Origin of the sequence: Oceanibaculum indicum P24 (assembly GCF_000299935.1) — a bacterium.
GTDB lineage: Bacteria > Pseudomonadota > Alphaproteobacteria > Oceanibaculales > Oceanibaculaceae > Oceanibaculum > Oceanibaculum indicum.
Window position 1 is genome coordinate 1 of the sequence record NZ_AMRL01000016.1, and the last position, 57,039, is coordinate 57,039.

53 protein-coding genes, 1 tRNA gene and 1 other RNA gene (1 of these 55 only partly in view) are annotated in these 57,039 nt (G+C 65.0%); 25 read left to right on the forward strand and 30 right to left on the reverse strand.

Annotated features, from left to right (window positions below; all coding sequences use genetic code 11):
* From P24_RS12460 to P24_RS12475, 4 genes are all read left to right on the forward strand, one after another.
* Positions 1–1,339, forward strand: a 1,339-nt coding sequence (locus P24_RS12460; RefSeq protein WP_008945088.1) for a gamma-glutamyltransferase family protein, incomplete at its 5' end; no start/stop codon positions are given.
* A gap of 49 nt (positions 1,340–1,388) precedes the next feature.
* Positions 1,389–2,225 carry a 3-methyl-2-oxobutanoate hydroxymethyltransferase gene (panB, locus tag P24_RS12465; RefSeq protein ID WP_008945089.1) on the forward strand — a complete coding sequence of 279 codons (837 nt, stop codon included), beginning with the start codon at positions 1,389–1,391 and terminating at the stop codon, positions 2,223–2,225.
* Positions 2,222–3,070, forward strand: a complete 849-nt coding sequence (panC, locus tag P24_RS12470; protein WP_008945090.1) for a pantoate--beta-alanine ligase — start codon at positions 2,222–2,224, stop codon at positions 3,068–3,070. Before panB ends, panC begins: the two co-directional genes overlap by 4 nt.
* Positions 3,071–3,102: 32 nt before the next feature.
* Complete coding sequence (locus P24_RS12475) at positions 3,103–4,323, forward strand: alpha/beta fold hydrolase (protein WP_008945091.1); 1,221 nt, start codon at positions 3,103–3,105, stop codon at positions 4,321–4,323.
* Positions 4,324–4,326: 3 nt separating this feature from the next.
* Here P24_RS12475 and P24_RS12480 read toward each other — a convergent pair whose 3' ends face one another.
* Complete coding sequence (locus tag P24_RS12480; protein ID WP_008945092.1) at positions 4,327–4,815, reverse strand: MarR family winged helix-turn-helix transcriptional regulator; 489 nt, start codon at positions 4,813–4,815, stop codon at positions 4,327–4,329.
* An 80-nt stretch (positions 4,816–4,895) separates the two neighbouring features.
* Here P24_RS12480 and P24_RS12485 point away from each other — a divergent pair, with 80 nt between their 5' ends.
* From P24_RS12485 to P24_RS12505, 4 genes are all read left to right on the forward strand, one after another.
* Positions 4,896–5,786: an EamA family transporter gene (locus P24_RS12485; RefSeq protein ID WP_008945093.1), complete on the forward strand. Its 891-nt coding sequence runs from the start codon at positions 4,896–4,898 to the stop codon at positions 5,784–5,786.
* Between the two features lie 25 nt (positions 5,787–5,811).
* Entirely contained in the window at positions 5,812–6,438 is a 627-nt protein-coding gene (locus P24_RS12490; protein WP_008945094.1) for a LysE family transporter, read from the forward strand.
* Between the two features lie 244 nt (positions 6,439–6,682).
* Positions 6,683–7,873: a tyrosine-type recombinase/integrase gene (locus P24_RS12500; RefSeq protein ID WP_008945095.1), complete on the forward strand. Its 1,191-nt coding sequence runs from the start codon at positions 6,683–6,685 to the stop codon at positions 7,871–7,873.
* Between the two features lie 151 nt (positions 7,874–8,024).
* Positions 8,025–8,243: a helix-turn-helix transcriptional regulator gene (locus tag P24_RS12505; protein ID WP_008945096.1), complete on the forward strand. Its 219-nt coding sequence runs from the start codon at positions 8,025–8,027 to the stop codon at positions 8,241–8,243.
* 532 nt (positions 8,244–8,775) lie between these two features.
* Here the strand turns inward: P24_RS12505 and P24_RS12510 are convergent.
* On the reverse strand, positions 8,776–10,917 hold the full coding sequence (locus P24_RS12510; protein ID WP_008945097.1) for a KAP family P-loop NTPase fold protein: 2,142 nt from the start codon (positions 10,915–10,917) through the stop codon (positions 8,776–8,778).
* A gap of 152 nt (positions 10,918–11,069) precedes the next feature.
* Between P24_RS12510 and P24_RS19295 the strand changes: the two genes are divergently transcribed.
* Positions 11,070–11,420, forward strand: coding sequence for a BRO-N domain-containing protein (locus P24_RS19295; protein ID WP_051013137.1), 351 nt, complete (start codon positions 11,070–11,072; stop codon positions 11,418–11,420).
* A gap of 894 nt (positions 11,421–12,314) precedes the next feature.
* On the opposite strand, the gene P24_RS12520 is transcribed toward P24_RS19295, so the two are convergent.
* From P24_RS12520 to P24_RS12570, 12 genes are all read right to left on the reverse strand, one after another.
* Positions 12,315–12,390 (reverse strand) — tRNA-Lys (locus P24_RS12520).
* 134 nt (positions 12,391–12,524) lie between these two features.
* The gene (gene rodA, locus P24_RS12525) at positions 12,525–13,670 is read right to left on the reverse strand and encodes a rod shape-determining protein RodA (protein WP_008945099.1); all 1,146 of its coding nucleotides are present in this window, start codon (positions 13,668–13,670) and stop codon (positions 12,525–12,527) included.
* Between the two features lie 4 nt (positions 13,671–13,674).
* Positions 13,675–15,585: a penicillin-binding protein 2 gene (gene mrdA, locus P24_RS12530; protein ID WP_008945100.1), complete on the reverse strand. Its 1,911-nt coding sequence runs from the start codon at positions 15,583–15,585 to the stop codon at positions 13,675–13,677.
* Positions 15,586–15,606: 21 nt separating this feature from the next.
* On the reverse strand, positions 15,607–16,116 hold the full coding sequence (gene mreD / locus P24_RS12535; RefSeq protein ID WP_008945101.1) for a rod shape-determining protein MreD: 510 nt from the start codon (positions 16,114–16,116) through the stop codon (positions 15,607–15,609).
* The gene (mreC, locus tag P24_RS12540) at positions 16,113–17,003 is read right to left on the reverse strand and encodes a rod shape-determining protein MreC (RefSeq protein WP_008945102.1); all 891 of its coding nucleotides are present in this window, start codon (positions 17,001–17,003) and stop codon (positions 16,113–16,115) included. Before mreC ends, mreD begins: the two co-directional genes overlap by 4 nt.
* 65 nt (positions 17,004–17,068) lie before the next feature.
* Positions 17,069–18,109 carry a rod shape-determining protein gene (locus tag P24_RS12545; RefSeq protein ID WP_008945103.1) on the reverse strand — a complete coding sequence of 347 codons (1,041 nt, stop codon included), beginning with the start codon at positions 18,107–18,109 and terminating at the stop codon, positions 17,069–17,071.
* Positions 18,110–18,203: 94 nt separating this feature from the next.
* Positions 18,204–19,769, reverse strand: a complete 1,566-nt coding sequence (locus P24_RS12550) for a 2-isopropylmalate synthase (RefSeq protein ID WP_008945104.1) — start codon at positions 19,767–19,769, stop codon at positions 18,204–18,206.
* Between the two features lie 81 nt (positions 19,770–19,850).
* Positions 19,851–20,027 carry a hypothetical protein gene (locus P24_RS20085; RefSeq protein WP_156816295.1) on the reverse strand — a complete coding sequence of 59 codons (177 nt, stop codon included), beginning with the start codon at positions 20,025–20,027 and terminating at the stop codon, positions 19,851–19,853.
* Between the two features lie 94 nt (positions 20,028–20,121).
* On the reverse strand, positions 20,122–21,027 hold the full coding sequence (gene yddG / locus P24_RS12555) for an aromatic amino acid exporter YddG (RefSeq protein ID WP_008945105.1): 906 nt from the start codon (positions 21,025–21,027) through the stop codon (positions 20,122–20,124).
* Positions 21,024–22,244, reverse strand: a complete 1,221-nt coding sequence (locus P24_RS12560) for an MFS transporter (protein WP_192813245.1) — start codon at positions 22,242–22,244, stop codon at positions 21,024–21,026. The genes yddG and P24_RS12560 overlap by 4 nt, the downstream gene beginning before the upstream one ends.
* A 351-nt stretch (positions 22,245–22,595) precedes the next feature.
* Positions 22,596–23,294: a DUF1013 domain-containing protein gene (locus P24_RS12565; protein ID WP_008945107.1), complete on the reverse strand. Its 699-nt coding sequence runs from the start codon at positions 23,292–23,294 to the stop codon at positions 22,596–22,598.
* A 149-nt stretch (positions 23,295–23,443) separates the two neighbouring features.
* Positions 23,444–24,469 (reverse strand): NAD(P)H-quinone oxidoreductase, encoded by a 1,026-nt coding sequence (locus P24_RS12570; protein WP_008945108.1) that lies wholly within the window; start codon positions 24,467–24,469, stop codon positions 23,444–23,446.
* 119 nt (positions 24,470–24,588) lie between these two features.
* Between P24_RS12570 and P24_RS12575 the strand changes: the two genes are divergently transcribed.
* The 5 genes from P24_RS12575 to P24_RS12595 all read left to right on the forward strand — a co-directional run bounded on the left by P24_RS12575 (position 24,589) and on the right by P24_RS12595 (position 28,753).
* Positions 24,589–24,771 carry a DUF1192 domain-containing protein gene (locus tag P24_RS12575; protein ID WP_008945109.1) on the forward strand — a complete coding sequence of 61 codons (183 nt, stop codon included), beginning with the start codon at positions 24,589–24,591 and terminating at the stop codon, positions 24,769–24,771.
* 42 nt (positions 24,772–24,813) lie between these two features.
* Complete coding sequence (locus tag P24_RS12580) at positions 24,814–25,605, forward strand: 3-hydroxybutyrate dehydrogenase (RefSeq protein WP_008945110.1); 792 nt, start codon at positions 24,814–24,816, stop codon at positions 25,603–25,605.
* Positions 25,606–26,207: 602 nt separating this feature from the next.
* Positions 26,208–27,503 (forward strand): O-acetylhomoserine aminocarboxypropyltransferase, encoded by a 1,296-nt coding sequence (locus P24_RS12585; RefSeq protein ID WP_008945111.1) that lies wholly within the window; start codon positions 26,208–26,210, stop codon positions 27,501–27,503.
* A gap of 3 nt (positions 27,504–27,506) precedes the next feature.
* Complete coding sequence (locus P24_RS12590; RefSeq protein WP_008945112.1) at positions 27,507–28,313, forward strand: alpha/beta fold hydrolase; 807 nt, start codon at positions 27,507–27,509, stop codon at positions 28,311–28,313.
* Complete coding sequence (locus P24_RS12595; RefSeq protein ID WP_008945113.1) at positions 28,310–28,753, forward strand: acyl-CoA thioesterase; 444 nt, start codon at positions 28,310–28,312, stop codon at positions 28,751–28,753. The genes P24_RS12590 and P24_RS12595 overlap by 4 nt, the downstream gene beginning before the upstream one ends.
* A 193-nt stretch (positions 28,754–28,946) precedes the next feature.
* Here P24_RS12595 and argE read toward each other — a convergent pair whose 3' ends face one another.
* A complete protein-coding gene (gene argE, locus P24_RS12600; protein WP_008945114.1) occupies positions 28,947–30,107 on the reverse strand; it encodes an acetylornithine deacetylase in 1,161 nt (386 codons plus the stop codon).
* A gap of 28 nt (positions 30,108–30,135) precedes the next feature.
* On the reverse strand, positions 30,136–31,587 hold the full coding sequence (locus P24_RS12605; RefSeq protein WP_008945115.1) for a TrkH family potassium uptake protein: 1,452 nt from the start codon (positions 31,585–31,587) through the stop codon (positions 30,136–30,138).
* Positions 31,588–32,359: 772 nt separating this feature from the next.
* On the opposite strand from P24_RS12605, the gene P24_RS20090 reads away from it, so the two are divergent.
* Positions 32,360–33,634, forward strand: coding sequence for a hypothetical protein (locus P24_RS20090; RefSeq protein WP_156816296.1), 1,275 nt, complete (start codon positions 32,360–32,362; stop codon positions 33,632–33,634).
* Positions 33,635–33,846: 212 nt separating this feature from the next.
* On the opposite strand, the gene serB is transcribed toward P24_RS20090, so the two are convergent.
* The gene (gene serB / locus P24_RS12610) at positions 33,847–34,743 is read right to left on the reverse strand and encodes a phosphoserine phosphatase SerB (protein WP_008945116.1); all 897 of its coding nucleotides are present in this window, start codon (positions 34,741–34,743) and stop codon (positions 33,847–33,849) included.
* A 66-nt stretch (positions 34,744–34,809) separates the two neighbouring features.
* Between serB and miaA the strand changes: the two genes are divergently transcribed.
* From miaA to folE, 6 genes are all read left to right on the forward strand, one after another.
* Entirely contained in the window at positions 34,810–35,778 is a 969-nt protein-coding gene (miaA, locus tag P24_RS12615) for a tRNA (adenosine(37)-N6)-dimethylallyltransferase MiaA (protein WP_008945117.1), read from the forward strand.
* A 106-nt stretch (positions 35,779–35,884) separates the two neighbouring features.
* Positions 35,885–37,660: an acetolactate synthase 3 large subunit gene (locus P24_RS12620; RefSeq protein WP_008945118.1), complete on the forward strand. Its 1,776-nt coding sequence runs from the start codon at positions 35,885–35,887 to the stop codon at positions 37,658–37,660.
* Between the two features lie 95 nt (positions 37,661–37,755).
* On the forward strand, positions 37,756–38,295 hold the full coding sequence (gene ilvN / locus P24_RS12625) for an acetolactate synthase small subunit (RefSeq protein ID WP_008945119.1): 540 nt from the start codon (positions 37,756–37,758) through the stop codon (positions 38,293–38,295).
* Positions 38,296–38,357: 62 nt separating this feature from the next.
* Entirely contained in the window at positions 38,358–39,377 is a 1,020-nt protein-coding gene (gene ilvC / locus P24_RS12630) for a ketol-acid reductoisomerase (protein WP_008945120.1), read from the forward strand.
* Between the two features lie 160 nt (positions 39,378–39,537).
* Complete coding sequence (apaG, locus tag P24_RS12635; protein ID WP_008945121.1) at positions 39,538–39,930, forward strand: Co2+/Mg2+ efflux protein ApaG; 393 nt, start codon at positions 39,538–39,540, stop codon at positions 39,928–39,930.
* A 204-nt stretch (positions 39,931–40,134) separates the two neighbouring features.
* The gene (gene folE, locus P24_RS12640; protein WP_051013141.1) at positions 40,135–40,776 is read left to right on the forward strand and encodes a GTP cyclohydrolase I FolE; all 642 of its coding nucleotides are present in this window, start codon (positions 40,135–40,137) and stop codon (positions 40,774–40,776) included.
* Positions 40,777–40,843: 67 nt separating this feature from the next.
* Here folE and P24_RS12645 read toward each other — a convergent pair whose 3' ends face one another.
* The 6 genes from P24_RS12645 to folA form a co-directional block, all read right to left on the reverse strand.
* A complete protein-coding gene (locus P24_RS12645; protein ID WP_008945123.1) occupies positions 40,844–42,358 on the reverse strand; it encodes a DegQ family serine endoprotease in 1,515 nt (504 codons plus the stop codon).
* A gap of 211 nt (positions 42,359–42,569) precedes the next feature.
* Entirely contained in the window at positions 42,570–42,755 is a 186-nt protein-coding gene (locus tag P24_RS12650) for a DUF2065 domain-containing protein (RefSeq protein ID WP_040707661.1), read from the reverse strand.
* A gap of 76 nt (positions 42,756–42,831) precedes the next feature.
* A complete protein-coding gene (gene hflC, locus P24_RS12655; protein ID WP_008945125.1) occupies positions 42,832–43,713 on the reverse strand; it encodes a protease modulator HflC in 882 nt (293 codons plus the stop codon).
* Between the two features lie 11 nt (positions 43,714–43,724).
* Positions 43,725–44,903, reverse strand: coding sequence for an FtsH protease activity modulator HflK (gene hflK, locus P24_RS12660; protein ID WP_008945126.1), 1,179 nt, complete (start codon positions 44,901–44,903; stop codon positions 43,725–43,727).
* 184 nt (positions 44,904–45,087) lie between these two features.
* Positions 45,088–46,800, reverse strand: a complete 1,713-nt coding sequence (locus P24_RS12665; RefSeq protein ID WP_008945127.1) for a SulP family inorganic anion transporter — start codon at positions 46,798–46,800, stop codon at positions 45,088–45,090.
* 23 nt (positions 46,801–46,823) lie between these two features.
* Positions 46,824–47,333, reverse strand: coding sequence for a type 3 dihydrofolate reductase (gene folA, locus P24_RS12670; RefSeq protein ID WP_008945128.1), 510 nt, complete (start codon positions 47,331–47,333; stop codon positions 46,824–46,826).
* 216 nt (positions 47,334–47,549) lie between these two features.
* On the opposite strand from folA, the gene P24_RS12675 reads away from it, so the two are divergent.
* Complete coding sequence (locus tag P24_RS12675; protein ID WP_008945129.1) at positions 47,550–47,837, forward strand: GIY-YIG nuclease family protein; 288 nt, start codon at positions 47,550–47,552, stop codon at positions 47,835–47,837.
* A gap of 13 nt (positions 47,838–47,850) precedes the next feature.
* On the opposite strand, the gene P24_RS12680 is transcribed toward P24_RS12675, so the two are convergent.
* On the reverse strand, positions 47,851–48,645 hold the full coding sequence (locus tag P24_RS12680) for a thymidylate synthase (protein ID WP_008945130.1): 795 nt from the start codon (positions 48,643–48,645) through the stop codon (positions 47,851–47,853).
* 98 nt (positions 48,646–48,743) lie between these two features.
* On the opposite strand from P24_RS12680, the gene ssrA reads away from it, so the two are divergent.
* Positions 48,744–49,122: a transfer-messenger RNA gene (gene ssrA, locus P24_RS19825) on the forward strand.
* A 113-nt stretch (positions 49,123–49,235) separates the two neighbouring features.
* Positions 49,236–49,751, forward strand: coding sequence for an SspB family protein (locus P24_RS12685; protein ID WP_040707646.1), 516 nt, complete (start codon positions 49,236–49,238; stop codon positions 49,749–49,751).
* Between the two features lie 190 nt (positions 49,752–49,941).
* On the opposite strand, the gene P24_RS12690 is transcribed toward P24_RS12685, so the two are convergent.
* The 5 genes from P24_RS12690 to gloB all read right to left on the reverse strand — a co-directional run bounded on the left by P24_RS12690 (position 49,942) and on the right by gloB (position 55,110).
* Positions 49,942–52,005: an elongation factor G gene (locus P24_RS12690; protein WP_008945132.1), complete on the reverse strand. Its 2,064-nt coding sequence runs from the start codon at positions 52,003–52,005 to the stop codon at positions 49,942–49,944.
* A gap of 147 nt (positions 52,006–52,152) precedes the next feature.
* Entirely contained in the window at positions 52,153–53,007 is an 855-nt protein-coding gene (locus P24_RS12695) for an SDR family oxidoreductase (protein ID WP_008945133.1), read from the reverse strand.
* Positions 53,008–53,014: 7 nt separating this feature from the next.
* Positions 53,015–53,464, reverse strand: a complete 450-nt coding sequence (locus P24_RS12700) for a cupin domain-containing protein (RefSeq protein WP_008945134.1) — start codon at positions 53,462–53,464, stop codon at positions 53,015–53,017.
* 238 nt (positions 53,465–53,702) lie between these two features.
* A complete protein-coding gene (locus P24_RS12705) occupies positions 53,703–54,314 on the reverse strand; it encodes a glutathione S-transferase (protein WP_008945135.1) in 612 nt (203 codons plus the stop codon).
* 25 nt (positions 54,315–54,339) lie between these two features.
* Positions 54,340–55,110 (reverse strand): hydroxyacylglutathione hydrolase, encoded by a 771-nt coding sequence (gene gloB / locus P24_RS12710; protein WP_008945136.1) that lies wholly within the window; start codon positions 55,108–55,110, stop codon positions 54,340–54,342.
* Positions 55,111–55,243: 133 nt separating this feature from the next.
* On the opposite strand from gloB, the gene P24_RS12715 reads away from it, so the two are divergent.
* Positions 55,244–56,011: a class I SAM-dependent methyltransferase gene (locus P24_RS12715; protein ID WP_008945137.1), complete on the forward strand. Its 768-nt coding sequence runs from the start codon at positions 55,244–55,246 to the stop codon at positions 56,009–56,011.
* A gap of 197 nt (positions 56,012–56,208) precedes the next feature.
* On the opposite strand, the gene P24_RS12720 is transcribed toward P24_RS12715, so the two are convergent.
* On the reverse strand, positions 56,209–57,039 hold the 3' portion of the coding sequence (locus P24_RS12720) for an NAD(P)(+) transhydrogenase (Re/Si-specific) subunit beta (protein ID WP_008945138.1). It continues 570 nt past the right edge of the window; the window shows 831 of its 1,401 coding nt (coding positions 571–1,401); the start codon falls outside the window, past its right edge; it ends in the stop codon at positions 56,209–56,211.

Consider the following 57,039-nt stretch of genomic DNA (forward strand, 5'->3'; position numbering starts at 1 on the left):
CGATGGGGCGGCGGCGGCCATCCGCTACGCCGCCGAGGGCTTCCCGACCCATGCGCTGCTGGCCGATTACGTCTCCGCCAATGCCAAAGCCTATGCGCGCTGGGATGCCAACAAGGCGATCTACCTGCCGAATGGCCGCCCGCCGAAGGTGGGGGAGCTGTTCGTGCAGAGCGATCTTGCCCGCACCCTGACCTATATGGCGGATCAGGAGAAGGCCGCCGGCGGCGGCCGGAAAGAGGGCTTGCGCGCCGCACGCGACGCTTTCTACAAGGGCGATATCGCCCGGACCATCGCCCGCTACCATGCCGAGAATGATGGCTGGATGACGGAGCAGGACCTGGCCGATTTCTCGGTCACTTTCGAGAAGCCGGTCTCCGGGCGCTTCAACGGCATGACGGTCTATACCTGCGATGTCTGGTGCCAGGGGCCGGTGCTGATCCAGATGCTGAACCTGCTGAAGGGCATCGACCTGCGCGGCCTGGGCCATAACAGCCCTTCCTATATCCATCTGCTGACCGAGGCGATGAAGCTGTCCTTCGCCGACCGCGAGGCCTATTACGGTGATCCGCGCTTCGTCGATGTGCCGATGGCGGCGCTGCTGTCTGACGAGTATGCCGATCTGCGGCGCGGGCTGATCGACCCGAACAGGGCCTGGCCGGAGATGCCGCCGGCGGGCGATCCCCGCAATCTGCGCGCCATTCTCGGCAACAGCGGAAGCAAGGCACCGGTCCGTGATGGCGAGCCGCCGCTGTCGCCCGATACCTCCTATGTCTGCGCGGTGGACCGCTGGGGCAATGTGTTCTCCGCCACGCCCAGCGACACCTCGAACGACGCGCCGGTGATTCCGGGGCTGGGCATCTGCCCGTCCTCGCGCGGCTCCCAGGCTTTCACGCAGGAAGGCCATGCCAGCGAGCTGATGGGCGGCAAGCGCCCGCGGCTGACGCCGAACCCGGCGCTGGCGGTGTTTGACAATGGCGCCTTGATGCCGTTCGGCACGCCGGGCGGCGATGTTCAGTCGCAGGCCATGCTGCAGGTGCTGCTGAATGTCGGCGTGTTCGGCATGGACACGCAGTCGGCCATCGACGCGCCGCGCTTTGCGACATACAGCTTCCCCGATTCCTTCGCGCCGCACCCCTATTACCCGGGCCGCCTCACGCTGGAGGGGCGGATCGAGCGCCGGACGCAGGACGCCCTCGCCGCCCTTGGCCACGATGTCGTATCCTGGCCGGACTGGACCTGGAAGGCTGGCGGCGTGTGCGCCATCGTCGCCGATCCGGCGACCGGGCTGAAGGCCGGGGGCGCGGACCGCCGCCGGCCGTCCGGCGTGGCGGGGCTGTAAATCCGGTAAGGCTGTAAGGACAAGGCTGAAGGCAGCCGAGGACAGAATAATGAGTACACCGACCAAGGACCGTCCCATCGGCGTTCCCGATATCCGCGCCCGCAAGGGCGGGCAGCCGCTGGTCTGCCTGACCGCCTATACCGCGCCCATCGCGAAGCTGCTGGACCCGCATGTCGATCTGCTGCTGGTCGGCGATTCGCTGGCGATGGTGGTCTATGGCATGGACTCCACGCTGGGCGTGTCGCTGGACATGATGATCGCCCATGGCAAGGCGGTTACGCGTTCGGCCCGCCATGCCTGCGTGGTGGTCGATCTGCCCTTCGGCTCCTACGAGGAATCGCCGGAGCAGGCCTACCGCGCCGCCGCGCGGGTGCTGGCGGAGACCGGCTGCGCGGCGGTGAAGCTGGAAGGCGGGGTGGCGCTGGCGCTGACCATCCGCTTCCTGGCGGAGCGCAATATCCCGGTGCTGGCCCATATTGGCCTGACGCCGCAATCGGTGAACGCCTTCGGCGGCTTCCGCGTGCAGGGGCGGGGTGAGGAGGAGGCCGCGCGCGTCATGGCAGATGCGAAGGCAATAGAGGAAGCCGGCGCCTTTGCCGTGGTCATCGAGGGCGTGCCGGAGCCGCTGGGCCGCGCCATCACGGAGGCCATCGATATTCCCACCATCGGTATCGGCGCCTCGCCGGCCTGCGACGGGCAGATCCTCGTGACCGACGACATGCTGGGGTTGTTCTCCGACTTCACGCCGAAATTCGTGAAGCGCTTCGCCTCGCTGGGTGCCTCGGTGGAGCAGGCGGTCCAGTCCTACGCCGCGGAGGTGACGGCGCGACGCTTCCCCGGCCCGGAACATTGCTTTGGCACGGCTAAGCCGAAGGGGGCGGCATGAGCGATCTTCCCCGCATCGTCCGGACTGTTGCCGATCTGCGCCAGCAGGTCGCGGCCTGGCGCGCCGAGGGGCTGACGGTCGCGCTGGTGCCGACCATGGGCGCGCTGCATGAGGGGCATTTGTCGCTGATGCGGCAGGGCGCTGAAATGTGCGACCGGGTGGTGGCGACGATCTTCGTGAACCCGACGCAGTTCGCACCCAGCGAGGATCTGGATTCCTACCCGCGCCGCGAGGCACAGGATGTCGCCGCCCTGCGCGCGGCCGGCGTGCCGCTGCTGTTCGCGCCGGATGTGACGGAGATGTACCCCAACGGTTTCTCCACCACCGTTACCGTGGCGACAGTCAGCGAAGGTCTGTGTGGCGCGCGCCGGCCCGGCCATTTCGCCGGCGTGGCCACGGTGGTCGCCAAGCTGCTGCTGCAGGCGCTGCCGGATGTCGCGATCTTCGGCGAGAAGGATTACCAGCAGCTGCAGGTGATCCGCCGCATGGCGCGCGATCTCGACATTCCGGTGCGCATCGAGGGTGGGGAGACGGTGCGAGAGGCGGACGGCCTCGCCCTGTCCTCCCGCAACGCCTATCTGACCGCGGAGGAGCGTGCGGCGGCGCCGGCGCTGCATCGCGTACTGGTAGAGGTCGCCGCGCGCATCCGGCATGGCGCCGCGCCGGCCCAGGCGCTGGCCGACGCGGCGGCCGTGCTGGAGGATGAGGGCTTCGGCCCGGTGGAATATGTCGAGCTGCGCGATGCGGAGACACTGGCCCCTGATCCCGCCCCAGGGCGGCCAGGCCGGCTGCTGGCCGCCGCCTGGCTCGGCAAGACGCGCCTGATCGACAATATCGCAGTATAGTCGCGGCATATAACAAGAGGGGAGTGGGCAGGATGAAATTCGGTTTCCGTTGGGTTTTGGTCCTGTTCCTCGCCGCATTGCTACCAGCGCTTCTTCCCGGCGGGCCGGTCCGCGCCGAGGAGAAGCCGGCCATCATCTTCGTGCCGGGCTTCATGACCTCGGAGATCTATGAGGGCAAGCGGCGGATCTGGCTGTCCGAAAGCCCGGCCAGTGCCGAGGCGGATTTCCGGCGCATGATCGTGAAGGATGGCCCGGCCGAGCCGCGCGACGGGCTGACCGCGAACCGGATCATGCCGGATTACGATGCCTTCGTGGCGGCGCTGCGCGCCCATGGCAGCGTGCATCCCTTCCCCTATGACTGGCGGCAGAGCGTCTTCACCAGTGCTGCGCAGCTCGACCGTTTCATCGCGGAGGAACCGGCACTGCGCGATGCACGGCGCATCGTGCTGGTCGCCCATTCGATGGGTGGCCTCGTCGCCACCGCCTTCGCGCAGAATCCGGCGGGTGCCTTCCGGCACAGCGCCCGCGTGGTGAAGCTCATCACCATGGGTACGCCCTATCTGGGCTCCGTGCAGACCGTGCTGGATGCCCGCAACGGCATCGAGCTGGCGCCCGGCAAGATCATGCCGTCGCGCGCCTATCAGCAATGGACGAACAGCTTCCCCGGTTTCTACGAGATGCTGCCGGCCTATCTGGACGGGCCGGGCGGGCAGCCCTGCTGCGCCGATCTGACCGGCGACGAGAAGCGCCCGCTGGCGCTGTGGCGCTATGCAGACTGGCAGCGGATTGACTGGATCGCGGGCACCTACGATCCCGCCGCAGTGGCGCGCACGCTGGAGACCGGCGTCAGCGGCATCCGCCAGGCGGTCGGGCGCTGGCGCGCCGACATGCCGGGCTGGGTGTTCCCCATCGCCGGCCTCACCGACTGGAAGGGCGACACGGCGACGACGACCTCACTCTCCTTCATTGCGAAGGACGGGCAGCTTTCGGCCGGCAAGGGCGACGAATGCACCAGCGATACCGTCACCTGCGGGCCGGGCGATCAGGCGGTGGCGCAGTTCAGCGCCAGCCTGGGCCGGGCATCGGGCGTGCTGGGCCAGCAGGCGGGCAGCTGCTCCGTACGGCTGGGCATCGGGCCGGACGGGCCGATCTTCCATGGCGATATCACCGACGATGTGACCGTCCGTGCCTCGGTCTTCGCCGCCTTGAAGGCGAAAGACAATGCCGACCGCTGGTGCCGGCAGCAGGGGTAGGGATCAGGCTTCCGGAACCGCCGACAGATAGGCCCTGAGCAGCGCATCCAGTGCGGCCCGTTGCTCCGGAGAGAAGGCGCAGATCAGCCGCGTCTGGGTCGCCACATGGTCGGCCACAGCCTGCTCGATGACCGCGAAGCCTTTCTCGGTCAGCGCCACGATGAAACCGCGCCGGTCCGCCGGGTTCTGGCGCCGTTCCACCAGCCCTGCCTTCTGCAACTGGTCGATGCGGTTGGTCACCGTGCCGGAGCTGACCATCGTTGCCGCCATCAGGTCGCCCGGTGACAGCGCATGCGGCGGGCCGGACCGGCGCAGGGTCGCCAGCACATCGAAGGTGGCGCCATTCAGCCCGTGCTTGGCGAAGGTGGCCTCCATCTCCCGCCGGAAATAGCGCGCCACGCGCAGATAACGCCCGATCTCGCCCATCGCGGTCACATCGAGGTCCGGCCGCTCGCGGTTCCATTGCGTGAGAATTCTGTCGATCCGATTCATGAGGGGATGGTCGCCCAGGATTTATCTTGACGTCAAGATTTAATGAATTATCTTGAGGTCAAGACAAATGGAGAATTGCCATGTCGCGGACATCCGACCTGCTGCTGACCGCCATTGCGCCGGCGATCTGGGGCAGCACCTATATCGTCACCACCGAATTGCTGCCGGACGGCTATCCGCTGACCGTGGCGATGCTGCGCGCCCTGCCGGCAGGGCTTCTGCTGTTGCTGCTGGTGCGCGCGCTGCCGCAGGGCATCTGGTGGACCCGCGCCTTCGTTCTGGGGGCGCTGAATTTCTCGGTCTTCTGGTGGCTGCTGTTCGTTGCCGCCTACAGCCTGCCGGGCGGGGTCGCGGCGACGGTTGGTGCCATCCAGCCGCTGATCGTATTGCTGCTGGCCCGGCTGGCGCTGGGCTCGGCATTGCGGCCGCTGGCGGTGCTGGCCGCGCTGGCGGGGATTGGCGGGGTGGCGATGCTGATCCTCACCCCTGCCGCCGCGCTCGATCCCGTGGGGATCGCCGCCGGGCTGGGCAGTGCCGTCTCGATGGCGCTGGGCACGGTGCTCAGCCGGCGCTGGCAGCCGCCGGTTTCGCCGCTGACCTTTGCGGCCTGGCAGCTCAGCGCCGGCGGCCTCCTGCTGCTGCCGGCGGCGCTGTGGCTGGAGCCGCCTCTGCCGGCGCTGAGTGCGGCCAACCTGCTGGGGCTGACCTATCTGGGCCTTATCGGCGCCGCGCTGACCTACATCCTCTGGTTCCGGGGAATCGCCCGGCTGGAACCGTCCGTGGTGTCGCCACTGGGCTTCCTCAGCCCGATGACCGCCGAGATCCTCGGCTGGGCCGTGCTGGGGCAGGCGCTCAGCCCGCTGCAACTCGCCGGCATGGCGGTCGTGCTGGGCAGCGTTTGGCTCAGCCAGCACGCCCAACGGCAGCTCGCGCAGCGGCAGCCGCTCGCTCTGCCGGCATTGCGGCCCTGACCCTTCGGGACAAAGGAGAAATGCCATGGACCTCCTGACCATGACCGGCGGCATCGCCCTCATCCATCTGGCCGCGATAAGCAGCCCCGGCCCGACCCTGTTCGTGGTCATCCGCCACGCCTCGGCGGGCGGCGCGAGCAGCGCTGTCGGCGTGGTCTGCGGCGTGCTGGCCGCCACCCTTATCTGGTCGGGGTCCGCCGCGCTCGGTCTGGGCACGGTGATGGCGGCGCTGCCCTGGCTGAAAGAAGCGGTGCGCATCGCCGGTGGCGCCTACCTCGCCTGGATCGGCCTGCGTATGCTGCTGTCGGCCTTTCGCAGGCAAGTCGGAAAGGGGGAGAATCCGCCTGCGCCAGCCACAAGCACGGCAGCGGCGTTCCGCAGCGGCTTCCTGACCAACCTGTCGAACCCCAAGGTGATTGCCTATTACGCCAGCCTGTTTGCGGTCACCGTACCGCAGCAGGGCGAGCCCCTCGCCATTCTGCTGGCCATCCTGGCGGCGGTCACCGTGTCGGCGCTGTGGTGGAGCTTCGTTGCCGGCTGCCTCAGACTCAGCCGGGTACGCGCCGGCTTCCTGCGGGCGCGGCGGGCGCTCGACGCGGTGTTCGGTGTGGTGCTGATCGGCTTCGGCGCGAAACTGCTGGCCGGGCGGTGAGCATAAGAAAAGGGGTCAGGCCGATCCGGCCTAACCCCTTGTTCTGATTGGTGGGCGCACAAGGACTCGAACCTTGGACCCGCTGATTAAGAGTCAGAAGTCCCTGTGTTCCCGTAATCCGTAAAGCCCCCTTTAATATACTGTTTTTTCTTGATTATCTTCCTGCCTGTCCCGCAGTATGTACGAAGGAATCATATCAGGTTCCAGACACCCGAGACACCTGCTGGACACCTGGAGGGATGGCGTGAAGGTCAAGCTTACGAAAACAGTCGTCGACAAGGCGGAGCCGGTTTCGGGCAAGGACGCGGAATACTGGGATAGTGAGCTGCCGCGTTTTGGCCTGCGTGTGAAGCCCTCAGGTCTGAAGACATTCTTCGTTCGCTATACGACCAAGACAGGCCGCAAGCGGCTGCTCACGGTCGGCGGCTACCCGGCGATGACAGTGGCGGAGGCGCGTGATAAGGCGCGGCGGCTGTTGCTGGAGGTGGGCAACGGTGCGGACCCGAAGGAAGAACAGGACGCCAAACGGAAGGCCGAGACGGTAGCTGAACTCTGTCGGGAGTATCTCGAGCGGCATGCACGGCCAAACAAGCGGCCCAAGAGCATCCGAGAGGACGAGCGGAATATCCGCGCGACCGTGATCCCGATGTTGGGGAAGATCAAGGTTGCCGACGTTACCCGCCGCGATATCGAGGATGTCCTGTTCGCCATCGGCAAGGATCACAAGCCTACGGCTAATAGGGTCCGCTCACTGCTTTCGAAGATGTTCAATCTTGCCATCGCGTGGGGCATGCGAGGCGACAACCCGGTGCGCGGAGTGTCGCGGTTTGCCGAGCAGGGCAAGGCGAACTACCTGCCGCCGGAACAGGCGTCACGCCTGCTTAATGCCGCCCTTGAGCACCCCAACGAGAGAGCGGGGCGGGCCATCGGACTGCTCACGACGACCGGTGCGAGGAAAGGCGAGGTGCTTAACGCGACGTGGGATCAGTTCGATCTCGAGAAGGGTATCTGGACCAAGCCAGCCAGCACCACGAAGCAGAAGAAGATGCACCGCGTCCCGTTGAACGAGCACGCGATCACCATCCTTGACCGGATGCGGCAGGACGCCACCGGGGATGAGAAGTTCCTGTTTCCGGGTAATGTGCCGGGCCAGCCGATTACCGATATCAAGAAGTTCTGGCAGGGTTTGTGTCGCAGCCTTGGGCTGGAGGGCATCCGCATCCACGACCTGCGGCACACATACGCCTCGATCCTGATATCGCAGGGTGAGACGCTGGAAATGATCGGGCAGCTTCTCGGCCATAGTCAGCTCGTGACCACGAGCCGCTATGCGCACCTGACCGAAGTGAAGACGCGGGAATCGGCCAACAGCTTCTCTGCGGCGCTGTCCAAGGCGGCAGAATCATCGAACATCATCCCGTTGAGGCGGGCATAGGACAGGGCTTCATGGGGCTCGTTTCGGCGCTTTACCTCTCTTGAAAATATCGCCGTTTGCGCCTCGTGCGTCACAGCCGCCTGCCTCCGTGTGGGCGGCTTTTTCGTGTCCGCGTGGCCGAACGGCTCCCACTCGCTCAAGGAGCCGAAACATGATCCTGAATATCCCGACCTACCTGAAGACCGACCAAGTCGCCGCAATCCTCGGTGTGTCTGTTCGGACGCTGGAGAACTGGCGTTCGACCGGCGGCGGGCCGCGCTTCATGCGTGTAGGCAAGCGGGCTGTCCGCTACCGCCCGGAGGACGTACAGGCCTTCGTGGAGGGGATGACCTTCGCCAACACGGGCGAGGCACAGGCGGCAGCGGCCTGACACGCCGTAGGAGGCCGCAGGAGAGTCACTGACGGGCGCTGGGTGGCCGACGAGTCCCTGTGGTCGCCCAGCGGCCCAGGGTGGCCTCAGTGACTCTAGAAACGCGTTTAACGGACGCGCCTATCTTACAAGAAAAAACTGATAAGCGGTGGTCGACCGACCCCGACACAGGACGACGACCAAGCACAGCGTTTTGCCCCTCTTGAAAAACCAACCAAAGGGTAAACCTATACTCTATATAGTCTATAAGAGTCTTATAGAGTTCTCTTAGGGGGCCTTATAGGTAGAGGATATAATCCTTCCCTTATAGGATAATCTCTTAGGGATGCCTTGGAGTCATATAGGCCTTATAGAACCGTTAAGAAGATACCCCCTCGCTACGGAGGGCAGGTTCCAAGCCCGCTAGGGCTTGGTCACTCCGAGGTACGAGAGGAAGTCCTCCCTCCCGGTGATGGGGTAATGACATGACCTATTCTCTTGATAGTGTCAGTTAGGTCGATCGTCATTCTGTAGTGTTAGGCACAGCCTCCGACTAGTCATCGAAAGCGTCGATACCATCTGGATCTCTGCCAGACTGGAGCATCTCAAACTCTATCAGGTACTGAGACACGGCTTCTTGAGCATCGTCAGGCACCTTGCCATCGCGCTGTAGCTGCCTGAGTCGGTTCGCACTAGCGGCTATGTCGATATAGCTATCCAGCCAGCTCGGATTGAGGCGAGGTCGATGATGGACCGCCCAATCACCCATGTTTTGCGAACTGGTGTGCTGCAGAAATTTCTGTAGCAGCTTCAAGAGTCCACCGTCGGTCGTGGTTAGCTGGCCGCACCATTCTCGTACCTCAATGCCGTCGGTCCAGTCCTTCCAGTTGGCGATAAGTCTCGGCAATTCTGGGTGATCCAAGAAGCCCAGTTCGCCTGAGAGGTGTCGTACTCGATCCAGCCATACAGCCTTCAGTCGGGTGATTTCGTCAGCTCTCAGCAGGGTGGCTTCACTGGATTCTCGGGCCTTTGTGACTTCCTTGTCCACTGCCCTCAAGAGCCTCGACTGGACTGCGATGGCACTACCAGCCCGCATCGCCGCCTCCAGAACCTCGGCACGTTTATCAACCGCCAGACGTCTCAGTAGGTGATAGACGAGACGAGAGATGCGAATAACATTCCCGAAGTCGAACATCCCACGTTCATCGGCGGGATCGATCAGTCCGTCGCCCATGTTGAGGAGTGCTTGGACGACAGTCGGGATATGCGCGTCTGGGATGTCTTGTTCGACGTGATCCATCAGGCGTTCGAGAAGGGCCCTCGCTTTCGATAAGCCGTCGGGACGTCGTTCCGCTTTGGCGTGAACGAGTGCATTGCCGAAATCCGTGGGTGATCCAGCAAGACTCAGCAGTGCCGTCATTTCGCTGCGGCTGACTGCCCCGAGAGGTACGGTCAGTCGGAAATAGGTCGGGAATATATCTGGGTGACACGCACGTAGCTTCCTGCGCCACTCGGCCAACCAATCGGCGCCATAACCCGTTTGGCCAGTCTTCGGAAATATACGTTCCATGAGCGCTTGTGTACTCGCTCGTAGCGGCTCCGGTATCTCATCCGCCCACCGATGGTGAAAGGCTTGGGCAGCATTTCGATCGCCCTCATGTGTGTCGTCACGGTTGTGACCGGAGAATCTGTCGGGGTTCGTCCGGACGACGTCATACAGATCGGGCAAGAAAACTCTGACGGCTTCGAGTGCGATGAAATCGACTGGATTGACTTCCCCGCGCACCGCCGGATAGGTCACAGACAGGGTGTTCGTGAAGCGAACGATATCACGTGGCACTTTGATCAGTGGATCGATGCCAGCGAAGAACACATTCGTCCAATAGGACTGCTCGAACAGCCCATCTGACGAATCGCCCAACACCTGATCGAGACGTTGGAACAGTGCGGCCCGCAACGCCACACGATCGACCAGCGGCAAGTCGAACGGCACCTGGATGATCTTCTCCAGATAGCGATCGCCGGGTAGCCCGCTCTGCTGATGGATAGCCTTCGCGGCGACGTCGCGGTCGAAAGCGAGCAAGTAGACGACGTTCGGGAAGTCCGCCAGCGCCTTGATGACCGTGAATAGCTGGCGCGTCTCTTCCGGGGTCAGTCGATCAATGTCGTCGATGATGACCAGAATGCGTTTTCCAGCCTCCTTGAGTATCTTGCTGATCCCGGACTTGAGTGCGGGTACGTCTTTCGGTTCTCGCTTGGCCCCGAGTCTGAAGAGCTGCCCGAGCTGCCTCCCAGCGCCCCCCGTCATGCCAGAGAGGTCAATCAGACCGCCGATGCCTTCGGCGAAATCACCCAGCAGTTTTCCCAGCTTCTTGAATTTCTCGCTCTTGGCTGGCAGAACGGCCTGTAGTTGGCCGAGGAAAGCGCGGGCCAAGTTCTCCTGCCCAGAGAACCACCAAGGGTTAAAGGTCACGACGGCTGGCCGCTCCCCTTCAGGCCGCTGATTAAGGTAGTGGGCCACGTAGTATAGTACCGTGGATTTCCCAGAGCCCCACGGACCGTAGAGCGCGAGTACCAAACCGTCGCTACCTGGATAACGACAGATACTGTCTGCTAGGCTTTTCGCGAATGGCGCATGTCCGAAAAGATCGTCTTTCGGGTCGGTGCTCGGGCGGTCGGCGGATAGTGTAGTCATTGGCTATCCTCATCGAACTATCCATTTGGTCGTGTGGCGGAAGCAGTCTTGGCTCTACGCCCTCGTTCTCTTCATGTCTCCTCGATTGCCCCGGCTGAGATTAGCTTAGCACCTTGTCCAGATTTCCGGGGCTACCTGATTACAAGTTCATCATGCGCAGGGATAAGATTGAGGCGCAGGCAAGCCAAAGACGGACCACACTGGCCCACACGATCCGCGTCGTGACCATCGACGGCCAGCCGTGGTTCGTGGCGGCTGACGTCGCTGCTGTTCTGGACTTCAGCACCACCGCTGGCGCTGGTTGGTACGCTCGACACCTCAAGGACAGCGAGCGGAATACCATCATCATTCGTGATGGTAATCGTGGGAACCCGCTCAAGACCATCATCAACGAGGCGGGTCTCTACAGGCTCATCATGCGCAGCGACGAACCGGAAGCGCGGGTGTTTCAGAACGGAGTGACGCGATTGCGACGAGAACAAAAAAAGAACTTTTCACACTAAGAAACTTTTGCTAATGTGCGCTTAGCTTTCTATGCCGCTCCGGCGGGGCCGGGACAGTGGCTTTAAAGTGAGGAGCGTCAACCCGCTCCGGGTGGTTCTGGTTGAGAACTGCTTAAGGGCAAGTGTGAAGAGACGGACGCGCTCAGACCGCGCTGAAACCTCACTCTTGTCCGGCTGTTCTTCCCGACGACGGTCGGGCGGGGCTAGCGCCAGCCAGGGCGCGATACAAATGCACGGGTTTTAATGACCTGCAGGCCTGTGGGCGAACCTTGGGCAACGCTCATGATTCGTATCACTGTTGAGGTCCGAGTAGATGTTGCCGCCGTCCTCGGATGGCTGTCCATTATCTGCTATCTGGCCTAAGGCGTGTGGGGCCGATCCGTCGGCCTCCCATGTCCTCTATCCCGTTCAAGCGGTGACATAGCCAAGGCAGGCCGTTGTCGGAATTTTCGACCGGAATTTTTCTGCGACCACCCATCGCGGCTGCGGCGTGGCAACTTCCCCCGTAGTCGGGGTACGGGGGGGGGGTCTGTCGGGCGCTAGGAGCGCCGCTGGGCAGCCCTTCATGATTGCCCTTCTCTCGGGTCGGGCCGCCGCGCTGGGCGGCTCCCACGGCCTCAAGGGGCGCTTCTCGGTGGCGTTCTCACTCGCCTCTGAGCATGTCCCGCAACAGGCCACGACAGAAGACCGTGGCCATCGGCTTGGTCCTTTGGTCCTGCCTCGTCAGGTCGAGGCCACAGGCGTCACGCAAGCGGCAGGGGCAGTCCTTCCAGACTGGAAGCCACCTCGGCAACGTCGGACACTCAGCCCGAAAGCGTGCTTTGCGTCAGACACCTGCTGGCCACCTGAATCGAAAAGGGGTCAGACCGATCCGGCCTAACCCCTTGTTCTGATTGGTGGGCGCACAAGGACTCGAACCTTGGACCCGCTGATTAAGAGTCAGCTGCTCTACCAACTGAGCTATGCGCCCCCAGGCTGGTACCGGGGCCGTGAAGGCCCGTCCACCGCAGGAAGGCGTGCGATATAGCAAGTCGGCTTCGGCTTGTCGAGCGTGAAAGCCACGCCGATCACGGAATTTTCCCTAATCCCGTTTCAGTCCCTGTCCTAATCCTCGTCAACGCCGCGCCGGCTGATGCGGATGTCGCGGTGGACATAGGCGCCGATGATGAAGCCAAAGCCGATCATCAGCGTCAGCATGGCTGTGCCGCCATAGGAGATCAGCGGCAGCGGAATGCCCACCACGGGCAGCAGGCCGGTGACCATGGCGATGTTGATGAACATGTAGAGGAAGAAGTTCAGCGTCAGCCCCAGCGCCAGCAGGCGGGCGAACTGGCTGCGCGCGCGCAGGCCGATGGCCGTGCCATAGACCAGCACCAGCATGTACAGGCCGATCAGCCCGATGCCGCCGGCCAGGCCGAATTCCTCCGCCAGCATGGTGAAGATGAAGTCGGTCTGCTTTTCCGGCAGGAAGTTCAGGTGGCTCTGCGAGCCCTGCAGGAAGCCCTTGCCGAACAGCCCGCCGGAGCCCAGCGCGATCTTCGATTGCAGGATGTGGTAGCCGGTGCCCAGCGGGTCGTTCTCCGGGTTCAGGAAGGTCAGGATGCGGTTGCGCTGATAATCGCGCAGCAGCCCCCAGGCGATCGGGATGCAGGCGAGGCCGGCGATGCCGACAAGCAGGAACTTCCAGATCCTGACGCCGGCCAGGAACAGCAGCCCGCTGCCGGCGAAGATCAGCATCATCGCGGTGCCGAGGTCGGGCTGCCGCAGCACCAGCAGGGCCGGGGCGGCGATCATCATCAGCGGCGGCAGCAGATAGGTGATGCGCCCGGTTTCCTCATGCGTCAGACCATGGAAATAGCGCGCCAGTGCCAGCACCAGCGCGACCTTCATCAGTTCCGACGGCTGCAGCTGGAACACGCCAAGGTCGATCCAGCGCTGCGCGCCCATGCCGATCTCGCCCGCCACCTCGACCACGAACAGCAGGACCAGCGCGCCGAGATAGCCGACATAGGCCCAGCGCATCCAGAATCTTATGTCGATCAGCGCGATGACCAGCAGCGCGCACAGCGCTACGCCGAAGCGCGCCATCTGCCGCGTCGCCCAGGGCTGCCAGTGGCCATTGGCGGCGGAATAGAGCATGGCGAAGCCGACGCCGGCGATCACGATCAGCAGCAGGATCAGGAACCAGTTCACCTGCAGGATCTTGCGGCCCAGGGTCAGTTCGCGCTTGCCGTAGCTGCGGATGCTCATGGCGTTAGCTCCTGCCCGGCGGCACGAAGGCCAGCGGCCGGCCTTGCGCCGGGTCGCGGCGCTGCGTCTCGATCAAAAGGTCGCGGGCGATGGGGGCTGCAACCGCCGATCCGCCGCCGCCATGCTCGACGATGACAGCACAGCAATAGCGCGGCGCATTCACCGGCGCATAGCCGACGAACAGCGCATGGTCGCGCTGCCGCCAGGGCAGGTCCTCGTTCTTCTTCACGCCGGTCAGCCGCTCCGCCATGGTGATGCGGCGCACCTGCGCGGTACCGGTCTTGCCGCCCATTTCCATGCCGGCCTCGGTGATGCGGGCGCGCCAGGCGGTGCCGCCATTCGGATCGTTGGTGACGGCTGCCATGGCGGTGCGGACCAGGCGCAGATGCTCCTGCGACACGCCCATGGAGGGGAAGCCGGCATCGCCGCCCGGCCCGGCGGTGGTAGCGCCTGGTGCCGATATGGCGTGCAGGCCGGCCTGTTCCGGCGTGAAGCGGGTCAGGTGCGGCTTCACCGCGATGCCGCCATTGACCAGCCGGGCGGTCATCACGGCCAGCTGCAGCGGTGTCGCCAGGATATAGCCCTGGCCGATACCGGCGATCAGCGTCTCGCCCTGGTGCCAGGGCTTGCCGAAGCGGGCCTGCTTCCATTCGCGGGTCGGGATCAGGCCGCCGCGCTCGCCCGGCAGGTCGAAGCCAAGCGGCCGGCCGAGGCCCAGCCGTTCCGACATGGCGGCAATGCGGGCGATGCCCAGGCGCCGCGAGACCTCGTAGAAATAGACGTCGCAGGAATGTTTCAGCGCGTCATGCATGTCCATATGGCCATGGCCCTGCCGCTTCCAGCAATGGAAGCGGGTGTCGCCCAGCTCCATGTGGCCGGGGCAGAACACCCGCTGCTGGGGCGAGATCACGCCGGCCTCCAGCGCTGCCAGCGCCACCACCATCTTGAAGGTGGAGCCGGGCGCGTACTGGCCGGCAATCGCCTTGTTGGTCAGCGGGCCGCGCTCGTTGGAGATCAGCTCTTCCCACTCATTCGGGGTCAGGCCGCGGTTGAAGGCGTTGGGGTCGAAGCCGGGGGTGGAGGCCAGCGCCAGCACATCGCCATTGTGCACATCCATGATGACGGCGGCGGCGCTTTCCTCGCCCAGCCGTTCCACGGCGTAACGCTGCAGTTCCATGTCCAGCGTGATTTCCAGGCGCCGGCCCGGCTGGCCTTCCTCGCGCGACAGCTCGCGGATCACCCGGCCCAGCGCGTTCACCTCGACCTGGCTGGTGCCCGCCGTGCCGCGCAGATGCTGGTCATGCACCTTCTCGACGCCGTTCTTGCCGATGCGGAAATCTGGCAGTTCCAGCAGCGGGTCGCCGGTCAGCTCGGATTCGGAGACCGCGGCGACATAGCCCAGCACGTGGGAGGCCTGCGCGGCATAGGGATAGAAGCGGCTGAGGCCGACCTCGATGGAAATACCCGGCAGGTCGGGCGCGTTCACCTCGACGCGGCTGACCTCCTCCCAGCTCAGATTCTCGCGCACCGTGATCGGCACGAAGGCGCGCTTCCGCCGCATGTCGCGCAGCACCCGGCGCACCTCGCGCTCCGGCAGGTCGATGACCCGGCCCAGCCGCTCCAGCGTCAGCGGTACGTCGCCCGACTGCTCGCGCACGATGACGACGCGGTAGTTCTTCTCGTTGATCGCCAGCGGCACGCCGAATCGGTCCACGATCTCGCCGCGCGGCGGCGGCAGCAGGCGGATGCTGATGCGGTTGTCGTCGGCCAGCACGCGGTAGCGGTCGGCCTGCACGACCTGAAGATAGTAGAGCCGCCCGGCGAGCGTGCCGACCAGACCGATCTGCGCCGCGCCCAGCATGAGGGCGCGGCGGGTCAGCACCTTCTGCCGTTCCTGATCGCGGTCCTTCTTCATGCCGTCGGTCCCAACCTGGTCCTAACGCTGGATGTGGCGGTGCGCGGCGACGAACAGGATCGCCAGGCACGGAAACAGCGCCACGGTGATGGTGTATTGGAACATCGCCGGCCGGATGCCGATGACGGAGCCGTTCAGCACCGTGATCAGCAGCCATACCAGCAGCGCCGCCATTGCCGCCAGGACGGCAAAGCCGATCCAGGCGATGTAGAAGGGGCGCTTCAGGAAAGTGCGCCGCTGTCCCAGTGCCGTGCCATACACGAACAGCAGGGCCAGCGCGCCCACCCCCAGCGGCAGGCCGGACAGCGCATCTTCCAGCACGCCGATGACGAACACCATGCCCAGCGGCAGCAGATCAGGACGGTACACCGCCCAGTAGAACACCGCCATCAGCGTATAGGCCGGCGCCACGCTGCCGAGATAGGGCACGCCCAGCGGCACGGTGCCAAGCAGCAGCAGCAGCAGCGTCAGTACAACCGGGATCAGCCGCCGCGCCCAAAGGTCCAGCCGTTGGGCAAGAGTGGGTTTCATCGCCGCCCCGGACTTTGCGACGCTTCCTGGCGTGTGGGTTCGCTGCGCGCCGCCGCCGGCAGGGAGAAATCGACGAGGCGCAGATATTCGATCTTGTGCCACTCGACGAAGGGCTTCACCCGCACCTCATGGTCGCTGACCGAGATGACGATGCCGACCGGCAGGCCCGGCGGCAGCGCGCCGGCATGGCCGGAGGTGACGATGCGGTCGCCGGGCGACACCTTGGCGTTGCTGTCGAGATAGAGCAGCTTCGGGCGCACTGTGTTGTCGCCGGCCAGGATCGCGCGGTCGCGGGTATTCTCCACGATCACCGGAATGCGCGAGTTCAGGTCGGTGATCAGCAGCGCGCGGGCATGCTGGTAGCCGACCTCCGCGATGCGCCCGGCCAGCCCCTGGCCGGTCATCGCCGCCTGGCCCTTCTCCACGCCGTCGCGCGAGCCGACATTCACCAGCACGCTGCGCACGAAGGGGCCGCCGCTGTCGCCGATCACCCGGCCGGTCACATAGCTGGCCGCCGGGTCGGGGATATAGCCGGTGAGCGCCCGCAGCGAGCGGTTCTCCGCCTCCAGCAGCCGGGCGGCCTGCTGCCATTGCATAAGCCGGGCATTTTCCTCGCGCAGCCGCGCATTCTCGTCGCGCAGGTCACGCAGTTCGCGGGCCTGCTGCAGCAGGTCGGAGACCGTAGCCGCCGGGCGGGACAGAACATCGAGAATCGGCGCGGTGGCATCGACAATCGCCGTGCGGGTGCGCTCCACCAGCACGATATCGGCCTTTCCCAGCACCAGCAGGCCGAAAGCGGCGGCGATCAGCAGCCCATAGGAAAAGCGATGCCAGAAGCTGCGGAACGGTTCGGTGATGGTGCTGAACGAACCGGATCGACGCGCCACTTAACATTCCCCCGCAAGTCTTTGTCCTGAAAGACTCTTGGCAATATACAGAAAGTTTTTGCGGATTAATAGGACCCGATCAGCACGTTTTTCAGGACCTTCATCTCCTCCAGGCACCGCCCGGTGCCCAGTGCGACGCAGGTCAGCGGGTCGTCGGCGATGGAGACCGGCAGGCCGGTGGCATGGCGCAGCACCAGGTCCAGATTGTTCAGCAACCCGCCGCCGCCGGTCAGCACGATGCCCTTGTCCACGATATCGGCGGCCAGTTCCGGCGCGGTATGCTCCAGCGCCACCTTCACCGCCTCGATGATGGCGGAGACCGGCTCGGCCAGGCTCTCGGCGATCTGGCGCTGGCTGATCACCAGCTCCTTCGGCACGCCGTTCATCAGGTCGCGGCCCTTGATCTCCATGGTCTTGCCCTCGCCATCCTCGGGCGGGCAGGCGGAGCCGATTTCTTTCTTGATGCGCTCGGCGGAACCTTCGCCGACCAGCAGATTATGGTGGCGGCGGATATAGGCGATGATCGCCTCGTCCATCTTGTCGCCGCCGACGCGCACGCTGCGCGAATAGACGATGCCGCCCAGCGACAGCACCGCGACCTCGGTCGTGCCGCCGCCGATATCGACGACCATGGAGCCGGTCGGCTCGGTCACCGGCAGGCCGGCGCCGATGGCGGCCGCCATCGGCTCCTCGATCAGGAACACCCGCCGGGCGCCGGCACTCTCCGCCGATTCCTGGATCGCGCGGCGCTCCACGGCGGTGGATCCGGAGGGCACGCAGATGATGACCTGCGGGCTGGCGAAGCTGCGCCGGTTATGCACCTTGCGGATGAAGTGCTTGATCATCTCCTCGGCGATCTCGAAATCCGCGATGACGCCGTCGCGCAGCGGTCGGATCGCCTGGATGTTGCCGGGCGTACGGCCCAGCATCTGCTTCGCCTCCTCGCCCACCGCGAGCACCTGCTTCTTGCCCTTCACATTGGCGATGGCCACCACGGAGGGCTCGTTGAGCACGATGCCCCGGCCTTTCACATAGACCAGCGTATTCGCCGTGCCGAGATCAATCGCCATATCGGCGGACAGCATGCCGAGGAGGTTCGCGAACATAGGGGCTATCTTTTCTCACACCGTGGATTGAAAGGGACCGGCGGGCCGTATAGCCCGCCGGTGGACTCAAAATGCCGCGATGCGCCCGTGACGATCAAGCCGAAAGCGCCTCCGGCGCCCGCTTCTCGCGCTTCGTCAGCAATTTATTCAGCGCATGTATATACGCCTTCACGGACGCGACGATGGTATCGCTGTCCGCGCTCTGCCCGTTGACTGTTTTTCCCTGCTCCTCCAGCCGCACGGTGACCTTCGCCTGGGCATCGGTGCCCTCGGTCACGGCATGCACCTGGTAGAGCTGCAGCTTCGCCTCGTGCGGGAACAGCGCGCGGATCGCGTTGAAGGCCGCATCCACCGGGCCGTTGCCCTCGCAGGTGGCGCTCAGCGGCGCACCCTCCACGGTCAGCTCCAGCGCCGCGGTCTGCGGCCCCTTCGAGCCACAGGCGACCTGCAGCGAGACAAAGCGGATATGGTCATTGGCGCGGGTCATCTCGTCATCGACCAGCGCCACGATATCCTCGTCGAATACCGTCTTCTTCTTGTCCGCCAGATCCTTGAAGCGGTTGAAGGCGTCGTTCAGCGCATTGTCGCCCAGCTCGAAGCCCAGCTCCTTCAGCTTGGTGCGGAAGGCGTTGCGGCCGGAATGCTTGCCCATGACGATGTTGGACTTGTTCAGCCCCACCGATTCCGGCGTCATGATCTCGTAGGTCTGCGCGTTCTTCAGCATGCCGTCCTGATGGATGCCGCTTTCATGCGCGAAGGCGTTGGCACCGACGATGGCCTTGTTCGGCTGCACCGCGAAGCCGGTGATGGCCGAGACCAGCTTGGAGGCACGGGTGATCATCGTGGTGTCGATGCCGGTCTCGAACGGCATCACGTCGTTGCGCGTGCGCAGCGCCATGACGATCTCTTCCATCGCCGCGTTGCCGGCGCGCTCGCCCAGCCCGTTCACCGTGCATTCGACCTGCCGCGCACCGGCCGAGACGGCGGCCAGCGAGTTGGCGACGGCGAGGCCCAGATCATTATGGCAATGCACTGACAGGATCGCCTTGTCGATGTTCGGCACCCGGTTCAGCAGCATTTCGATCAGCGCCGCATATTCCTCCGGCACCGTATAGCCGACCGTGTCGGGCACGTTGATGGTGCGGGCACCGGCCTTGATCGCGCTTTCCACGCAGCGGCACATGAAATCATGCTCGGTGCGGCTGCCATCCTCGCAGCTCCACTCCACATCGTCGGTGAAGCGCCGCGCATGGGTGACGCTGTCCACCACGGCCTGGTGCACATCGTCCGGCTCCATCCGCAGCTTGTACTTCATGTGCAGCGGGCTGGTGGAGATGAAGGTGTGGATGCGCGCGCGGGCGGCGGGCTTCAGCGCCTCAGCAGCACGCTCGATATCCTTCTGGCCGGCGCGGGCGAGGCCGGCGACGACGGAATTCTTCACCCGTTTGGCGATCTCGTTCACCGCCTCGAAATCGCCGTTGGAGGCGATCGGGAAGCCGGCTTCGATGACATCGACGCCCATCTCTTCCAGCAGCGAGGCGATCTGCAGTTTTTCCTCAAGATTCATCGAGGCGCCGGGCGATTGCTCGCCGTCGCGCAAGGTGGTGTCGAAGATGATGACGCGGTTATTGTCGCCCGTGATTTTATTGCTGGTGGTCATGGTTCAAATCCTCTGGTCAACCGGTACAGACGCTTCGATTGCTCCCCTGAACACCATCGCATTCCTATGTCGAGCGGGCGTTCAGGGGCTGATAAGTCGAAGCAGCCCGGCAAGGCCGAGGATCAGGCCCAGCAGCAGGGACAGGCCGAACAGGCTGTTCAGCTCGGCGGAACGCCCGGACGCAGCAGACGCAGACAGCGCCACGGCACCCTTGCGGGTGCGGCGGTCGGTCGTCCTGTAGGCGTCGTGGCGGGACAAGTTCCGTCGTTCCTTCCCATGCTTGGCAACGCTTTCATGCAAGCGATTGCCATTCGGGAAAAACTACGCCTCGATGCCGTTGTATGCAACTTTTTTATGGTTTTTCCGCAATATCTGGTGGGACGGCGGGCCGTGCGAACATATCCTTCGAAGCCAGCACCGCGCCGCCGACGATCAGTACGCAGGCCGCCGCCAGCACCCAGGTCGCCGCCCCCATGCCGAACAGCACCAGCAGGATGGTGGAGAGCAGCGGGGCGGCATAGCTGGCCGCACCCAGCGCCTTGATGTCGCCGTGCTTCACGCCGTGATCCCAGGTGAAGAAGGCAAGGCCCACCGGCCCCAGCCCCAGCGCCAGCACGGCCAGCCACTCCAGCGCGGAGGCCGGCAGCACAGTCTCCTCGAAGATCAGATGGCAGGCGAAGCCCAGCACGGCCGAGGCGGCGCAGAATCCACCCACCGTATCGGTCGGCACGGATTTCACGAAGCGGCTCAGCACCGAATAGCCGGACCAGGTGAAGGCGCAGGCGACAGCCGCCAGATAGCCCAGCATATGGTCGGCACGGAAGGCGACCTTGCCGCCACCGGTCACCAGCAGCGCCGCGCCCGCCAGGCCGGCGAGCGCGCCCGCCAGATGCCACCAGCGCAGCCGCTCGCCTGGCAGCAGCGAGGAGAAGAGGACGATCAGCAGCGGCCACAGATAGGCGATCAGCCCGGCCTCAACCGGCGGCGCGTTGCGCAGCGCCAGGAAATAGAAGAAGTGGTAGCCGAACAGCCCGCCCACACCCAGCAGCCAGACCGGCCAGGGCTGCCGCAGGTAGGAAAGCGGGTTCTGCCGGCAGACCACCCATTTCACGGCGATCATCGCGCTGGCGACGGCGAAGGCCAGCGCCACCAGCAGGAAGGGCGGCACCCGGCCGGTCAGTGTGGTGAACAGGGCCAGCGTCGCCCACATCAGCACCGCCGTGCCGCCGATCAGCGTGGCCTTCACGGTCGGGGTCATGCGGCGGCGCCCGCACGCAGGTGCTTCTGCGCCATCACGATGCAGGCCAGCCCGGCGAGCCCGGCCAGCACGATCAGTATGTAGGAGGCGGCATAGCCGCCGGTCAGGCCGGTGCTGGCGGCAAAGGCCGCCGGGCCGCCCAGCACGCCGGCGAAGGTCAGCACCAGCGAGCCGCCGGTGGCGGCGCCGATCTGGCCGGCCGGGGCAAGCCGGGCGACCGCCGCCATATAGACGCCGTTCCAGCCCACCGCCGTGGCGCCAATCAGCATGAACACCAGATAGATTGCCGCCGTCGGCCAGTCCGGCGCCAGCATCGGCACCGTCGCGGCGGACAGGATCAGGATGAGGATCAGCAGCTTCAGCACTTTCAGGCTGTCGCCCAGCCGGTCCGCCATCCAGCCCCAGACCAGGCGGGCGGCGACGCTGACCACCTGGGAGAGCGACAGCACCAGCCCGGCGGCAACCAGCGTGTAGGACAGTTCCTCCACCAGCAGCGTCACCAGGAAGGTGGTGAAGCAGAGCTGCGAGAAGGACAGCGTCATCGCCGCCAGCGAGATCAGCCGCAGACCCTTGGAGCGCCAGACCAGCGCGATGGCGGCCAGCGGCGAGGTGAACAGCCGCACGCCGGGGTCGCGGTCATTGTCCCAGTGCTGCCGCGAGATCTGCAGCAGCAACAGCAGGGTCAGGCAGAAGACAGCGACCAGCGAGATGCCGCCCTGCCAGCCGACCGCCAGCGCCGCCGAGGGGATCAGCAGCCCGGCCAGCATTCCGCCCCAGGGCACGCCGGTCTGCTTGATCGAGAAGATCAGGTTGATGCGCGGCCCTGTGGCAAAGCGCGACAGCAGGTGCGAGGCGGCCGGGTTGGTGAAGCCATAGCCCAGCCCCATCACGAAGGCGCCCAGCGCCAGCGCCGGCAGCCAGCCGCCGGCGACCAGCAGGATGCCGGTGGCGCACAGCGCCAGCGCCAGCTGGCTGGCCCGGCACGCCCCCAGCCGGCGCACCACCGCGCCACCGATCAGCGAGGTGGCGATGGCGCCGGCATAGATCATCGTCACCAGATAGCCGATCAGCGAGGTCGGCAGGTCGAGCGACGCGCCCAGCGCGGGGGCGACGGTCGAGGGCGACATCGTGCTCATCGAGGCGAAGGCCTGCGTCGCCGTGGTGGCCAGCACCAGCCACCAGAGCGGGAAGGGGCGTTCAGGAGAAGAGGGGGGCATGGTTGGCCGGTCGGATGCGGATCGTCTGCGCGCAACCCTAGAGCGAAGCGTCCGGTCCCGCCAGACCAAAGCGGTGTGTGGGCTGTAGAGAGAGGGAGGGAGGTAGGACGTGTGTTCTCTCTGTGTTGCCACTTCTTCGAACGTCATTCCCGCACTTGTTGCGGGAATCCAGGGTTCAGCTTACTCGGTCGGTGTTCCAGCAAGCGGAGGCCTGGACCCCCGCAACAAGTGCGGGGGTGACGGGCAGAGTGGGTGGCCGGCGTCTCGAAGGACATGGGGGCATAGGAGGACAGAAAAACAAAAAGGGGCGCCGTGGGGCGCCCCTCTTCAGATGGTCACGAGGACGGCCGCTCAGCGGTCGTAGCGTCCGCCGGACTCGTAGTCGTCGCTGTCGCTGCGCTCGTCGAAGGTCAGCCCGCCGGTGACCGAGGTGTCGGCGAAGGGCGACTCGCTGCCAGCTGCCTCGCCCTCGCTGGCGGCTGCGCTTTCCGCGGCAACCTCCTCGGCGCTCTTGATGACCTGCTCCGGGCGCTTGGCGCGGGCGCTGATCAGCGCGGCGTTCATGTCCTTCATGGTGCACAGGCCGAGCTGCACCGGATGCTGCGCGCGGATGCTGGACGAATTCCAGTGGCTCTTGTCGCGCACCGCCTGGATGGTCGGCTTGGTCGTGCCCAGCAGCTTGCCGATCTGAGCGTCCGACAGTTCCGGGTGATAGCGCAGCAGGTAGGCGATGGCGTCGGGCTTGTCCTGGCGCTTGGAGATCGGGGTGTATTTCGGCCCCTTGCGCTTCTGCTCGGGCACCTCGACGGTGCGGACCGAGGCTTCCAGCCGCGCCTTGGGATCCTTGGTGCAGCGTTCGATCTCCGCCCAGCTCAGCTGGCCGTTGGCGACGGGGTCGAGGCCCTGCATGCCGGTCGCGACCTCGCCATCGGCGATCGCCTGGACTTCCAGCGGGTGCAGCCCGCAGAAGGCAGCGATCTGCTCGAAGCTGAGCGCAGTATTCTCGACCAGCCAGACGGCGGTCGCCTTCGGCATCAACAATTCGGCCATGATTCCTCCTGATTGGCGGCCATTCCAGCAGCCGCCAGACGCGATATAGGTTGGTTGGAAATACCCTATTTCAACCGAATGGGTAAGGCCTCCGGGCGCGCGGCCACGTTCGCGGTCGCCGCTCCGGATGGTCCTGTTTACCCAGATCGTCAGATTTCTAGCATGATTTTCCCGATATGGGTGCTGGATTCCATGAGGGCGTGCGCCTTCGCGGCATCCTCCAGCTTCATCGTCTCGTGGATCAGCGGACGCAGCGTCCGCTTCGCCAGCAGCGGCCAGACCTCGCGGTAGAGGTCGCGGCCGATCAGTGCCTTCTGCATCACGCTGCGCGGACGCAGGGTGGAGGCGGTGACGGTCAGCCGCTTCATCATCAGCGTCGGGATGAACAGCTCCGCCTTGGCACCACCCAGCACGGCGATGATGACCAGCCTGCCTTCGGTGCGCAGCGCGTCCAGGTTCCGCTCAAGGTAGGGCGCGCCCACCATGTCGAGGATCAGGTCGGCGCCGCCGCAGGTATCCTTCAGGATCTTGGCGAAATCCTCAGTCTTGTAGTTGATGCCGCGCTCCGCGCCCAGCTCTTCGCAGACCCGGCACTTCTCGTCGCTGCCGGCGGTGGCGAACACCCGCGCCTCGAACTGTTTCGCCAGCTGGATCGCGGTGGTGCCGATGCCGCTGGAGCCGCCATGCACCAGGAACACCTCGCCCGGCTTCAGCCGGCCACGGTCGAACACGTTGGTCCAGACGGTGAAATAGGTTTCCGGCAGGGCCGCCGCCTCGACCATGGAATAGCCGTCGGGCACCGGCAGGCACTGCAGGGCCGGGGCCACGCAATATTCCGCATAGCCGCCGCCGGCCACCAGCGCGCACACCTTGTCGCCGGTCTTCCAGTTCAGCGGGTTCGGGTACAGCCCCTCCAGCTCGGCGGCCGGGTCACTCTCGCCCACCTCGACGATGGTGCCGGCCACCTCCAGCCCCGGAATATCGGTGGTGCCGGGCGGCGGGTTGTAGTTGCCGCTGCGCTGCTGCACGTCCGGGCGGTTCACGCCGGCGGCCTCGACCTTGATCAGGACCTCGCCGGGGCCTGGCTTCGGCAGCGGGCGCTTGGCCGGCCGCAGAACTTCCGGGCCGCCGGGCTGCGCGATCTCGATGGCGCGCATCATCTCTGGCAGAGCCATAATCCATATCCTCCCCATTTCGGAATTCCCTTGTCCTCTATTATGCTCCTTGCCGTCTTGCAAGCACCGAAGGCATCGCCGCCGCCGGACAACACGGGCGGCAGTTGGGAGGAGGCACCATGGAACCGGAGGATTTGCTGCCGCGCGCCGCGAAACCGCAGCAGCGCAATCTCGCCCCGATGTCGGTGGAGGAGCTGGAAGCCTATATCGGCGAGCTGGAGGCGGAGATCGCCCGCGTCCGGCAGGATATCGAGAAGAAGACGAAGCACCGCAGCAGCGCCGAATCGCTGTTCCGGCGCTGAACGCCCATCGGCACGGATTTCATTTTAGCGAGGAACGACACAGTGAGCGTAAATCTGAAGGGCAAACGCGCCATCGTTACCGGCTCGACCAGCGGCATCGGCCTCGGCATCGCCCGCGCGCTGGCCGCGTCGGGCGCCGACATCATGCTGAACGGCTTCGGCGATGCCGGCGAGATCGACAAGCTGAAGAGCGGCATGGAGCAGGCCTATGGCGTGACAGTGGGCTACAGCGCCGCCGACATGGCCAAGCCGGACGAGATCGTCGGGCTGGTGGAGGATGCAGCCGGGCTGCTGGGCGGCGTCGATATCCTGGTGAACAATGCCGGCATCCAGCACACCGCGCCGGTCGATGAATTTCCGGTCGAGCGCTGGGATTCGGTGATCGCCATCAACCTGTCCTCCAGCTTCCACACCATCCGCGCCGCCCTGCCGCTGATGCGCAAGGGCAGCTGGGGCCGCATCATCAACATCGCCTCGGCGCACGGGCTGGTCGCCTCGGTGAACAAGGCGGCTTATGTCGCGGCCAAGCACGGGCTGGTCGGGCTGACCAAAGTGGTGGCGCTGGAAGCCGCCAATGACGGCATCACCTGCAACGCGATCTGCCCCGGCTGGGTGCTGACCCCGCTGGTGCAGAAGCAGATCGACGCCCGCGCCGAGGCCAGCGGCATCCCGGTCGCCGAGGCGGAGCGCAACCTGCTGGGCGAAAAGCAGCCGATGCACAAATTCACCCGGCCGGAACAGATCGGCGAATTCTCGGTCTTCCTGTGCTCCGACGCGGCGGCGACCATGACCGGCTCCAGCTATTCGCTGGATGGCGGCTGGACCGCGCAATAGAGGGTGCGCATACGATAGTACAGACGCCGGCAATTGCGGCTAAAATGGGGCGCGCAAAGTAATCGACCTGCCAGCTGCAACTGCGAGTCAGTCGAGTCGATAGTCGATTTGGTATGAAGATACCGTGTTTTAGTAATCTCTTGTTAATATATCCACAATATACTAATCTTCTATTGCGTTCTTGCCGTAATCGGGTCGATCACGCGAGACGCATGGTGACTGTGAAGCCTCCCTTCCTTCAGCGCCGCCCCCCAAGGGCGGCGCTTTTTTCGTATCGGCGAGCACACGGCCGAATCGCCTCCATGCTGCCATCATTCCCTACCCATCCATGTAAAAACGGCGGATTTCCTCGCGTTCGTCACTATTGAATCGAACGGCTTGACGAGTCTTGCCGCTCATGACTACCCTTTGCCTCGCTTGTACTCGGCAAGTTGAACAGGGCAGACAAATCGAGGGCGGAACACCGCTCCGGTCATGGGAATGAGGGGCCGTCCTTATGGGGCGGCCCTTTTCCTTTGGTGGCTTCTTCCTGCAGCTCTTTGCCCCCGCTGGCGTGGCGTGTAGAGTGCCGCCAAAGTGTGAGGGAGAGGGGCCGCAGGATCATGACCGACGCTAATGCCTTCCGGTTCGATACGCTGTCGCTGCATGCCGGGCAGCAGCCGGACCCGACCACCGGCGCGCGCGCCGTGCCGGTCTATCAGACCACATCCTATGTCTTTAAAGACGTCGATCACGCCGCCGCCCTGTTCAACCTGGAACGTTCCGGCCACATCTATTCCCGCATTTCCAACCCCACCGTTGCGGTGCTGGAAGAACGGCTGGCGTCGCTGGAAGGCGGCGTGGGCGCCATCGCCACGGCCAGCGGGCAGGCGGCGCTGCACCTTGCCATCGTAACGCTGATGGGCACGGGCGGCCATATCGTCGCCTCCAACCGGCTCTATGGTGGCAGCCATAATCTGCTGACCCATACGCTGCCGCGCTTCGGCATCACCGCCAGCTTCGTCGATCCGCGCGACTTTGACGGATTCCGCAAGGCGATCCGCCCGGAGACACGCCTCGTCTTCTGCGAGACCATCGGCAATCCCGGGCTGGAAGTCGCGAACCTGCCGGAACTCTCGAAGATCGCGCATGAGGCGGGCATCCCGCTGATGGTCGATTCGACCTTCGCCACGCCCTATCTGTGCCGGCCATTCGATCATGGCGCCGACATCGTCATGCATTCGGCCACCAAATGGCTGGGCGGGCATGGCGTGGCGATCGGCGGCATGCTGGTCGATGGCGGCACCTTCGACTGGGAAAAATCCGGCAAGTTCCCGACCCTGACCGAGCCCTATGCCGGCTATCACGGGCTGGACTTCGCGGAGGAATACGGGCCGCTGGCCTTCATCATGCGTGCCCGCGCCGAGGGGCTGCGCGATTTCGGCGCCTGCATCAGCCCGCACAACGCCTTCCTGCTGCTGCAGGGGGTGGAGACGCTGCCGCTGCGCATGGCACGCCATGTCGGCAATGCGCGCGCGGTGGCAAAGTTCCTGGAAGCGCATCCGGCGGTCGCCTGGGTGAATTACCCCGAACTCGACAGCCACGCCGACAAGGCACTGGCGGCGAAGCTGCTGCCGAAAGGCGCCGGGGCCATCGTGACCTTCGGCGTGAAGGGCGGGCGGGAGGCCGGGCGGCGCTTCATCGAGAAGCTGGCCGTCTTCTCCCACCTCGCCAATGTCGGCGACGCCAAGTCGCTGGTGATCCATCCGGCCTCCACCACCCATCAGCAGATGGATGCGGAGTCGCTGAAGACGGCGGGCATCGGCGAGGAGCTGATCCGCCTGTCGGTCGGGCTGGAGGATGAGGCCGATTTGCTGGCCGATCTCGATCAGGGCCTGAAGGCCTCCCAAAAGGGCTAGAGCATGGAACTGACAGTTGAGGGCAAGCGCGTCTTCGCCGCGACCGGCGGGCGCGATTTCGATCCGGCGCTGCCCGCCGTGATCTTCCTGCATGGGGCCGGCATGGACCGCAGCGTCTGGTCCGGCCAGCTGCGCTATTTCGCCAGCCATGGCTGGGCGGCGCTGGCGCTCGACCTGCCGGGCCATGGACGGTCGGAAGGTCCGGCGCTGCCGGATATTCCGGCGATGGCGGACTGGGTGGCCGCCGTGATGGACAAGGCGGGCATCGCCAAGGCGGCGCTGGCCGGCCATTCGATGGGCGCGCTGGTGGCGCTGGCGACAGCCGCCCGCCATCAGGAGCGGGTGAGTGCGCTGGCGCTGCTGGGGGCGGCGCTGCACATGCCGGTGCATCCCGACCTGCTGGAAGCCGCGCGCACCGGCAACCACGCCGCCATCGACAGCATGGTGAACTGGGGCGTCGGCCGGCCGGCCCATATTGGCGGGCATATCGCGCCGGGCCTGTGGGTCGCGGGCGCCAGCCTGCGGCTGCTGGAGCGCGGCGATTCTGCCGTACTGGCCAGTGACCTTGCCGCCTGCAACGACTATGCGGAAGGCCGGGACGATGCGGCGAAGGTGCTGGTGCCGGCCCTCGTGCTGATCGGCGCCGCCGACCGCATGACCCCGCCCAAGGCCGGGCGCGCGCTGGCCGAGGCGCTGCCCGATCCGCGCCCAGTCGAGATGGCGGGCGCCGGCCACATGATGATGGTGGAGAAGCCGGATACGACGCTGGACGTGCTGAAGGGCTTCCTCGCCGGGGTGAAGCCCGTATGAGCGAGCAGACCGAGATCGCCGAAACCCGTGACCGCTACCCGCATTTCCTGTCCATCCCGACGCGCTGGAAGGACAACGATATCTACGGGCATGTGAACAATGTCGAATATTACTCCTTCTTCGACACGGTGATCTGCACCTACCTGATCCGCGCGGGCGGGCTGGACATTCACCGTGCCCCGGTCATCGGCGTGGCGGTGGAAAGCAAATGCACCTTCCGCCGCTCCATCGCCTTCCCCGATGTGGTGGAGGCCGGCCTGCGCATCGGCCGGCTCGGCAATTCCTCCGCGCGCTACGAGATCGGCCTGTTCCGCGAAGGCGAGGCGGAGATCGCCGCGCACGGCTATTTCGTGCATGTGTTCGTCACCCGCGACACGCAGAAGCCGGTGCCGATCCCCGCCGGCATCCGTTCCGCCCTGGAACGCATCACCGTGGGGTGAGGGTAAATATCCCTCGCCCCGGAAGGGGAGAGGGATGCGTAAGCTTGGCGAACTTTAGTGAGCCTAGCTGAAGCTGGGTGAGGGGAGAGCTGCGCCGTCCTGGCATTTCCCCCTCACCCAGCTCCGGCTAAGCTCGTTCCTCGCTAAGCCTGCGCAACCCTCTCCCGCGCAGGGGAGAGGGAAAATATAGGGGCTACGCCGTCTTTTCCGCCCAGGCGAACAGCTTGCGCATGAAGGCGATGCCTTCCTCGACCTGCGAGATGGCGATGAACTCGTCGGGCTGGTGCGCCTGCACGATGGAGCCAGGGCCGCACATGACGGTGGAGATGCCGGCCTCCTGGAACAGCCCGCCCTCGGTCGCGAAGGCGACAACGCCGGTCTGGTTCACGCCGGTGAGGTGGCGCACCAGCGCCTCGGCCACACCGTCGCTCTCCGGCTTCAGCGGCGGCACGGCGGCGAACAGCCGCATGGTGGCACCGGCCTTCGGCGACTGCGCCTTCAGCTCCGCGTCCAGCGCCTCGACGGCGGCGCGCAGCTCGGCTTCCATGGCTGCGCCGTCATCCTCCGGCACGATGCGCATCTCGACCGAGAAATTGCAGTTCTGCGGGATGATGTTGCCCGCCGTACCGCCCTCGATGCGGCCGATATTGAAGCTGGAATAGGGCGGCTCGAACGCTTCCGCGCTGGGGCGCTGCTTCGCCGCCTCCTGCATCGCCTTCACACTCTGGATCAGGTCGGTGGCGGCGAACACCGCATTCACCCCGTTCTGCGGCAGGCTGGAATGGCCGGCGACGCCGGTGACCTCCACGCGGTAGGCCTGCACGCCCTTGTGCGCGGTGACCAGCTTCATCTCCGTCGGCTCGCCGATGATGACGGCGCGCGGCAGCGGGAAATTCTCGACGATATCGCGGATCAGGTGCTTCACGCCGAAACAGCCCACCTCCTCATCGAAGGAGAAGGCGAAATGGATCGGCGTCTTCAACTCCATCTTCACCAGCTCCGGCACCAGGGCCAGCGCGATGGCGATGAAGCTCTTCATGTCGCTGGTGCCGCGGCCATAGAGCAGACCGTCCTTCTGCACCACCTCGAACGGGTCGGTCGCCCAGATCTGGCCCTCCACCGGCACCACGTCGGTATGGCCGGACAGCACCACGCCGCCTTTGTCCTTCGGGCCGATGGTGGCGTAGAGGTTGGCCTTGCCGTGCGCCTCGTCGAAGGTCAGCCGGCTGTCGATGCCGTATTCCGCCAGATAGGCTTTCACATCCTCGATCAGCGCCAGGTTGGACAGCGCCGAGGTGGTGTCGAAGGCGACCAGCCGGCGGATCATGGCGATGGCGCGTGCGGTATCGGTCACGGAAGGACTCTCCTGAAAGGAAGGGGGATCAGCCGCGCCAGAAGGAGGGCGCGAACAGGATGAGGACGGTGAACAGCTCCAGCCGGCCCATCAGCATGGCCAGCGACAACGCCCATTTGGCGGCGTCGGGCAATGTGGAGAAATTGCCGGCCGGCCCGATGATGTCGCCCAGGCCGGGGCCGACATTGCTGATCGCCGTGGCCGCGCCGGAAATCGCGGTCACGAAGTCGAGGCCCAGCAGCCCCAGCAGCATGGACAGCAGCAGGAAGCACAGCATGTAGGTGATCAGGAAGCCGATGACGGCGGTGGAGACATCCTCCGGCACCGGCTTGCGGTTATAATGCGGAATGAACACGCCATGCGGGCGCAGCAGCCGCTTCATCTGCGCGCGCGCCGTGGCATAGGCGATCTGGATGCGGAAGATCTTCACGCCGCAGGTGGTGGAGCCGGCGCAGCCGCCCAGGAACATCAGGAACAGCATCAGCGACATGCCGAAGCCGCCCCACAGCCCGAAATCGGTGGTGGCGAAGCCGGTGCCGGTCATCACCGAGATGCAGTTGAAGGCGGCATGGCGCACCGCCTCCAGCGGGTGCGTTTCCAGCGTCCAGAACTGCCAGCCCCCGGCCAGCAGCACGGCGGCGCCGGTGATCGACAGGAACCAGCGCACCTGGCTGTCCTGCAGCAGCATGCGCATATCGCCGCGCACCGCCTTCAGATAGGCGATGAAGGGCAGGCTGCCGGCCAGCATGCCGGCCACGACGATATAGTCGATCAGCGCGCTGTCATAATGGCCGATCGAGGCGTCCTTGGTGGAATAGCCGCCGGTCGCCACCGTCGTCATGGCGTGGGCCAGCGCGTCGAAGCCGCTCATGCCGGCGAAATACAGCATGAAGGTCCAGGCCAGCGTGATGCCGGCATAGAGCATGCCCAGCCCGCCGGCCAGCCGCGCGGTGCGGGGCAGCACCTTCTCCGGCGTGTCGAACGCCTCGGTCTTGAACAGCTGCATGCCGCCGACCGACAGCATCGGCAGGATGCCCATGGCGATGACGATGATGCCGATGCCGCCCAGCCATTGCAGCAGGGCGCGCCACAGCAGCAGGCCCGGCGGGGCGGTATCCAGCCCGACGATGACGGTGGAGCCGGTGGTCGTCACCCCCGACATCGCCTCGAAGAAGGCATCGGTATAGCTCAGCTTCAGGTCGGAAAAGGCGAAGGGCAGCGCGCCGAACAGCGCCACCACCAGCCACAAGAGCGTGGTCAGCAGGAAGGCCTGCCGCAGATTGAGGCTGACGGTGCGCGTGCCCTGCGTGGTCAGCATCAGCGACACGCCGGCGAACAGGGTGATCAGGGCGGAGGCCGCGAAGACCTGCCAGTCCTCATGCCCGGTCAGCGCATCCACCAATGCGGGAATGACCATCACCCCGGCCAGCAGGGCCAGCACCAGACCGACAATATAGAGAACGGGACCGAGAGCGGGCACGGCTCAGCCTGTCCTCAGGGAAGGGCGGGCCATCGGGGAGGGCGGGCGCACCGCCACGCTTGCGGCCGCACCGGCGGTGGGGCCAGCGGCGGGGACCGTCAGGGGGGCCAGATTGGGGGCCGCTTTTCGGGTCGTGGTTCTGCTCGGGCGCATCATCGCGCGATCAAAGGCGATAACGGCGCGCCTGTCCAGTGGGAGGGCCAGTAGGAGGGGGACGGAGGTGACACGACACATCGGAGAATAGGCATTGGAAACGCCCACCCCTCCGTCGTCACCCTCGGGCTTGACCTCCGGCGGAAGCCATCTTTCTCAGTCGTCACCCTCGGTCAGATATCGGGACGGTCGGACAGTTTTCTTTCGTCACCCTCGGGCTTGACCCGAGGGTCCAGGGGCGGTGCCCTGCCTGAAACGCCTCAGCCCGTGGCCCCTGGATGCCCGGATCAAGTCCGGGCATGACAAGTAGAGAGACTTGCAGGCCGTAACGCGGAAAATCACTCACCCGCACATTGCGCGCCGACGCACGAGCCGACGCTGAGTTAGCATGTAACGTGCAGCCTTGCGGTTGATATTGGTTACCGATTTCGAAAGTGTCACATAATATGCAAGGATAACTTATTAGTCCGAGCACACTTGTATGTAGGTTAATGTCGTCAAAATAAGTGCAGAACGAGTTTTCAGCCAAGAGTTTCTATGAAATAAATAGCTTTGTTTCCCTCACATCGCACCGAGGGCGCGGATTTATAGAACTTTTTAAGGACCGGAAGAGGGTAATATGTGGGAAAGTTTCGGATTTAGCCGCAATCTTTACGACACACATCCGGTCGAAGGTAACGACCAGGGTGAGAGGCTACTGGTTGGTAGGTCTAATGAGGTTACCCGCATTAAGAGCCGCATCAGCGGTTTTAGAACAGTACTTACGCTTGAAGGGCCAAACGGTGTTGGAAAGACTAGTCTTGTGTTGGTGTCAGGGCACCAACTCCAAAAAGAAAGCGAAGGACGTGGAAAGTCATCGTATTTGTTGCTTCCAGAACCTGTTCAGTTCACACAAGAAGATACTGCGGTTGATTTTAAGCGTAAGGTTTATTCAAAGATCGCATCACACTTTATTGCGAACGAAAGGGATCTGAGATCGCGACTTGACCTACAGTTTTCTCTAGGGCCACTGAGGGCATGGCTAGAAAATCCTTTGAATTTTGAAGGAAGCATATCAATCGCAGGTTTCGGAGGAGGAGGCGGGCGAACTCCAAACGAATCTACCGGCTTTGACGTTCATGGTTTTTTTACGCTTGTGGACAGACTTTTGCAGGCATCATTTACAAATGATGGAGGTATTATTTGCGTTCTTGATAATCTAGAGATATTAAATACATCACAACTTGCACGCCAAAGATTAGAAACGCTTCGAGACGATTTATTCGCCAAACATGGTCTAAAATGGGTCGTTTGTGGCGCACGTGGAATTGTGCGATCTGTAGCAAGTTCGCCTCGATTACAGGGGCGACTTTTAGAGCCCATTGAGGTTAATCCACTGGATGGTCATTCTATAGATCAATTGATCGCTTCACGTGTTGCAGAATTCAGGACGAGACCTGATTCCATTCCGCCGGTGGGCGCAGATTCCTTTAAATATGTATTCAAAATACTGAACAATAATCTTCGAGATTCTTTAAAATACTCTGGAGATTTCGCGGCGTGGCTGGATGAAAATCAACGATACAATGAGACTGCTTCAAGTCTTGATGATTTGTTCCAAGTGTGGCTTGCCGATCAGAGCGAGAGATACTTTACGACAATAAATGTACCTCCCCGTGCGTGGCAGCTTTTTGATGATATTTGTGAGAAAGGGGGGTCGATCAGCCCTTCTGATTATGAAGATTTCGGATTCAATTCTCCGCAGCATATGCGCGGCCAAGTGGCTAAATTAGAACAGGCGGATCTTGTTGTTTCAGAGCTTGATGACACTGATCATCGTAGGAAAACGATATCAGTGCAGGCAAAAGGGTGGCTGCTTAGACATCATCGAACAGGCTACCGTCCCCCGGATTGAATGCATAAACAATGCTCAGGTCTTCTTGCATCAAGGAGGCTTTGATTATGTGACTGTCCCTCATGCTTGCCATATGCTTAGACGGACGTGAGAATATAATGGAAGGCTATAGGGTGCATCCTTTGGGCAAGATATAGTTTGGAATTTCGATAAGAATCTCAGGGCAGTAAAGTATATCGACTTTACTAATCCTGACCAACCTTGCTCCCCCCTCACCCCACCATCTCGGCCTTCCGGTAGCCCTGATAATAGAGCAGGGCGGTAAGGTCGGTGTGGTCCACGCGGAAGCGGGCCTCGGCGGCCACGATGGGCTTGGCGCGGAAGGCGACGCCCAGCCCGGCGGCCTTCAGCATGGCGAGGTCGTTGGCGCCGTCGCCCACCGTCACGGCGGCCTCGGGCGCGATGGCGAGGTCGGCGGCCAGCTCGTTCAGCGCGGCCAGCTTGGCGTCGCGGTCGAGGATCGGCTCCGCCACCGTGCCGGTCAGCACCCCCTCCTCGACATTCAGCACATTGGCGCGGTCGAGGTGGAAGCCGCAGCGCTCCCGCACCTTGCCGGTAAACCAGGTGAAGCCGCCGGAGACCAGCGCGGTGCGCGCACCGTTCGCCCGCATGGTCTGCACCAGCGTGCGGGCACCCGGCGTCAGCTCCACACCCTCATAGGTCCGCTCCAGCGCATCCGCCGACAGGCCCTTCAGCATGGCGACGCGCTCGCGCAGCGCGGTGGCGAAATCGATCTCGCCATTCATCGAGCGCGCGGTGATCGCGGCAATCTTCTCCTTCAGGCCCGCATAGGCCGCCAGCTCGTCCAGCGTCTCGCTGGTGACGATGGTGGAATCCATGTCGGCCAGCAGCAGTTTCTTGCGCCGCCCGTCGGGCTTCTGTATCGCCATATCGACGGGCGCGCCGGCGAGGCGGTCGCGCAGGGCGGCTTCCGCCGTCGCGGGGTCTGCCGTTTCCAGCGCGATGTCGAGGGCCGTCCCCTCGGCCAGCCAGTCGCGGGAACCGGGATTGGCGCCAGCCTCGGACAGGGCGGCCCCGGCGGCATCGAGCAGGGCGGCATCCAGCGTCTGGCGGGCGGGATCGGCGATCAGGGTCAGGACGAACGACATGGGTTACCTCGCAATGGGAACGCGCTTATCTAGCCCCCCGCGCGCGGCAGGAAAAGGGAAGATACGATGACCATGTCGGGAGGGGCGCCCGTGATCGTCGTCGCCGGGCCGACCGCCAGCGGCAAGTCGGCGCTGGCGGTGGAGATTGCCGAGGCGTTCCGGGGCGTGGTCATCAATGCCGATTCCATGCAGGTCTATGCCGATCTGCGGGTGCTGACCGCGCGCCCCTCGGAGGCGGAGGAGCGCCGCGTGCCGCACCGGCTCTATGGCGTGCTGGACGGGGCGCAGAAATGCTCGGCCGGGCGCTGGCGCGAGCTGGCGCTGGCGGAGATATCGCGCGTCCAGGCCGCCGGCCAGCTGCCGGTGCTGTGCGGCGGGACGGGGCTCTATATCCAGACGCTGATGCGCGGCATCGCCCCGGTGCCGGCGGTGCCGGCCAGCTTCCGCGCGGAGGCGACGGCGCTGCATGCGCAGCTTGGCGGCCCCGGCTTTCACGAAAGGCTGGCGGAGCGCGACCCGGTGATGGCGGCGCGGCTGCACCCCGGCAACACGCAGCGGCTGATCCGCGCCTGGGAGGTGCTGAACGCAACCGGCCGCTCGCTGGCGGACTGGCAGGCCGCACCCCGGACAGGCGCGGCGACTGGTCTCGACTTCCTGTCCTTCGTGCTGCTGCCGGCGCGCGCCCCGCTCTATGCCGCCTGCGACGGGCGCTTCATGCAGATGGTGGAGATGGGGGCGCTGGAGGAGGTGCGGGCGCTGGTCGCGCGCGGGCTCGATCCGGCGCTGCCGGTGATGAAGGCGCTGGGCGTGCGCGAGCTGGCGGCGCATCTGGCGGGAGAGCTGACGCTGGAGGAGGCCATCGACCAGGCGCAGCGCGAGACGCGGCGCTACGCCAAGCGGCAGGTGACCTGGTTCCGGCACCAGATGGAGGATGCCATGATTTTCGAGACAGGCTATGGCGCGAAATATTCGACAAGCCCGCGAGATGAAATCTTTTCGAAAATTCGTCAATCTGGGTTGACCGCGAAGGGCTGACGGTCTAGCTTCCGGCCTCCCCCGCGCCGAAAGCGCGGCGAGGGGCGATTTGTGACCGCATAAACCGACCGCATCCACAGGATGAATGAAGATGGCAACCGACAAGATGACGACCGAGCCCCAGGAGGAGATGAGCGGCGCTGCCCAGCTGCTGCGCGCCCTTGAGGATCAGGGCGTCGAGGTTATCTTCGGCTATCCCGGCGGTGCGGTCCTGCCGATCTATGACGAGATATTCAAGAACAACCGCATCCGCCACATCCTGGTGCGCCACGAGCAGGCGGCTGTGCATGCGGCGGAAGGCTATGCGCGCTCCACCGGCAAGACCGGTGTGGTGCTGGTGACCTCCGGCCCCGGCGCTACCAACGCCGTCACCGGCCTGACCGACGCGCTGATGGATTCGATCCCCATCGTCTGCCTCACCGGCCAGGTGCCGACGCATCTGATCGGCAATGACGCCTTCCAGGAGGCCGACACCACCGGTATCACCCGCCCCTGCACCAAGCATAATTACCTGGTGAAGGATGTGCGCGACATGTCGCGCGTGGTGCATGAGGCGTTCTATGTCGCCAGCAATGGCCGTCCCGGCCCGGTGGTCATCGACCTGCCGAAGGACGTGCTGTTCGCCAAGGGCCCCTATGGCGGCAAGCCGGATGGAAGGCTGCACAAGAGCTACCGCCCGCAGGTGAAGGGCGACAGTGCCGCCATCGACGAGGCTGTGCGCCTGCTGGCCGGCGCCAAGAAGCCGATCATCTATGGCGGCGGCGGCATCATCAATTCCGGTCCGCATGCGTCCGAGCTGCTGACCAAGCTGGTGCGGATGACCGGCTATCCCTGCACGCTGACGCTGATGGGCCTCGGCGCGCTGCCGGCCTCCGACCCGCATTTCCTCGGCATGCTGGGCATGCACGGCACCTACGAGGCGAACCTCGCCATGTATAATGCCGATGTGATGCTGTGCGTCGGCGCGCGGTTCGACGACCGGGTGACCGGCAAGCTGACCGAGTTCTCGCCGAACTCGAAGAAGATCCACATCGATATCGACCCGTCCTCGATCAACAAGAATGTCCGGGTGGATGTGCCGCTGGTCGGCGATGTCGGCAATGTGCTGGAGGAGATCGTCGGCCGCTGGCAGAAGCAGAAGCTGTCGCCCGACGGCAAGGCGCTGGCTGCCTGGTGGAAGCAGATCGACAACTGGAAGAGCCGCGACAGCCTGAAGTTCGGCCCGTCCGAAAAGACCATCAAGCCGCAGCACGCGATCAGGCGCCTGTACGAGCTGACGCGCGAGCGCGACGAGGTGTTCATCACCACCGAGGTTGGCCAGCACCAGATGTGGGCCGCCCAGCACTTCCATTTCGAGAAGCCGAACCGCTGGATGACCTCGGGCGGCCTCGGCACCATGGGCTATGGCCTGCCTGCCGCCATGGGCGTGCAGATCGCCCATCCGGGCGCGCTGGTGGTCGATATCGCCGGCGAGGCGTCGATCCTGATGAACATCCAGGAGATGTCCACGCTGGCGCAGTATAATCTACCGGTGAAGGTGTTCATCCTGAACAACCAGTGGATGGGCATGGTGCGCCAGTGGCAGGAACTGCTGCATGGCGGGCGCTATTCGGAAAGCTATTCGGAGGCGCTGCCCGACTTCGTGAAGCTGGCCGAGGCCTTCCAGGCGGTGGGCCTGCGCGCCGAACGGCCGGACCAGCTGGACGATGTCATCAAGGAGATGCTGGCGGTGGACCGCCCGGTCATCGCCGATATCTGCGTCGATCAGAAGGAAAACTGCTTCCCGATGATCCCCTCGGGCGCCGCGCATTACGAGATGCTGCTGGGGCCGGAGGATCATGCCGAGCAGCCGACCTCGGAGGAGGGGATGGTCCTCGTTTAGGCGCTGCCTGGGCGCTGCCTGCCGCAGCGCCCGTCCGCCTTCCCCGACACGCCGCCTGCCGGTTCCGGTGAGCGGCCCATTCTGGAGCCTGATTCTTGGAAGCCATCGAACGCCATACCATCGCCGTGCTGGTGGATAACGAGCCCGGCGTGCTCGCCCGGGTGATCGGCCTGTTCTCCGGCCGCGGCTACAATATCGAGAGCCTCACCGTGTCCGAGGTCGATACGGCGCGTGGCCTGTCGCGCATCACCGTCGTCACCAGCGGCACGCCGATGATCATCCAGCAGATCAAGGCGCAGCTCGACCGGCTGGTGCCGGTCCACCGGGTCGCCGACCTGACGGCGGATGGCGAGCATGTCGAGCGCGAGCTGGCGCTGATCAAGGTCGCCAACACCGGCGAGGACCGCATCGAGGCGCTGCGCATTGCCGACACCTTCCGCGCCCGCGTGCTGGACAGCACGCTGGAGAGCTTCACCTTCGAGCTGACCGGCACCGCCGGCAAGCTTGACGCCTTCATCAAGCTGATGGTGGCGCTGGGCAAGGTGGAGGTGTCGCGCACCGGCGTGGTCGCGATCTCGCGGGGCAGCGACATTGCCATGGGCATGCAGCGCGACGCCACGGCGGACGGAATCTAACCCAACCAGTACGGCGGCAACGCCATCAACCCCAACCCAGTCGAAAACGAAGGAACTACACCATGCGGGTCTATTACGATCGCGATGCCGACGTGAATCTGATCAAGGACAAGAAGATTGTCATCGTCGGTTACGGCAGCCAGGGCCATGCCCACGCCAACAATCTGAAGGACAGCGGCGTGAAGAACGTCGTCGTCGCACTGCGCGCCGGCTCCGCCACGGCGAAGAAGGCGGAGGCCGCCGGCTTCAAGGTGCAGACCCCGACCGAGGCGGTGAAGGATGCCGACGTGGTCATGATGCTGACCCCGGACGAGCTGCAGGCCGATATCTACAATGCCGAACTGGCGCCGAACATGAAGAAGGGCTCGGCGATCTGCTTCGCGCATGGCCTGAACATCCATTTCAACCTGATCGAGGCGCGCTCCGACCTGGACGTGTTCATGATCGCGCCGAAGGGCCCGGGCCACACCGTGCGCTCCGAATATCAGCGCGGCGGCGGCGTGCCCTGCCTGGTTGCGGTGGACAAGAACAGCTCCGGCAATGCGCTGGAAATCGCCCTGTCCTACGCCTGCGCCATCGGCGGCGGCCGCGCCGGCATCATCGAGACCACCTTCAAGGAAGAGTGCGAGACCGACCTGTTCGGTGAGCAGGTCGTGCTGTGCGGCGGCCTAGTCGAGCTGATCCGCGCCGGCTTCGAGACGCTGGTGGAAGCCGGCTACGCCCCGGAGATGGCCTATTTCGAGTGCCTGCACGAGGTGAAGCTGATCGTGGACCTGATCTACGAGGGCGGCATCGCCAACATGAACTACTCGATCTCCAACACCGCCGAATATGGCGAGTATGTCACCGGCCCGCGCATCATCACCGCCGACACCAAGGCCGAGATGAAGCGCGTGCTGAACGACATCCAGTCGGGCATCTTCACCCGCAACTGGATGCTGGAGAACAAGGTCAACCAGACCTCCTTCAAGGCGACCCGCGCCAAGGCCGCCGCCCATCCGATCGAGGAAGTGGGCGAGAAGCTGCGCGCGATGATGCCGTGGATCGGCCAGAACCGCCTCGTCGACAAGACCAAGAACTGATCCGTTCCGTCAGCCGGATTGGCGAGGGCCCGGGCACCGTCCCGGGCCCTTTGCCGTTCGGGAATGGCCGGGTTTACTGGACAAAGCGCCTTCCGGCTTTAAATATGGATCGACAAGACGGCAGGCGGCGCCACGGATCGCCGCGCCCGGAGAAGAGGCCATGTACAAGCAGACCACCCGATCGATCAGCGTCACCGTGCGGCCCATCTATCTGGAGGACCAGTCCACCCCGTCCGACAATCACTATGTCTGGGCCTATCAGGTGAAGATCGAGAATGAGGGCAGCGAGACGGTGCAGCTGCGCCGCCGCTTCTGGCGCATTACCGATGCGCTGGGCCGCACCCAGGAGGTGCGCGGCGATGGCGTCGTCGGCGAGCAGCCGGTGCTGCGCCCAGGAGAGAGCTTCGAATATACCAGCGGCACGCCGCTCAGCACGCCTTCGGGCATCATGGTCGGCGCCTATACGATGGAAGCCGGCGATGGCAGCCATTTCGACATCGATGTGCCGGCCTTCTCGCTGGACAGTCCGCACCAGCCCGTCCGGCTGAATTAGGCCATATACGCAGCGAACCATCCGGTGGTTCACGAGTTACTGAAAAATAAAAGTTTTTCTTCATATGCGCTTGAAGCCCCATGACCGGGCGCCATTTCGACGACATATGAAGGAGATGCCGTCTGCCAGAATGCGCCTGAGTACTCCCGCTCCGGCCCGGACGGTGACCATGACCCGAAAAGGCATGCCATGAACGAAAACATCATGAAGCCGTCCGTCGAGGCCAGCCGGCTCGCTCTCGGTTCGGTATCCGGTGTCGAGCGTCCGTCGCGGGAAGAAGCGGAGGCGGCGGTGCGCACACTGCTGCGCTGGGCCGGCGACGATCCGGCGCGCGAAGGGTTGCTGGACACGCCGAAGCGCGTCGCCAAGGCCTATGAGGAATGGTTCGGCGGCTATGCGGTCGATCCGGTAGAGATGCTGAAGCGCACCTTCGACGAGACCGACGGCTATGACGAGATGGTGCTGCTGCGCGACATCCGCTTCGTGTCGCATTGCGAGCATCACATGGCGCCCATCGTCGGGCGCGCCCATGTCGCGTACCTGCCGCTGAACCGTGTCGTCGGCATCTCCAAGCTGGCGCGGGTGGTGAACGCCTATGCGCGCCGGCTGCAGATCCAGGAGCGGCTGACCGCGCAGATCGCCAACACCATCAACGATGTGCTTGAGCCCAAGGGTGTGGCCGTTGTCATCGAGGCCGAGCATGGCTGCATGACCTCGCGCGGGGTGAACACCCACGGTACCTCCATGGTCACCAGCCGCATGCTGGGCGCCTTCCGCGCCAATGCCAGCACGCGCCGCGAGTTCCTGACGATGATCGGCAACCCGCAGAGCAGTGCTGCCCTGTAAGGGATACACGCCGGAACGAAAAAGGCCCCGCCGGAGCGGGGCCTTTTCTTTTGCGCGGTTGTGGGGCCTAGCCCTCGATCCGCACCGCGACGAAGCGCATCTCGCCCTTGCGGTTGACCAGCAGCAGGACGGACTTGCGGCCGGCCTTCTGCGCGGATTGCACCTTCTCGACGAGTTCGGCCGGGCTGTTCACCTCCTCCTGGCTGACCTCGACGATCATGTCGCCGGGCTGGATGGCCTTTTCGGCCGCCGGGCTGTTCGGCTTCACCTCGGTCACCAGCACGCCCTTGGCGGTGTCGGCAAGGCCGAAGCGCTGGCGCAGTTCCGGGGTCACGCCAGTGAGGCTGAGGCCCAGCGAATCGACCGTGCGGTTGACGGCGCCGGAATCGGCCGGCTTGGTCGGGTCCAGCAGGCCGGCCTGTTCGGCCTCCTCCAGCTCGCCCACCTTCACCTGCACGGTCAGCTTCTTGCCGTCGCGCCAGATCTCGACCGGCACGTCCTCGTCGATCTTGGTGGCGGCCACGATGCGGGGCAGGCGGCGCATGTCGGGGACGTTCTGGCCATTGAACTTCAGCACGATGTCGCCAGCCTTGATGCCGCCCTTGTCGGCCGGGCCGGTCTCGGTGACGCTGGCGATCAGCGCGCCGCGCGCCTTGTCGAGGCCCAGGCTCTCGGCGATCTCGTCGGTCACCATCTGGATGCGGACACCCAGCCAGCCGCGGCGGGTGCGGCCATATTCCTTCAGCTGCTCGATGACCGGCTTGGCCAGCGCCGAGGGGACGGCGAAGCCGATGCCAATGGAGCCGCCGGACGGCGAGTAGATGGCGGTGTTGATGCCGACCACCTCACCCGACATGTTGAACATCGGGCCGCCCGAATTGCCGCGGTTGATCGAGGCATCGGTCTGCAGGAAATCGTCATAGGGGCCGGCATTGATGTCGCGGGCCCGTGCCGAGACGATACCGGCGGTCACCGTGCCGCCCAGGCCGAACGGGTTGCCGATGGCCAGCACCCAGTCGCCGACGCGGCTGGCGTCGCTGTCGCCCCAGCCCACAGCGGTCAGCTTATAATCGCCGGGGTTGATCTTCAGCAGGGCAAGGTCGGTCTTCGGGTCGCGGCCGACGATCTCCGCCTCGAACTCGGCATCGTCATGCATGCGGATCGTCACCTTGTCGGCGTCCGCGATGACATGGTTGTTGGTCACGATGAAGCCGGAGGCATCGATGACGAAACCGGAGCCCAGCGAGGTGGCGCGACGCGGCTGGTTCGGCCGCTGCTGGCGATCGAAGAAGTCGCGGAAGAACTCCTCGAACGGCGATCCGGGAGGGAATTGCGGCATCTCCGGCACGTCCTGGGGGGAGGACTGCACGGTCTGCGTGGTGGAAACGTTCACGACCGCCGGCAGCAGCTTCTCGGCCATGTCGGCGAAGCTGTCGGGCGCCGGGCGGGCGAGGGCGGGCACGGCCTGGACCAGCACCGCGAGGGCCAGCAGGGTCGCGAAAAACCGGTTCGCGGACAGGCGGCGGGACGACCCGTCTGCTTGCGCGCTTGTACCGGGAAGGAACGCCAGACGATTGCTCATGGGAGGCCTTCTCTTGTCCTTCGTCACAGGAAAGTCGGGAACCCGGTCATGGCTGGTATCGTTCCTGACCTGACCGGAAAGCCCGATGGCGGTTCGACGCATCGGAGGGCGTCGCATGTCCGCTATTCAGCTTTTCACATATGGTCAAATTAAGACATACCCCAATCCGTTTTGGGCATTTGTGGGGCCATTTGCGGCACGCTTGCCGCAGCTAACCGCGTATCCACCAGACCAGCAGCACACCCACCGCCGCGGCCAGCAGCCCGGCCAGCCGCAGGTTTGCCGGCGGCTGCGCGATGGCGATGCGCATCATGGCCTGCATGCCGCCGGGGAACAGGGCATAAAGTATCCCTTCCAGGGCGATCATGAGGGCAATGGCCGTCAGCAGGTCGGTCACACCGGTATCCAATCAAAAAAAATAGCGCGGCGGAGCCGGATGGCCACCGCCGCGCCAGGAAACATTGCCTTCAACCTTAGCGGGGCGTGGCCGTGCCGCTCATGCTGTTGAAGAAGCGCATGAAGTCGCTGTTCGGTGACAGCACCATGGTGGTGCCGTCCTGGCCCAGCGAATCGCGGTAGGCTTCCATGCTGCGGTAGAAGGAGAAGAACTGCTGGTCCCGGCTGAAAGCCTCGGCGTAGATGTTGATCGCGTCGGCATCGCCCTGACCGCGAACGATCTGCGCTTCACGCTCGGCATTGGCGATGATGACGACACGCTGGCGGTCGGCATCGGCGCGGATCTGCTGGGCCAGCTCGAAGCCTTCGGCGCGGGCTTCCTTCGCCTCCCGTTCACGCTCGGAACGCATGCGGTTGTAGATCGCCTGGCTGGTCTGCTCCGGATAGTCGGCGCGACGCACCCTGACATCGACGATCTGCAGGCCCAGCCGCTCGACCGAGGCATTCACCTCGCTGGTCATCTGGGTGATGATCGCGTCACGGTTGGCCGACAGGATGTCGGTCAGGTTGGCGTTACCGAGTGCCCGGCGTAGCGACGAGTTGATGATCGCGGTCAGCCGCTGGCGGGCGCCGAACTCATTGCCCACCGACTGGTAGAACAGCAGCGGATCGGTGATGCGGAAACGTGCATAGCTGTCCACATCGAGGCGCTTCTGGTCCACCAGGATGACCTGCTGGCGCGGCGGATCGAGGTCCAGCACGCGCAGCTCATAGCGCTGCAGGTTCTGGATGAAGGGCAGCTTCACATGCAGCCCCGGCTCCTTCACGACGCGCTTGGGTTCGCCGAACTGCAGCACCAGCACCTGCTCGGTCTGATGCACGGTGAACAGCGCGCTGGAGGCAACGATACCGGCGACGACGATCAGGCCGCCCAGGATCGCAAGCAAATTGCGTGGCATGGCGTCCTCCCTCAGTTCCGGTTCGCCGCCGGGGCGGTCGATGTGCCCTGGCCGGTACGTTTCTGGATTTCCGGCAGCGGCAGATACGGCACGACGCCGCCCTGGCCGCCATCCTTGTCGTCGATGATGACCTTCTGCACGTTGCCCAGAATCTGCTGCATGGTTTCGATATAGATGCGCTGCTGCGTGACGTCCGGGGCCTTGGAATAGGCCTCATACACCGACAGGAAGCGCTGCGCGTCACCCTGGGAGCGGTTGACCACCTCCTCGCGGTAGGCGCGGGCTTCCTGGATCAGCCGCTCCGCATCGCCTCGGGCGCGTGGCACGATGTCGTTCCGGTAGGCTTCTGCCTCGTTCCGCACACGCTCCTTGTCGGCGCGGGCACGCTGCACCTCGTTGAAGGCGTCCACGACCGGGGCCGGCGGATCGACCGCCAGCAGCTGGATCTGCCGCACCTCGACGCCGGACTGATAATCGTCCAGCAGGCGCTGGGCATTCTCGGTGGCGCGCACCTCGATCACCTGTCGGCCTTCGGTCAGCGCGACCTGGATCGGCGTCTGGCCGATGATCTCGCGCATCACGCTTTCCGCCACTGCCTTCACGGTCAGGTCCGGGTTACGCAGCTTGAACAGGAACTGGCCGGCATCCTTGATGCGCCAGAACACGACGAAATCGATATCGACGATGTTCTCGTCGCCCGTCAGCATCAGGCTTTCCTCGGGATCGTCGCGGCTGACGCCGGCGCGGCCGGCGGAATCGCCCGACGAGCGGAAGCCGATCTCGATGCGGTTTTCGCGCGTGACATTCGGAGTCAGCACGCTCTCGATCGGGGTGGGCAGGTGATAGTTCAGACCGGGGCCGGTGGTGCGCACCCATTCGCCGAAGCGCAGGACCACGCCCTGCTCATCCGGCTGCACGCGGTAGAAGCCGCTGGCACCCCACAGCGCCACGGCCACCAGCAGGACCAGGATGATGCCCTTGGTGTTGCCGAAGCCGCCCGGCATCATGTTCTGAAAGCGTTCCTGACCCTTCTTGATCAGTTCTTCGATATTGGGGGGCTGCGGACCACCGCCGCCACCACCGCCGCCGCCACCCGGACGGCCCCACGGGCTGCCGCCATTGCCGCCGCCGCCGCCACTACCCCAAGGGCCGCCGCCCTGGCCGCCCCCCTGATTGCTATTCCAAGGCATTCTTGTTTCCCAGCCTGGCCTGTTTTTCCTTTGTCGCGCCCGCCATCCTTACGCGATCCCATCGGGCGTTTCCAGAGAAAGGCACCCGCAGGGCGCAAGAGTTGCGCCGCGACCCTCCGGGATATTGGCTGTAGCCGCCGGTTTTCAATGCGCTGCGGCTGAAAGATCGGCGCGCTGACGCCTTTCAGTCCCCACCGATGAGCGTCCGCGCGGCTGCCACGGCGCTGCGGTAATCGGCTGCCACAACCGGGGCGCCTGCCCCGTCCCGGATCAGCCCCATGCGGGCCATCAGTCCGGCCGGCTGCGGCTGCAGGCCGGACAGGATGACGGTCGTGCCCTGGGATTGGCAGCGCTTCAGGAAGGCGTCCAGCGTTCCGGCGCCGCTGGCATCCATCAGCGGGACATGGCGCAGCCGCAGGATGAAGACTCTCGGCGTCGCGCCGACGCGCTCCAGCACATCGGTCAGCCGGCCCGACGCGCCGAAGAACAGCGGCCCGCGGATCAGGAACACCTCGACGCCGGGCGGCAGGTTCTCGCGCTCGTTGCTGTCCTCATCCTCGTCATCGTCGTCTGCCAGAGGATTGACGCCGCCCTGCACCTCGACCGCCTCGGCCATGCGCACCATGAACAGGATGGCGGCCAGCACGATGCCGACCTGGATTGCTACGGTCAGGTCCACCAGCACGGTCAGGCCGAAGGTCAGCAGCAGCACCAGCCGGTCGCCATGCGGCGCCTTCATCAGATGGCGGAAGCGGTCGGCCTCGCTCATGTTCCAGGCCACCACTACCAGCACGGCGGCGAGGCAGGCCAGCGGCACATAGACCATCAGGTGTGCCAGCGCGACCATGAACACCAGCAGGAACAGGGCGTGCAGCATGCCGGCGACCGGGCTGACAGCGCCGGAGCGGATGTTGGTCGCGGTGCGGGCGATGGCGCCGGTGGCGGGGATGCCGCCGAACATGGCCGAGCCGATATTGGCGATGCCCTGCGCCATCAGCTCGCCGTTGGAGCGGTGGCGTCGCCCGGTCATGCCGTCGGCGACCATGGCGGAGAGCAGCGATTCGATGCCGGCCAGCAGCGCGATGGTGAAGGCGTCGGGCAGCAGGATGCGGATGCGCTCCAGCGACATGTCGGGCAGGCTGGGGCTGGGCAGCATGTTGGGAATCTCGCCGAAGCGGCTGCCGATGGTCTCGACCGGCAGGCCCAGCGCGAAGGCCAGCAGCGTGCCGGCCAGCACGCCGATCAGGAAGCCCGGCCAGCGCGGCCGCCAGCGCTTCAGCCCGAGGATGATCGCCAGCGTCAGCGCGGCCAGCCCGACAGCGGCGAAGTTGACGCTCGACAGATGCGCGAGATAGGCCTCCCACTGATGCAGGAAATCGGCCGGCAGCCGTTCGATCTCCAGCCCCAGCAGGTCGCGCACCTGGCTGGAGAAGATGATGACGGCGATGCCCGCCGTGAAGCCGGTCACCACCGGCTGCGGCACATATTTGATGTAGGTGCCGAAGCGCAGCAGGCCGAAGGCCAGCAGCATGATGCCGGCCATGATGGTGGCGATCACCAGCCCGTCATAGCCATGCCGGTCGATGACGTTGAACACCACGACCACGAAGGCGCCGGTCGGGCCGCCGATCTGGAACCGGCTGCCGCCCAGCGCGGAGATCAGGAAGCCGGCAATGATGGCGGTGAACAACCCGCGCTCCGGCGTGGTGCCGCTGGCGATCGCCAGCGCCATGGCCAGCGGCAGCGCGACAATGGCAACGGTCAGCCCGGCGATAGCGTCCTGGCGGAACTTACCGAACCCGTAGCCTTCCTGCAGCGCCGTGACCAGCTTCGGGGTGAAGCTGCTGCGGCTTCTGGCAGGGTCGGCAGGCGGCGGCGCCGCAGGGTCTTGCGCCATGAGGGCGGCTTTCTGAAAAGTGCTTAAGTCCCTACTCTTTGTAGGGTCACGAAACAGTAGGACAGGCCGGAGGCTTCATCCAATACAGGATTCGTGCGGTCAGCCTCGCGCCAGGCGCGGGGCTCGATCTCCGGGAAATGCGCGTCGCCGGCAATTTCCGCGTCGATTTCGGTGAGGTACAGCCGGTCGAGCCGGGGCAGGGCCTGGGCGTATATCTCCGCCCCGCCGATCACCATGACCTCCTCCGCGCCGGTCTCACGAGCCAGACTGGCGGCAAGGTCCAGGGCGGTGCCGATGTCGCGGGCGATGTGGATGCCTTCGGCTGCAAAACCGGGATCGCGTGTCACCACGATGTTGGGCCGGCCGGGCAGCGGCTTGCCGATGGACTGGAAGGTCTTGCGGCCCATGACGACCGGCTTGCCCAGTGTCATGGCCTTGAAGAATTTCAGGTCGCCCGGCAGTCGCCAGGGCAGGCCGTTATCCTGGCCGATCACCCGGTTGCGCGCCATCGCGGCAATGGCGGAGAAGATCATGGTGGCACCTTTCGATTTTAGGGCGATTTCGCTTAAACCTTGGTGTTTCTCTGACCGTCATTCCCGGCCTTGTGCCGGGAATCCAGGCTTCCGCTCGCTTAGGCACCGCCGGTATAAGCTGGACCCTGGACCCCCGGGACAAGCCCGGGGGTGACGGATAGAGTATGTAGCCGATAATTGAGCGAGCCCACCGCAGATGAAAGCTTGGAATCCAAGATGGCTTTCTTCGTCTATATCCTCGCAAGCGGAGAGCAAGGCACCCTGTATATCGGTGTGACCAACGACATTGCGCGAAGGGTCCACGAACACAAGGCGGGGGCGGCGGACGGTTTTACCAAGCGCCATGGCGTTTCGCGCCTCGTTTACTACGAGATGTTCGACACTGCCGCTGACGCGATCCAGCGGGAGAAGGCAATGAAACGGTGGAAGCGGGACTGGAAGCTCAACCTGATCGACCGCACCAATCCGGACTGGCGCGATCTATATGAGACGCTGAACGCCTAACTCACACCGCCTCTCACACCGCCACCGGGGCCTTGATGTGCGGGTGGGCCTGGTAGTTCTCCAGCGCGAAATCCTCATAGACGAAGTCGAACAGGCTGCCGACATCCGGGTTCAGCCGCATGGTGGGCAGTGGGTAGGGCGCGCGGGTCAGCTGCAGATCGGCCTGTTCCACATGGTTGGCATAGAGATGCGCGTCGCCCAGCGTGTGGATGAACTCGCCCGGCTTCAGCCCGGTCACCTGCGCCACCATCATTGTCAGTAGCGCGTAGGAGGCGATGTTGAACGGCACGCCCAGGAAGATGTCGGCGGAACGCTGGTAGAGCTGGCAGGACAGCCTGCCGTCCGCCACATAGAACTGGAACAGGCAGTGGCAGGGCGGCAGCGCCATCTTTCCAACCTCGGCCACATTCCAGGCGCTGACGATCAGCCGGCGGGAATCCGGGTTGGCCCTGATCTGCGCGATGAGCTGGCTGATCTGGTCGATGCTGCCGCCGTCCGGCGTCGGCCAGGACCGCCACTGATGGCCATAGACCGGCCCCAGCTCGCCATTCTCGTCCGCCCATTCGTCCCAGATCGAAACGCCATTGCGCTTCAGATAGGCGATGTTGGTGTCGCCCTGCAGGAACCACAGCAGCTCATGGATGATCGACTTCACATGCAGCTTCTTGGTGGTGACCAGCGGGAAGCCTTCTGCCAGGTCGAAGCGCATCTGGTAGCCGAACACGCTGTAGGTGCCGGTGCCCGTGCGGTCGGACTTGTAGGTGCCGGTCTGGCGGACATGGCGCAGGAGGTCGAGATAGGTCTGCATGGCACTGCCTTGGAAGCGATGTCTTGGGTCTGTGGAGCCTGCCATTACTATATATGGTGTTTGGCCGCGATGCAGCCCCCATAAAAAGTAAGTGGTTACCCCTTTCGTTCCGCCCTCGGAATACCTATTATTAAGGCGTCGGGAAACCGGCTATGGGGATAAACCTTTCGCGGAATAAGCATTACGGACCCGGGGGCGGTACCCGGCGCCTCCACCAGTTTACAAGATGCGCCCGTTTACGGATATGTGGGCTGGCGCATCCCTCTGGGGGCGAAACAGGATCGACGTGTGTAGTAAAGGCGTAAGTTTCTCCCGGCATGGTACCACCGTTATCGGGCCAAGCTAGTAGTTGCGAACGACAACTCCAAGCAGGTCGCCCTCGCCGCTTAATTGCGGTCTGGGTAACCACCCTTAAGCCCTTATCTTGCTAAGGTAAGGCGCGGTTCGGAGGGCACCGGGCAACAGAAGCCCTCCACTTACTTTCGTTGCCGCGTGGCTCCATTCCCGATCTTGGTGCCGAGCGTGCTGGCCGTAATCCGCCGGCCGGCCCTTTCGGGCAGGCGGGCCATCCAACCGGGCGAAATCGACAGGTGCAGGATCAGTTGAGATACGACAGGCTGGTTGAGGAGGCGCTGCGCAGCGTCGTCCGGACCGCGCTGACAGAGGCCGCGATCAACGGCCTGCCGGGCGATCATCATTTCTACATCACCTTCAAGACGCAGCTGGCAGGCGTGGATATCCCCGCCTTCCTGCGCCAGAAGTATGAGGACGAGATGACCATCGTCCTGCAGCACCAGTTCTGGGGGCTGAAGGTGACGGAGGACCGCTTCGAGGTTCTGCTCAGCTTCAACGATGTGCATGAGAAGCTGTCGATCCCCTTCACCGCCATCACCGGCTTCGTCGATCCGTCGGTGAAGTTCGGCCTGCAGTTCCAGGTCGCTGAGGAGGCGCAGGCGCAGGAGACGCCGGAAGGCGTGGCCGCCTTCACACCCGCCGAGAAGCCGGCAGCCGCGCCGGAGGCAGCCGCCGAGGAACCGGCGGAGGCAAACGCGGCCTCCGAGAATGGCGCCAATGTCGTGACGCTGGACAAATTCCGCAAGAAATAGCCGACGTCCCGTCTGCACCCCACCCTAAGGGGTGAGCCTTGCTCTCCTCTTATCCTCCTTCGTCACCCCCGCACTTGTTGCGGGGGTCCACATTTAAGGAGGCTCGGGCATCGCCGGCACTGGCAAGGTCGGTGCGGGCGGAGGCCTGGACCCCCGGGACAAGCCCGGGGGTCCAGGTTGGGGTAAGCGCCTACTGCGCGGCGACCGCTCCGTGTGATGAGCGCGCGACCGCCTGGTCGGCCAGCCGGCCGGTCAGTTCCTGCAGATGGTCGAAGCGCTGGCTATAGCTGCCCACGCCCAGCGTCGCCGAGCGCAGCTCGATGATGAGGTCGTGGATTTCCGCCTGCGGCATGTAGCACTGCACCTCGTCCCAGCCCTCCCAGCCGGCGCGGGCATCATAGCCCAGGATCTGCCCGCGCCGCCCGGTGATCAGGCGCTGCACCTTCGAGGTGAACTCGTTCGGCACCGCGATGGCGACCGACAGGATCGGCTCCAGCAGCACCGGCTCGCAGGCTGGCATGCCCTCTGCCATCGCCTGCCGGGCGGCCAGCTTGAAGGCCATGTCGGAACTGTCCACGCTGTGGAACTGCCCGTCATGCAGCGTCACCTGGACATCGACCACCGGATAACCCAGCGGCCCGTGCGTCATGAACTCGCGCACCCCTTCCTCGACGGAGGGGATGTACTGGCGCGGAATCGCGCCGCCGACGATCCTGTCCACGAACTGGAAGCCCGATCCGCGAGGCAGCGGCTGGATCGATATCTTCACATCGGCGAACTGGCCATGGCCGCCGCTCTGCTTCTTGTGCCTTGCATGCTGCTCGGCTTTGCGGCGGATGGTCTCCTTGTAGGGCACCTGCGGGCGGGCCAGCGTCACCGCCAGATTATACTTGCCCTTCAGCCGGTCGGCGGCGATCTGCAGATGGATGTCGCCCTGGCCGGACAGCAGCAGCTCGCCGGTATCCTCGTCATGCCGGGCGGTCAGTGAGGGGTCTTCCTCCACCAGCTTCTGCAGGGCGCCCGACAGCTTCACCTCGTCATTGCGGTTGGCGGCATGCAGCGCCATGGCATAGACCGGCGCGAGCGAGGCCGGCCAGTCGGGCGCGTCCGCAGGATGATCGGCGGGTGTCAGCACATCGCCGGTGGCGACCGGCTCCAGCTTGCCCAGCGCCACCACATCGCCGGGGCCAGCCTCCGGTATCTTCGCCAGATTAGAGCCCAGCAGGTGATAGAGGCCGCTGATGCGCGCCTGCCCGTGCGGGCCGGTCAGCATCTGCCCGTCCTTCACGCTGCCGCGCCAGATCCGGGCCAGCGACAGCTTGCCGGTATGGGCGAGGTGCAGTGTCTTGAACACCTGCAGCAGCGGTTCGCCCTCCGGCGGGATCGCCTTGCGCCCGGCGGTGTGGGTCACGTCGGAGACCTCGTGCCGCAGCGCCTTCAGCAGGCGGTGTACGCCGTGGTTCTTCTCCGCCGCCCCCAGGAACACCGGGACGATCAGGTCGGATTGCAGGTCCTTCGCCAGCGTGCGGTAGATGTCGTGCGTTTCCGGCACCATGTCTTCCAGCAGCTGTTCCAGCAGCCCGTCGTCGAAATCGGCCAGCGCCTCCAGCATCTCGCCGCGGGCCTCCTGCTCTCGCGCCAGCGCGGTCTCCGGCAGCTGGATCAGGTCGGAGGGCTGGCCCGGCCGGTAGCGATAGGCCCGCTCGCTCGCCAGATCGACATAGCCTGTGATGTGCTCGCCCTCGCGGATCGGCACCTGGCGCAGCACCAGCGGCCGCCGGGAATGCGCCTGCAGGGCGGCCAGCAGGTCCCGCACGCGCCCCGTGCTCTCGTCCATCCGGTTCACGAACAGCAGGTGCGGGATATCCTCGTCATCCAGATATTTCAGGATGGGCGCGATGGTCAGCGCGCGCGCCGGGTCGGCCTCGCACACCACCACGGCGACATCGGCGATCTGCAGCGCGTTGCGGTAATCCTGCGCGAATTCGATGGAGCCGGGGCAGTCCACGAACACCCAAGGCTCGCCCATATAGGTCGCATGGGCGATGTTGGGCTCCACGCTCATCCCCCGGGCGCGGGCCTCGGGCGAGGCGTCGCCGACGCTGTTGCCATCCTTCACGCTGCCCTGCCGGGGAATGGCGCAACAGGCCGCCAGAAGGCTTTCCAGCAGGGATGTCTTGCCGCTGAGATAGGGACCCACCAGCACGGCGCAGCGCGGCGTGTCGATGGGCATGCGTTCGGTTCTTGCGACCATGGCCACCTCCCTTGGCAAATGCCGGCGGCCCGCTTCTTCATCGTTCCCGAAGCGCGCCGGGGACGGCGGAGCGGGACGCATCTTTCTTGATGAACGCCTATGTCAGCAGGCGGGGATAGGGGATGCAAGGAAGAAAATCAGAAAATTCTAATTCTGTGTCCCGGCAGCAAGGCAGGCGGCCAGCCCCTCGCGGTAGGTCGGGCAGGCGAGAGTGATGCCGAGATCGCGTTTGATCCGCTCGTTGCGCACGCGCTTGGTCTCGGAATAGAAGGCCAGCCCCATCGGGCCGAGGCCGGCCTGCTCCAGCGGGATCTCCGGCGGCGGTTCGACGCCTAGCAGGCGGCTGGCCTCCAGCACGACATCGGCCGAGGAGGCCGGCTCGTCATCCGCCAGATTGTAGATCGCCCCCGGATCGGGGCGCGCCATTGAGGCGGCCAGCACCTGCGCGATATCCGCAACATGGATGCGGTTGAAGAGCTGCCCCGGCTTCACGATGCGCTTCGCAGTACCGGTGCGCAGCTGGTCGATGGCGCTGCGCCCCGGTCCGTAGATGCCGGACAGGCGGAAGATATGCAGCGGAATATTGAGCGCCTGCCATTCGGCCTCAGCCGCCACCCGCGCCTTGCCGGAGGGCGTGGAGGGGGCGAGCGGGCTGTCCTCGTCCACCCAGGCGCCGCCGGTGTCGCCATAGACCCCGGTGGTGGAGAGATAGCCGGCCCAGGCGAGGTTGGGCAGCTTGCGCAGTACCGCATCATGCGTGGCCACTACCGGATCGTGCCCGTCGCGCGGCGGGACGGAGGACAGGATATGGGTCACGCCCGCCAGCGCCTGTGCCGGGTCGGGCAGGGGGAAGGGGTATGCGGCGATGCCGCGTGCTTCCATCGCCGCGCGCTTGTCCGCCTCGCGGGCGGTGCCGGCGATTTTCCAGCCCTCCGGCAGCAGCGTCCTGGCGAGCCACTCCGCCGTGTAGCTGAAGCCGAAGCAGAACAGATGGCCCGCCATGGCGTCGTCAGCGGCCCGAAGGGCGCGGGACAGGCCGCCAGTCCGGTGGCGCCATCTCGAAGCCGGCGAAATCGAAGGCCGGCGCCACGGTGCAGGCAACCAGCGTCCAGTGCCCCAGGCTCTCAGCGGTCTGCCAGCAGTTCGGCGGCACGACGATGTGCGGGCGGTGCCCGGCCAGCACGTCATTGCCCAGATGGTGCGCCTCGGCATCGTGACCGTTCGGCGACAGGGTCAGCACCAGCGGCGCGCCGGCCTGGAAATGCCAGATCTCGGTGGCGTCGGTGACTCGGTGCCAGGCCGAGAACTCGCCGGCCTTCAGCAGGTAATGGATGCAGGTCAGCGCCCCGCGCGAGCCGTCCGCCGGCACGTCGCGGAAGGTCTCGCGGAAATAGCCTCCTTCCGGATGGGGCTCCAGCCCCAGATGCCGGATGATGGCGTCGGCGTCGCGGTCCTGCATGGGGCTCTCCCGGCGGTGTTTCGTGTGCAGGTGGGGTGGTGTTGTACGCGGGGCATCGCACTTTCACTCAAACCGTCATTCCCGGGCTTGTCCCGGGAATCCAGGCCTCGGCTCGCGCCGGCATCGCCCGTGCTGGCTGAACCCTGGACCCCCGCAACAAGTGCGGGGGTGACGGCCTGAGAAAAGGTGCGACGGTCTGGCGTCAAATCAAGTTCTGAATTGGCACCTTACCTCCCCCTCACTTCGGCGGGACAGTCGCCTGCATGGACGGGCGGGCGGAGAAGCCCTCATACCATTTGGCGAGGTTTGGCCGGCCTTCGCGCCACTTGTCCGCCTCGTAGCGGAAATCCATGTAGCCCAGCGCGCAGCCGACCGCGATCTGGCCGATGGTAACGGGGCCATTAAGGTCGGCGGCTTCCTTCTCAAGCATGTCCAGCGCGCTCTTCACCTTGCCCTTCTGGCCATCATGCCAGGCATCCCAGCGCAGCTCCTGCGGGCGCATGAAGCCCTCATAGCGCGCCAGCAAGGCTGCATCGAGCAGGCCGTCGGCGATGGCGTGCTGGCGCAGCGCCACCCAGCGCGCCTTGCCCTTGGCCGGGAAGAACTTCCCACCGGCATGCTCGGCATCCAGATATTCGCAGATCACCGGCGAATCGAAGAGCGTCATGCCGTCATCGGTGGTCAGTGACGGCACCTTGCCGATGGGGTTGTCGGCATAGAGCGATTCGTTGCGCTCCACCGGGCTGGCGGCGGTCTTGTCCTTCTCGATCTTGCCGTCGATGCCGGCCTCGATGGCCAGCACCATGACCTTGCGCACATAGGGCGAGGTCGGGGAATAACGCAGCTTCATGGGGACTCCTCCTGGGGTGTGCTTGTTAGAAACTGTCTTTCCGTTTCCTGACTTCGGCAAACACGGAAACCGGGTCCGCCCCGGCAAGGCCGACGGCGGCGGCGACGCCATCCTCATCGGCGCGCAGGAACGGGTTGGTCGCCATCTCCTCGCCCAGCAGCGAGGGCACGGTTGGCTGGCCCGCCGCGCGCAGCCGGTCGATCTCCGCCGCGCGCTGCTTCAGCCGGTCATTCTTCGGATCGACGGTCAGCGCGAAACGGGCGTTGGACTGGGTATATTCATGCGCGCAATAGACGCGGGTATCGGCGGGCAGGGCGCGGAACTTGCCGAGCGAGGCCCACATCTGCGCGGGCGTGCCCTCGAACAGCCGGCCGCAGCCCAGTGCGAACAGCGTGTCACCGCAGAACAGCGCCCGGCTGGCAGCGAAGAAATAGGCGATATGGCCGCGCGTATGGCCCGGCACGTCGAACACCTGGGCGTCCTCTCCGCCGAAGCGATAGCGGTCGCCATCGCCAACCTGTACGTCGATGCCGGGGATGCGGGCGGCATCGGCGCGCGGCCCGACGATGGTGCAGCCGGTCGCCTGCTTCAGCGCCAGATTGCCGCCGGTATGGTCGGCATGGTGGTGGGTGTTCAGGATGTGCGTCAGCCGCCAGCCCTGCGCCTCCAGCGCCGCCAGCACCGGCGGCGCCACGGCGGGATCGACCACGGCGGTCTCGCCGGAGGCCTCGTCATGGACGAGATAGACGTAATTGTCGCTGAGGACGGGAATCTGGTGGATGGTCAGTTGCGTCATGGCTGCCTCCCTCCCCATATCCGGTTGTGTTAATTTCGGTTCGCCGGGACAGTAGCACCCGCTCCGCCATGCGCCAACGGCCTCCAGGGCATGGCAGCCAAGGGTAGGCAGATGGGGAAAGGACGAAGCGGTCATGTATGACGATGTCGTCGATCTGCGGGATTTCTACGCCAGCAGCCTGGGCCAGATGGCGCGCCGGCTGCTGCGCCGCCGGATGCGGCAGATCTGGCCGGATGTGCGCGGGCAGAATTTCCTCGGCATCGGCTACACGCTGCCCTATCTGCGGCCCTTCCGGGAGGAGGCGGCGCGCACCATCGCCCTGATGCCGGCGACGCAGGGCATCATGCATTGGCCGCGCGAGGGGCCGAACGTCACCCTGCTGGCCGATGAAAGCGATCTGCCGCTGCCCGATGCCTCGATGGACCGGGTGCTGCTGGTCCATGCGCTGGAAAGCACGGAGCAGCTGCGCGCCCTGATGGATGAAATCTGGCGGGTGATGGCCGGCAATGGCCGGCTGCTGGTGGTCGCCCCACACCGCCGAAGCCTGTGGTCGATGCGCGACAGCACGCCGTTCGGCCATGGCCAGCCCTACAGCGCCGGGCAGATCCAGAAGCTGCTGCGGGACTGCCGTTTCACGCCGATTGAGCGGATGCACGCGCTGTTCGCACCGCCGGCGCGCTCGCGGCTGCTGCTGCGCTCCTCCGCCAGTTTCGAGCGGCTGGGCCAGCGCTGGTTCCCGCATCTGGGCGGGGTGGTGATGGTGGAGGCGGCCAAGCAGGTCTATGCCACCACGGGCCGGCGCGAACCGGCGCGCCGCCGGCTGCTGATCCCGATGCCGCGCCCCGCCCCGCAGGGCATCCCCGCCGGTGCACGGGCCATGCGCGATATCGGCGAGGGGTAGGGTGAGGTAGAAAAAACCCTCTCCCCTGGCGGGAGAGGGTGGTGAGCGAAGCGAACCGGGTGAGGGGGGAGGCTGTGCCTGTGCAACTGCACCCTCACCCAGCTCCGCCTAATCTCGCCGGTTGGCTCGATAAGGCTACGCACCCCTCTCCCGCGTTGGGGAGAGGGGTAGCGCAAGGGGAGAGGGATAGGTCAGGCCTACAGCTGTTCCAGCGCCTTCACGACCTGTTCGCACATCGCCTTGGCGTCGCCGAACAGCATCATGGTGTTGTCGCGGAAGAACAGCTCGTTCTCCACGCCGGCATAGCCCGACGCCATGGAGCGCTTGATGAACAGCACGGTCTTGGCCTTGTCCACTTCCAGGATGGGCATGCCGTAGATCGGGCTGGCCGGGTCGGTCTTGGCCGCCGGGTTGGTCACGTCATTCGCGCCGATCACGAAGGCGACGTCGGTGGAGGCGAAGTCGCGGTTGATCTCCTCCAGCTCGAACACCTCGTCATAGGGCACGTTGGCTTCTGCCAGCAGCACGTTCATGTGGCCCGGCATGCGGCCCGCCACCGGATGGATGGCGTAGCGCACCTTCACGCCTTCATGCTTCAGGATGTCGGCCATCTCGCGCAGCGCGTGCTGCGCCTGGGCGACCGCCATGCCATAGCCCGGCACGATCACCACCGAGGCGGCGTTCTTCATGATGAAGGCCGCGTCGTCGGCGCTGCCCGCCTTCACGCTGCGGTCGCCCGCCGGGCCGCCGGCGGCAGCCGCCGCCGTCTCGCCGCCGAAGCCGCCGAGGATGACGTTGAAGATCGAGCGGTTCATCCCCTTGCACATGATGTAGCTGAGGATGGCGCCCGAGGCGCCGACCAGCGCGCCGGTGACGATCAGCAGGCTGTTCTGCAGGGTGAAGCCGATGCCCGCCGCCGCCCAGCCGGAATAGGAGTTCAGCATGGAGATGACGACCGGCATGTCGGCGCCGCCGATGGGCAGGATCAGCAGCAGGCCCAGCAGCAGGCCCAGGATGACGATCAGCCA

Excerpts from the sequence above, each read along its gene's own strand:
- panB (WP_008945089.1), top strand. The coding sequence starts at position 1,389 with ATGAGTACACCGACCAAGGACCGTCCCATCGGCGTTCCCGATATCCGC.
- panC (WP_008945090.1), top strand. The coding sequence starts at position 2,222 with ATGAGCGATCTTCCCCGCATCGTCCGGACTGTTGCCGATCTGCGCCAG.
- P24_RS12475 (WP_008945091.1), top strand. The coding sequence starts at position 3,103 with ATGAAATTCGGTTTCCGTTGGGTTTTGGTCCTGTTCCTCGCCGCATTG.
- P24_RS12480 (WP_008945092.1), bottom strand. The coding sequence starts at position 4,815 with ATGAATCGGATCGACAGAATTCTCACGCAATGGAACCGCGAGCGGCCG.
- P24_RS12485 (WP_008945093.1), top strand. The coding sequence starts at position 4,896 with ATGTCGCGGACATCCGACCTGCTGCTGACCGCCATTGCGCCGGCGATC.
- P24_RS12490 (WP_008945094.1), top strand. The coding sequence starts at position 5,812 with ATGGACCTCCTGACCATGACCGGCGGCATCGCCCTCATCCATCTGGCC.
- P24_RS12505 (WP_008945096.1), top strand. The coding sequence starts at position 8,025 with ATGATCCTGAATATCCCGACCTACCTGAAGACCGACCAAGTCGCCGCA.
- P24_RS12510 (WP_008945097.1), bottom strand. The coding sequence starts at position 10,917 with ATGACTACACTATCCGCCGACCGCCCGAGCACCGACCCGAAAGACGAT.
- P24_RS19295 (WP_051013137.1), top strand. The coding sequence starts at position 11,070 with ATGCGCAGGGATAAGATTGAGGCGCAGGCAAGCCAAAGACGGACCACA.
- rodA (WP_008945099.1), bottom strand. The coding sequence starts at position 13,670 with ATGAGCATCCGCAGCTACGGCAAGCGCGAACTGACCCTGGGCCGCAAG.
- mrdA (WP_008945100.1), bottom strand. The coding sequence starts at position 15,585 with ATGAAGAAGGACCGCGATCAGGAACGGCAGAAGGTGCTGACCCGCCGC.
- mreD (WP_008945101.1), bottom strand. The coding sequence starts at position 16,116 with ATGAAACCCACTCTTGCCCAACGGCTGGACCTTTGGGCGCGGCGGCTG.
- P24_RS12545 (WP_008945103.1), bottom strand. The coding sequence starts at position 18,109 with ATGTTCGCGAACCTCCTCGGCATGCTGTCCGCCGATATGGCGATTGAT.
- P24_RS12550 (WP_008945104.1), bottom strand. The coding sequence starts at position 19,769 with ATGACCACCAGCAATAAAATCACGGGCGACAATAACCGCGTCATCATC.
- yddG (WP_008945105.1), bottom strand. The coding sequence starts at position 21,027 with ATGACCCCGACCGTGAAGGCCACGCTGATCGGCGGCACGGCGGTGCTG.
- P24_RS12560 (WP_192813245.1), bottom strand. The coding sequence starts at position 22,244 with ATGCCCCCCTCTTCTCCTGAACGCCCCTTCCCGCTCTGGTGGCTGGTG.
- P24_RS12565 (WP_008945107.1), bottom strand. The coding sequence starts at position 23,294 with ATGGCCGAATTGTTGATGCCGAAGGCGACCGCCGTCTGGCTGGTCGAG.
- P24_RS12570 (WP_008945108.1), bottom strand. The coding sequence starts at position 24,469 with ATGGCTCTGCCAGAGATGATGCGCGCCATCGAGATCGCGCAGCCCGGC.
- P24_RS12575 (WP_008945109.1), top strand. The coding sequence starts at position 24,589 with ATGGAACCGGAGGATTTGCTGCCGCGCGCCGCGAAACCGCAGCAGCGC.
- P24_RS12585 (WP_008945111.1), top strand. The coding sequence starts at position 26,208 with ATGACCGACGCTAATGCCTTCCGGTTCGATACGCTGTCGCTGCATGCC.
- P24_RS12590 (WP_008945112.1), top strand. The coding sequence starts at position 27,507 with ATGGAACTGACAGTTGAGGGCAAGCGCGTCTTCGCCGCGACCGGCGGG.
- P24_RS12595 (WP_008945113.1), top strand. The coding sequence starts at position 28,310 with ATGAGCGAGCAGACCGAGATCGCCGAAACCCGTGACCGCTACCCGCAT.
- P24_RS20090 (WP_156816296.1), top strand. The coding sequence starts at position 32,360 with ATGTGGGAAAGTTTCGGATTTAGCCGCAATCTTTACGACACACATCCG.
- serB (WP_008945116.1), bottom strand. The coding sequence starts at position 34,743 with ATGTCGTTCGTCCTGACCCTGATCGCCGATCCCGCCCGCCAGACGCTG.
- miaA (WP_008945117.1), top strand. The coding sequence starts at position 34,810 with ATGACCATGTCGGGAGGGGCGCCCGTGATCGTCGTCGCCGGGCCGACC.
- P24_RS12620 (WP_008945118.1), top strand. The coding sequence starts at position 35,885 with ATGACGACCGAGCCCCAGGAGGAGATGAGCGGCGCTGCCCAGCTGCTG.
- ilvC (WP_008945120.1), top strand. The coding sequence starts at position 38,358 with ATGCGGGTCTATTACGATCGCGATGCCGACGTGAATCTGATCAAGGAC.
- apaG (WP_008945121.1), top strand. The coding sequence starts at position 39,538 with ATGTACAAGCAGACCACCCGATCGATCAGCGTCACCGTGCGGCCCATC.
- folE (WP_051013141.1), top strand. The coding sequence starts at position 40,135 with ATGAAGCCGTCCGTCGAGGCCAGCCGGCTCGCTCTCGGTTCGGTATCC.
- P24_RS12645 (WP_008945123.1), bottom strand. The coding sequence starts at position 42,358 with ATGAGCAATCGTCTGGCGTTCCTTCCCGGTACAAGCGCGCAAGCAGAC.
- hflC (WP_008945125.1), bottom strand. The coding sequence starts at position 43,713 with ATGCCACGCAATTTGCTTGCGATCCTGGGCGGCCTGATCGTCGTCGCC.
- hflK (WP_008945126.1), bottom strand. The coding sequence starts at position 44,903 with ATGCCTTGGAATAGCAATCAGGGGGGCGGCCAGGGCGGCGGCCCTTGG.
- P24_RS12665 (WP_008945127.1), bottom strand. The coding sequence starts at position 46,800 with ATGGCGCAAGACCCTGCGGCGCCGCCGCCTGCCGACCCTGCCAGAAGC.
- folA (WP_008945128.1), bottom strand. The coding sequence starts at position 47,333 with ATGATCTTCTCCGCCATTGCCGCGATGGCGCGCAACCGGGTGATCGGC.
- P24_RS12675 (WP_008945129.1), top strand. The coding sequence starts at position 47,550 with ATGGCTTTCTTCGTCTATATCCTCGCAAGCGGAGAGCAAGGCACCCTG.
- P24_RS12680 (WP_008945130.1), bottom strand. The coding sequence starts at position 48,645 with ATGCAGACCTATCTCGACCTCCTGCGCCATGTCCGCCAGACCGGCACC.
- P24_RS12690 (WP_008945132.1), bottom strand. The coding sequence starts at position 52,005 with ATGGTCGCAAGAACCGAACGCATGCCCATCGACACGCCGCGCTGCGCC.
- P24_RS12695 (WP_008945133.1), bottom strand. The coding sequence starts at position 53,007 with ATGGCGGGCCATCTGTTCTGCTTCGGCTTCAGCTACACGGCGGAGTGG.
- P24_RS12700 (WP_008945134.1), bottom strand. The coding sequence starts at position 53,464 with ATGCAGGACCGCGACGCCGACGCCATCATCCGGCATCTGGGGCTGGAG.
- P24_RS12705 (WP_008945135.1), bottom strand. The coding sequence starts at position 54,314 with ATGAAGCTGCGTTATTCCCCGACCTCGCCCTATGTGCGCAAGGTCATG.
- gloB (WP_008945136.1), bottom strand. The coding sequence starts at position 55,110 with ATGACGCAACTGACCATCCACCAGATTCCCGTCCTCAGCGACAATTAC.
- P24_RS12715 (WP_008945137.1), top strand. The coding sequence starts at position 55,244 with ATGTATGACGATGTCGTCGATCTGCGGGATTTCTACGCCAGCAGCCTG.